Annotated in this window: 44 protein-coding genes and 1 tRNA gene (1 of these 45 running past the window's edge); 16 read left to right on the forward strand and 29 right to left on the reverse strand. The window is 48.9% G+C overall.

What is annotated here, in order from left to right; genetic code table 11:
* Positions 1–184: 184 nt before the first annotated feature.
* Complete coding sequence (gene truA, locus FPE01S_RS19395; RefSeq protein WP_046370771.1) at positions 185–934, reverse strand: tRNA pseudouridine(38-40) synthase TruA; 750 nt, start codon at positions 932–934, stop codon at positions 185–187.
* Positions 935–951: 17 nt separating this feature from the next.
* Positions 952–1,677 carry a hypothetical protein gene (locus tag FPE01S_RS19400; protein WP_157474107.1) on the reverse strand — a complete coding sequence of 242 codons (726 nt, stop codon included), beginning with the start codon at positions 1,675–1,677 and terminating at the stop codon, positions 952–954.
* 113 nt (positions 1,678–1,790) lie between these two features.
* Here FPE01S_RS19400 and FPE01S_RS19405 point away from each other — a divergent pair, with 113 nt between their 5' ends.
* Positions 1,791–4,280: a M1 family metallopeptidase gene (locus FPE01S_RS19405; RefSeq protein WP_046370773.1), complete on the forward strand. Its 2,490-nt coding sequence runs from the start codon at positions 1,791–1,793 to the stop codon at positions 4,278–4,280.
* A gap of 72 nt (positions 4,281–4,352) precedes the next feature.
* Here FPE01S_RS19405 and FPE01S_RS19410 read toward each other — a convergent pair whose 3' ends face one another.
* From FPE01S_RS19410 to gap, 5 genes are all read right to left on the reverse strand, one after another.
* On the reverse strand, positions 4,353–5,132 hold the full coding sequence (locus FPE01S_RS19410; protein WP_046370774.1) for a TPM domain-containing protein: 780 nt from the start codon (positions 5,130–5,132) through the stop codon (positions 4,353–4,355).
* A gap of 18 nt (positions 5,133–5,150) precedes the next feature.
* The gene (locus FPE01S_RS19415; RefSeq protein ID WP_046370775.1) at positions 5,151–5,612 is read right to left on the reverse strand and encodes a TPM domain-containing protein; all 462 of its coding nucleotides are present in this window, start codon (positions 5,610–5,612) and stop codon (positions 5,151–5,153) included.
* A 9-nt stretch (positions 5,613–5,621) separates the two neighbouring features.
* On the reverse strand, positions 5,622–6,212 hold the full coding sequence (locus tag FPE01S_RS19420) for a LemA family protein (RefSeq protein WP_046370776.1): 591 nt from the start codon (positions 6,210–6,212) through the stop codon (positions 5,622–5,624).
* A 119-nt stretch (positions 6,213–6,331) separates the two neighbouring features.
* Entirely contained in the window at positions 6,332–7,528 is a 1,197-nt protein-coding gene (locus FPE01S_RS19425) for a phosphoglycerate kinase (protein ID WP_046370777.1), read from the reverse strand.
* Between the two features lie 23 nt (positions 7,529–7,551).
* The gene (gap, locus tag FPE01S_RS19430; RefSeq protein ID WP_046370778.1) at positions 7,552–8,565 is read right to left on the reverse strand and encodes a type I glyceraldehyde-3-phosphate dehydrogenase; all 1,014 of its coding nucleotides are present in this window, start codon (positions 8,563–8,565) and stop codon (positions 7,552–7,554) included.
* 134 nt (positions 8,566–8,699) lie between these two features.
* On the opposite strand from gap, the gene FPE01S_RS19435 reads away from it, so the two are divergent.
* The 9 genes from FPE01S_RS19435 to FPE01S_RS25735 all read left to right on the forward strand — a co-directional run bounded on the left by FPE01S_RS19435 (position 8,700) and on the right by FPE01S_RS25735 (position 24,817).
* A tRNA-Glu gene (locus tag FPE01S_RS19435) sits at positions 8,700–8,771 on the forward strand.
* 261 nt (positions 8,772–9,032) lie between these two features.
* Complete coding sequence (locus FPE01S_RS19445; protein ID WP_052956041.1) at positions 9,033–11,501, forward strand: mechanosensitive ion channel domain-containing protein; 2,469 nt, start codon at positions 9,033–9,035, stop codon at positions 11,499–11,501.
* A gap of 61 nt (positions 11,502–11,562) precedes the next feature.
* A complete protein-coding gene (locus tag FPE01S_RS19450; RefSeq protein WP_046370780.1) occupies positions 11,563–12,084 on the forward strand; it encodes an RNA polymerase sigma factor in 522 nt (173 codons plus the stop codon).
* A 96-nt stretch (positions 12,085–12,180) separates the two neighbouring features.
* Positions 12,181–13,191 (forward strand): FecR family protein, encoded by a 1,011-nt coding sequence (locus FPE01S_RS19455; RefSeq protein ID WP_046370781.1) that lies wholly within the window; start codon positions 12,181–12,183, stop codon positions 13,189–13,191.
* Positions 13,192–13,391: 200 nt separating this feature from the next.
* Positions 13,392–16,829, forward strand: coding sequence for a SusC/RagA family TonB-linked outer membrane protein (locus FPE01S_RS19460; RefSeq protein WP_217998249.1), 3,438 nt, complete (start codon positions 13,392–13,394; stop codon positions 16,827–16,829).
* An 11-nt stretch (positions 16,830–16,840) separates the two neighbouring features.
* Positions 16,841–18,250, forward strand: a complete 1,410-nt coding sequence (locus FPE01S_RS19465) for a SusD/RagB family nutrient-binding outer membrane lipoprotein (protein WP_046370782.1) — start codon at positions 16,841–16,843, stop codon at positions 18,248–18,250.
* Positions 18,251–18,307: 57 nt separating this feature from the next.
* Positions 18,308–20,713: a serine hydrolase gene (locus tag FPE01S_RS19470; protein ID WP_046370783.1), complete on the forward strand. Its 2,406-nt coding sequence runs from the start codon at positions 18,308–18,310 to the stop codon at positions 20,711–20,713.
* A 2-nt stretch (positions 20,714–20,715) separates the two neighbouring features.
* Positions 20,716–21,897 (forward strand): cystathionine gamma-synthase family protein, encoded by a 1,182-nt coding sequence (locus tag FPE01S_RS19475; protein WP_046370784.1) that lies wholly within the window; start codon positions 20,716–20,718, stop codon positions 21,895–21,897.
* A gap of 10 nt (positions 21,898–21,907) precedes the next feature.
* Positions 21,908–24,817, forward strand: coding sequence for a serine hydrolase (locus FPE01S_RS25735; RefSeq protein WP_083990347.1), 2,910 nt, complete (start codon positions 21,908–21,910; stop codon positions 24,815–24,817).
* Here FPE01S_RS25735 and FPE01S_RS25135 read toward each other — a convergent pair.
* Positions 24,807–26,945: a PAS domain-containing hybrid sensor histidine kinase/response regulator gene (locus FPE01S_RS25135; RefSeq protein ID WP_169749195.1), complete on the reverse strand. Its 2,139-nt coding sequence runs from the start codon at positions 26,943–26,945 to the stop codon at positions 24,807–24,809. The two genes, FPE01S_RS25735 and FPE01S_RS25135, sit on opposite strands and share 11 nt — an antisense overlap.
* A gap of 66 nt (positions 26,946–27,011) precedes the next feature.
* Here FPE01S_RS25135 and FPE01S_RS19495 point away from each other — a divergent pair, with 66 nt between their 5' ends.
* Together FPE01S_RS19495 and FPE01S_RS19500 are read left to right on the forward strand one after the other, a co-directional pair.
* A complete protein-coding gene (locus FPE01S_RS19495) occupies positions 27,012–27,416 on the forward strand; it encodes a hypothetical protein (RefSeq protein WP_046370785.1) in 405 nt (134 codons plus the stop codon).
* Entirely contained in the window at positions 27,413–28,102 is a 690-nt protein-coding gene (locus FPE01S_RS19500) for a LytR/AlgR family response regulator transcription factor (protein ID WP_046370786.1), read from the forward strand. The genes FPE01S_RS19495 and FPE01S_RS19500 overlap by 4 nt, the downstream gene beginning before the upstream one ends.
* Positions 28,103–28,305: 203 nt before the next feature.
* Here FPE01S_RS19500 and metX read toward each other — a convergent pair whose 3' ends face one another.
* Positions 28,306–29,322 (reverse strand): homoserine O-acetyltransferase MetX, encoded by a 1,017-nt coding sequence (gene metX, locus FPE01S_RS19510; protein WP_046370788.1) that lies wholly within the window; start codon positions 29,320–29,322, stop codon positions 28,306–28,308.
* 61 nt (positions 29,323–29,383) lie between these two features.
* On the opposite strand from metX, the gene FPE01S_RS19515 reads away from it, so the two are divergent.
* Together FPE01S_RS19515 and FPE01S_RS19520 are read left to right on the forward strand one after the other, a co-directional pair.
* On the forward strand, positions 29,384–29,806 hold the full coding sequence (locus FPE01S_RS19515; protein WP_046370789.1) for an OsmC family protein: 423 nt from the start codon (positions 29,384–29,386) through the stop codon (positions 29,804–29,806).
* A gap of 5 nt (positions 29,807–29,811) precedes the next feature.
* Positions 29,812–30,987: an O-succinylhomoserine sulfhydrylase gene (locus tag FPE01S_RS19520; RefSeq protein WP_046370790.1), complete on the forward strand. Its 1,176-nt coding sequence runs from the start codon at positions 29,812–29,814 to the stop codon at positions 30,985–30,987.
* Here FPE01S_RS19520 and FPE01S_RS19525 read toward each other — a convergent pair.
* From FPE01S_RS19525 to kduI, 11 genes are all read right to left on the reverse strand, one after another.
* Positions 30,966–32,369 carry an MBL fold metallo-hydrolase gene (locus tag FPE01S_RS19525; RefSeq protein WP_046370791.1) on the reverse strand — a complete coding sequence of 468 codons (1,404 nt, stop codon included), beginning with the start codon at positions 32,367–32,369 and terminating at the stop codon, positions 30,966–30,968. The two genes, FPE01S_RS19520 and FPE01S_RS19525, sit on opposite strands and share 22 nt — an antisense overlap.
* Positions 32,366–32,854: a DUF4442 domain-containing protein gene (locus FPE01S_RS19530; RefSeq protein WP_046370792.1), complete on the reverse strand. Its 489-nt coding sequence runs from the start codon at positions 32,852–32,854 to the stop codon at positions 32,366–32,368. Before FPE01S_RS19530 ends, FPE01S_RS19525 begins: the two co-directional genes overlap by 4 nt.
* Before the next feature lies 1 nt (position 32,855).
* Positions 32,856–34,481: a C1 family peptidase gene (locus FPE01S_RS19535; protein WP_046370793.1), complete on the reverse strand. Its 1,626-nt coding sequence runs from the start codon at positions 34,479–34,481 to the stop codon at positions 32,856–32,858.
* A gap of 290 nt (positions 34,482–34,771) precedes the next feature.
* Positions 34,772–35,344, reverse strand: coding sequence for a hypothetical protein (locus FPE01S_RS19540; RefSeq protein WP_046370794.1), 573 nt, complete (start codon positions 35,342–35,344; stop codon positions 34,772–34,774).
* A 224-nt stretch (positions 35,345–35,568) separates the two neighbouring features.
* The gene (locus FPE01S_RS19545) at positions 35,569–36,162 is read right to left on the reverse strand and encodes a DUF3885 domain-containing protein (RefSeq protein ID WP_046370795.1); all 594 of its coding nucleotides are present in this window, start codon (positions 36,160–36,162) and stop codon (positions 35,569–35,571) included.
* Positions 36,163–36,385: 223 nt separating this feature from the next.
* Positions 36,386–36,949 carry a hypothetical protein gene (locus tag FPE01S_RS19550; RefSeq protein WP_046370796.1) on the reverse strand — a complete coding sequence of 188 codons (564 nt, stop codon included), beginning with the start codon at positions 36,947–36,949 and terminating at the stop codon, positions 36,386–36,388.
* A gap of 488 nt (positions 36,950–37,437) precedes the next feature.
* Positions 37,438–37,761, reverse strand: a complete 324-nt coding sequence (locus FPE01S_RS19560; protein ID WP_046370798.1) for a hypothetical protein — start codon at positions 37,759–37,761, stop codon at positions 37,438–37,440.
* A 321-nt stretch (positions 37,762–38,082) separates the two neighbouring features.
* On the reverse strand, positions 38,083–38,550 hold the full coding sequence (locus tag FPE01S_RS19565) for a hypothetical protein (protein WP_046370799.1): 468 nt from the start codon (positions 38,548–38,550) through the stop codon (positions 38,083–38,085).
* Between the two features lie 15 nt (positions 38,551–38,565).
* Positions 38,566–40,656 carry a CehA/McbA family metallohydrolase domain-containing protein gene (locus tag FPE01S_RS19570; protein ID WP_217998250.1) on the reverse strand — a complete coding sequence of 697 codons (2,091 nt, stop codon included), beginning with the start codon at positions 40,654–40,656 and terminating at the stop codon, positions 38,566–38,568.
* Positions 40,647–41,909 (reverse strand): DUF4861 domain-containing protein, encoded by a 1,263-nt coding sequence (locus tag FPE01S_RS19575; RefSeq protein WP_052956044.1) that lies wholly within the window; start codon positions 41,907–41,909, stop codon positions 40,647–40,649. Before FPE01S_RS19575 ends, FPE01S_RS19570 begins: the two co-directional genes overlap by 10 nt.
* Positions 41,910–41,913: 4 nt before the next feature.
* The gene (gene kduI / locus FPE01S_RS19580) at positions 41,914–42,744 is read right to left on the reverse strand and encodes a 5-dehydro-4-deoxy-D-glucuronate isomerase (RefSeq protein WP_046370800.1); all 831 of its coding nucleotides are present in this window, start codon (positions 42,742–42,744) and stop codon (positions 41,914–41,916) included.
* A 252-nt stretch (positions 42,745–42,996) separates the two neighbouring features.
* Between kduI and FPE01S_RS19585 the strand changes: the two genes are divergently transcribed.
* Positions 42,997–43,419 carry a TIGR03067 domain-containing protein gene (locus FPE01S_RS19585; protein WP_046370801.1) on the forward strand — a complete coding sequence of 141 codons (423 nt, stop codon included), beginning with the start codon at positions 42,997–42,999 and terminating at the stop codon, positions 43,417–43,419.
* 993 nt (positions 43,420–44,412) lie between these two features.
* Here FPE01S_RS19585 and FPE01S_RS25140 read toward each other — a convergent pair.
* From FPE01S_RS25140 to atpG, 7 genes are all read right to left on the reverse strand, one after another.
* Positions 44,413–45,261, reverse strand: coding sequence for a HEAT repeat domain-containing protein (locus FPE01S_RS25140; RefSeq protein ID WP_052956045.1), 849 nt, complete (start codon positions 45,259–45,261; stop codon positions 44,413–44,415).
* A 103-nt stretch (positions 45,262–45,364) separates the two neighbouring features.
* Positions 45,365–45,883, reverse strand: a complete 519-nt coding sequence (locus FPE01S_RS25145; protein WP_052956046.1) for a DUF6584 family protein — start codon at positions 45,881–45,883, stop codon at positions 45,365–45,367.
* A 171-nt stretch (positions 45,884–46,054) separates the two neighbouring features.
* Positions 46,055–46,756 (reverse strand): hypothetical protein, encoded by a 702-nt coding sequence (locus FPE01S_RS19605; protein WP_046370803.1) that lies wholly within the window; start codon positions 46,754–46,756, stop codon positions 46,055–46,057.
* A 147-nt stretch (positions 46,757–46,903) separates the two neighbouring features.
* Positions 46,904–47,569, reverse strand: coding sequence for a hypothetical protein (locus FPE01S_RS19610; RefSeq protein ID WP_157474108.1), 666 nt, complete (start codon positions 47,567–47,569; stop codon positions 46,904–46,906).
* Between the two features lie 260 nt (positions 47,570–47,829).
* Positions 47,830–49,041 (reverse strand): diaminopimelate decarboxylase, encoded by a 1,212-nt coding sequence (gene lysA / locus FPE01S_RS19615; protein WP_046370805.1) that lies wholly within the window; start codon positions 49,039–49,041, stop codon positions 47,830–47,832.
* Positions 49,042–49,071: 30 nt separating this feature from the next.
* On the reverse strand, positions 49,072–49,818 hold the full coding sequence (gene scpB / locus FPE01S_RS19620) for an SMC-Scp complex subunit ScpB (RefSeq protein WP_083990349.1): 747 nt from the start codon (positions 49,816–49,818) through the stop codon (positions 49,072–49,074).
* A gap of 125 nt (positions 49,819–49,943) precedes the next feature.
* On the reverse strand, positions 49,944–50,828 hold the full coding sequence (atpG, locus tag FPE01S_RS19625) for an ATP synthase F1 subunit gamma (RefSeq protein ID WP_046370806.1): 885 nt from the start codon (positions 50,826–50,828) through the stop codon (positions 49,944–49,946).
* A gap of 164 nt (positions 50,829–50,992) precedes the next feature.
* Here atpG and secA point away from each other — a divergent pair, with 164 nt between their 5' ends.
* Positions 50,993–54,322, forward strand: a complete 3,330-nt coding sequence (secA, locus tag FPE01S_RS19630) for a preprotein translocase subunit SecA (protein WP_046370807.1) — start codon at positions 50,993–50,995, stop codon at positions 54,320–54,322.
* A 1,513-nt stretch (positions 54,323–55,835) separates the two neighbouring features.
* Here the strand turns inward: secA and FPE01S_RS19640 are convergent.
* Complete coding sequence (locus FPE01S_RS19640; RefSeq protein WP_046370809.1) at positions 55,836–57,035, reverse strand: DUF5009 domain-containing protein; 1,200 nt, start codon at positions 57,033–57,035, stop codon at positions 55,836–55,838.
* Positions 57,036–57,062: 27 nt separating this feature from the next.
* A protein-coding gene (locus FPE01S_RS19645; protein WP_046370810.1) for an amidohydrolase family protein crosses the window boundary here: on the reverse strand, positions 57,063–57,671 show its end. 690 nt of this gene lie beyond the right edge of the window; 609 of the gene's 1,299 nt are visible here — the last part of the coding sequence; its start codon lies off the right edge, out of view; the stop codon is at positions 57,063–57,065.

The following is a 57,671-nucleotide window of genomic DNA, read 5'->3' on the forward strand; positions in this document are numbered from 1 at the left end:
GGAGGTTCTGATCTCTACTTCCAAAAAAATCTTTTCGAAGATTTCCACATGATTCGAAGAACTGTCCCGCTTTATTTCAGAAGCGGGGCGCAAAGATACACGGGAATCGTCCCGCTCCAAATATATTTTCCTTCTTTCTTCCTACCACCCGATGAAACCCACTGCCAGCACAGCTCACAGCCAATTACATTTTTTCAAAATAACCCTCCGGGTAATGCACCCGCTCCAAAAACAACCCCTCCGCTGGCACCGCAAAATCCGCCAGCGTACAATCCCGCCCCTCAATAATCTCCCTGAACCGCTCCAACGTAATACTCCCACGCCCCACACGCAACATCGTCGCCGTCAATGCACGCACCATACCCCGCAAAAAACGATTCCCCTTTACATGATACAAAAACCCACCATCATACTCCTCCCACTGACTCACCGTCAACCTGCAACGAAACGTCTTCACCTGTGTATTCCGCTTGCTGAAACTGGTAAAATCCTCGTATTCCATCAATATGCCCGCAGCCTCCTGCATCCTTCCCATATCCACACTATAAGGATAAAAGTAAGCCCGCCCCTCCCTGAAAGGATCCTTCTTCCCATAACAATAGTACCGGTACTCCCTGCCAATCGCATCAAACCGGCAATGCGCTTCTGCCGGAACCCGCCGCAAAGACAACACCGCACAATCCCGTGGCAGCAAAGCATTCAGGTTATATACCAGCCGCTCCGGCTGCCCCCCATCAAAATCATAGTGAAAGTAATTCTGCCGCGCATGCACCCCCGCATCCGTCCTGCTTGAACCGGTTAACATCACTTTCTCACGGTTCACCACCTGCAACACCCGCTCCACCTCCGCCTGCACGGTATGCGCATTCTCCTGCCGCTGAAATCCGGCATAAGCAGCACCGAGATAAGCCACTTCAATAAAATAACGATTCATGTTCGCTGTAAATTCAACTACCGCCGTTTCGGCTTTCCCTTTACAGGCGGCTTTAACTTAATAATATTCACTTCCACCGTATCCACCCCTCCCGGCTCTGTCACCGCATAGATCATTTTCCAGCTGCCACCCATATCCGTCTTGAATAACCGCTTTACGGGAGCAACCGCCGGCTTCACCGTAACCTGAACTTTTTCCTGTGGAGCAGTACCTGACGCCTTCCCCTTACCCGGCCCTTTCACCACCGGATCACCGCCACCTTTCTGCCCCGCAGCAACAGCCTTTAACTGCGGCAGATCATACAATATGATACTGTCATTTACCACCTGCGACAACCTCACGGCAAATGCATCTGTCCGTTTATGCAGGTCACTGAGCCGAACTTCTTCGCGTCCCAGCCGCCGCACAGCGACCGACTCATTCTTCCTCCAGTCCAGCAACCGCCAGCCCTCCTGCCCCATATCCCGCAATAACCATCCCGTCTCCTGCAGTGTATCTTCCAGTGTGAAAACAAATGCCGCCTGCGGCTGCCCCTGGAACCCTACAATGATATCCCCCCGCCAGGATGCCAGTGGCGCCAGTATGATATAGCCAGCCGGTGACGATAACACCATGCTGTCTGCATTACGCAAATAAAACGGCCGCGTGGGACTGGATTCTATATAAATAAAACCGCCCTCCTGTGCCGGCAGCTGCCAACAACTGAAGACCATCAGTAACATGCAAATCCAACGGGGTGCCACCTGTCTGTTTTATAGTCACAAATCTAATAAAACCAACGTTTTAGAACCATTCATACTTTTTTATGAACCGGCATTACGGGGATGCCCTACTTTTGAGCGGCTAAATCACCATTATGAAAAAAGGATTGTACGTCTCTCTCCTGGCGTTGGCAGTCTCCGGGGCAGTAATAGCCCAGGACGAACCTGTGAAACCGTCACCGTACCGGGAAACCCCTACTCGCATCAATAATCTTGTCCATACCAGGCTGGATGTATCTTTCGACTATGACAAAGCCTGGCTGAACGGAAAAGCATGGATCACCCTCCAGCCACATTTTTACCCGACCGACTCCCTCACGCTGGATGCAAAAGGCATGGATATCAAATCCGTCGGACTTGTCAACGGTTCAAAAACACAACCGCTCACCTTCAAATATGACGGCAGCTTCCTCCGCATCCAGCTCAACAAGACCTACAACCGCGGAGAGAATTATATCGTATACATTGATTATACAGCCAAACCTAATGAACTAAAAGTAGCCGGCAGCGCCGCGATCACCGACGCAAAAGGCTTGTATTTCATCAATCCGAAAGGAGAAGAAAAAAACAAACCAACACAGATCTGGACGCAGGGTGAAACGGAAGCAACCAGCGTGTGGTGCCCGACGATCGACAAACCGGGACAAAAATGTACTGAAGAAATCAGCATGACGGTTCCTGCCAAATACGTTACCCTCAGTAACGGCAAACTGGTGAACCAGAAAAACAATAGCAACGGCACAAGAACGGATACCTGGAAAATGGAACTCCCCCATTCTCCCTACCTCTTTTTCATGGGCGTTGGCGACTACGCCATCATTAAAGATGCCTATAAAGGGAAAGAAGTCAGCTACTATGTAGAAAAAGAGTATGCACCGGTAGCACGCACTATTTTCGGCAATACTCCCGAAATGATGGCCTTCTACTCACGCATCACCGGTGTAGAATATCCGTGGGTCAAATATGCGCAGATCACCGGACGTGATTATGTTAGTGGCGCTATGGAAAACACCACGGCAACACTGCACCAGGAAAGCGCCCAGCAGGACGCCCGCGAACTGATCGACGAAAACCGCTGGGAAGATGTGATCGCCCACGAACTCTTTCACCACTGGTTCGGCGATTATGTAACTGCTGAAAGCTGGAGCAACCTTACACTGAATGAATCTTTCGCTGATTACAGTGAAACCCTTTGGAATGAGTACAAATACGGTAAAGACGCCGGCGCTGCTGCGAACTACAGCGCGATGAACGGTTACCTGGCCAACCCTGAAAACGCATCCAAAGACCTGGCGCGTTTCCACTATAACGATAAGGAAGACATGTTTGATGCTGTGAGCTATCAGAAAGGTGGCCGCATCCTCAACATGTTGCGCAATTACCTTGGTGACAGCGCCTTCTTCAAAGGCCTGAACAACTATCTTACTACCAATAAATTCAAGGCTGCTGAAGTACATAACCTGCGCCTTGCTTTCGAAGAAGTCAGTGGGCGCGACCTGAACTGGTTCTTCAACCAATGGTACTTTGGTGCCGGGCATCCGAAACTGGATATCGACTACAAATTCGACGACGCTGCTGGTAAAGTTTCCGTGATCATCAACCAGACCCAGGAAAGCTCCCTGTTCCAGTTACCAGTCGCAGTTGATATTTATGAGGATGGAAAGAAAACCAGGCACAACATTACCATCACCGACAAATCCGACACTTTCACCTTTGCTTACAAGAAGCGTCCGGACCTGGTGAATGTTGATGGAGACAAAGTGCTCCTTTGTGAGAAAAAAGACAACAAGACCGCAGAACAATTCGCCTATCAGTATAAGAACGCAGGGAATTATGTAGACCGTCGGGAAGCCATCGAATACAGTGCGGCACACCAGGACGTTGCTGTGGCTCAGACACTGCTGGTATCGGCATTGAAAGACCCTTATTTCGGCCTCCGGATCCTGACCCTCGGCAAACTCGACATGAAGAACAGTGCAATCAAGGCAGCAGCGGAAAAAACTGTTACTGAAATGGCTGCTAAAGACCCTAAAGCCCTTGTGCGCGCCAAGGCCATTGAAGTACTGGCACGGTATGAAAATGCAGCCAACAAAGGCATCTTTGAAAAAGGAGTAAAAGACTCTTCCTATTCTATTGCCGGTGCAAGCCTGGAAGCCCTGGCTGCTGTTGACAATGAAGCTGCCGTTGCTGCAACGAAAGCCATGCTCGGCCAGCCCGCCAAAGGTGGATTACTTGCCGCCATCACCGCTGTTGCGGCCAAAAATGGTATCGAAGAAGCACTGCCCACCATCAGCCAGACCTTTGGCAGCATGGGACTTTCTCAAAGTAAGTTCGAAATGCTTCAGCCACTGTCTATGCTGATCGCCAAAACAAAAAACAGCGAACAGGTGAAAAAAGGTATTGACCTGATCGTTGAATTCCGGGAATCAATCCCGGCTGCATATCGTAACCAGACAGACGCCTATATCAATACGATGGTGCTGCAGGGTATTGAGAATGCCAAGAAAAAAGAAAATACACCGGAAAGCCTGCAACTGGTGGAGTATATAAAATCCAAGAAGGAAGCTGACAAAAAAGCTTTCTGAGAAATAACCCAAAATGAAAAAGGCATCAGTTACCACTGATGCCTTTTTTTATTCGTTGAAGTGTTCTGTATTTTACCATCCGCCTCCTGCACCGCCGCCACCGAAACTGCCACCTCCGAACCCTCCGAATCCACCACCACCACCGCCGCCGCCGCCGCCGCCCCAGCCACCCGGGAATATCACCGGCGGTCCGCCAAAGCCGCGATAACCCCTCCGGCTCATCATACCACCGCCACCTCCGCCACCGCGACGGCTGGCAATAACAATAATGATGACAATGATAAATATCAGCAACCCAAAGGGAATGCCCGAACCGGTTTTCCTGTCACGATAGCCCGCGGGAGCCTTGTACTCACCCGCTGCTGCCTTAATAATGGAAGTAGTAGCCTCATCAAGTGCGCGGTAATAATTGCCGGCCCGCAGGTTCGGCACAAGATCGCTCTCATAGATCTGGCGCAGGGTAATATCCGGAAGTGCCCCCTCCAGCCCGTAGCCGGCTGTGATATAGGCCTTCCGGCTTTCTTCGGAGCCCTGAGGCGGATTGGAAATCAGTATTACCACACCATTATTGAACTCCGAACCGCCTACCCCCCAGGCCCGTCCCAGTTCGGTAGCATAGTCATTGGGCTCAAGGCCATTGAGCGTGGGCACCAGCACAATTACAATCTGGTTGGAAGTGGTATCGTCGTATGCCACCAGCTTCTGTTCCAGTGCTGCTACCTGGTCCGCGGTCAGCATACCAGCCGCATCGTTGACGAGCCGGGGCGGGTTAGGTTTGGGCAAAACCCTTTGCTGACCGGAAACCCCGGCTACAAGCAGGCAACAAAACAGGAAAAGGGAAAGTCGCTTCATATCTTTCGGCTAAAGGCCTTAGTCTCCAAATACAATATCGTCCGGCAATTCATTTTTGTCTGTACCGGGTTTATAAGGGAAATGCTCCGCAAGCACTCCGCCGATGTCATTCACCACATGTACTATTCCTTCGGCATATGCATGCCGGCTGAAATGGGTGATCAGCCTGGTTACTTCGTTCTGCCAAAACTCCGTTCCTGCAATGCGATGAATGCCTTCATCTCCCCATATAGCCACCTGGTGATCCCGGGAAGCCACATAAACCAGTATCCCATTGCGCTCATCCGTATGATCCATCTGCAGGTTCCAGAAAATCTCAGCTGCACGGTCGATAGGATTGACGTATTTGCACCGCCTTTCGATAAAGACCCTTATCTCACCGCTGGTTTTCGTTTCCGCCTCCCGTATTGCAGCAATGATCCGGCTGGTCTCTTCGTGGGAGAAGAAACGGGGTTTGCGACCAAAGGAAAAAAATGACATCTGCTGGATTTAGAATTGCACGTTTGGCGCTTTTTCCGATCCCGGATCTGCAGTGAAGCCATTCTTCACATTGAATCCGAACATGTTGGCGAAAATATTATTCGGAAAGGTCCGGACCGTGCTGTTATAACCCTGAACCGCCGCGTTAAAATCGTTCCTGCTGACCTTGATCCTGTTTTCTGTTCCTTCCAGCTGTGCCTGAAGATCCCGGAAATTCTGGTTGGCTTTCAGGTCAGGATAATTCTCTACCACCGCCAGCAGCCTGCCCAGCGCGCCACTTACTCCCGCCTGCGCCTGCTGGAATTCGGCCAGTTTCTCCGGTGTCAGGTTGCTGGGATCAACCTGTACCGATGTAGCTTTCGCCCTTGCCTCCACCAGCCTGGTAAGTGTTTCCTGCTCGAAGTTGGCAGCGCCCTTTACCGTATTGACCAGGTTAGGGATCAGATCTGCCCGGCGCTGGTAGTCGCTCTGTACGTTATTCCATTTGTTTTTGACATTCTCGTCCAGCTTTACCATGCTGTTGTAACCGGAGCAGGCACAACCGCCAAATAAAAGAATAGCACCCACAATAATGATGAGGAGGAGGTTCTTTGACTTCATCGCTAAAGGTTTAGTTGATATTTAAAATTAAGCTATGTATAGATTACAGTCTTAAAAAATATTGAGACATGAAAAAAGGCCATCCGGTTGGATGGCCTGGTAAAAAAAGTTAAAATAACCTAAGCATTTACAGCTGCGATGCCCGGCAATTCCTTTCCTTCGAAAAACTCAAGCATGGCACCGCCACCGGTAGAAACATAACTCACCTTATCGGTAAAACCGAACTGGTTCACCGCGGCCACAGAATCACCGCCACCTACCAGTGAAAACGCTCCTTCCGCAGTTGCCGCAGCCACAGCTTCCGCAATGGCCTTGGTACCGTGCTGAAACTTGGGCATTTCAAAAACACCCATGGGACCGTTCCAGAGAATAGTTTTGGATCTCCTGATTACATTGGTAAATTCCGTACAGGCATATGACCCAATATCCAGGCCCATCCATCCATCAGGGATGGCGTTGCTGGGCGCAGCTGAGGTTTCGGCTTCTGCACTGAACGCATCGGCGATAACAGAATCCGAAGGCAGGTGAATATTCACCCCTTTTGCTTCTGCCTTTTTCAACAGCTCATTGGCAGTGTCCAGGCGATCTTCCTCGCAAAGCGACTTACCGATCCTGCCGCCCTGAGCCTTCATGAAAGTATAGGCCATGCCACCACCGATAATGATATCAGTAGCCCGCTCAAGTAGATTCTCAATGATGAGAATCTTGTCAGAAACCTTTGCACCGCCGATAATGGCTGTAAAAGGCTTCTGTGCCTGGGTAAGCACCTTTTCTGCGCTGTTCACCTCTCCTTCCATGAGCAGGCCAAACATCCGCTTGTCTTTCGGAAAGAATTGCGCGATTACGGCAGTGGAAGCATGGGCCCGGTGTGCTGTACCGAATGCGTCGTTGACGTAAACATCTCCCAGCTGGGCGAGCTTTTTAGCAAAAGCCGCATCACCTTTTTCCTCTTCCTTGTAAAAACGGAGATTCTCCAGTAACAGGACCTCACCAGGACGCATCATGTTTGCCGTCATGGCAGCTTTTTCGCCAATGCAGTCATCAGCGAAAAGGACCGTAGTTCCCGGCAACAGTTTACCGAGGTGCGGAACCAGGTGACGAAGTGAATATTTATCGGTCGGACCGTCCTTGGGTCGCCCCAGGTGGCTCATCAGGATAACTTTTCCGCCGTCTTTCAGGATTTTTTCGATCGTCGGCAGGGCAGCCCGGATCCGGGTATCATCCGTGATCTCGAATTTGTCATTGAGCGGCACGTTGAAATCAACCCGTACCAGCGCTTTTTCACCGGCGAAGGAATGTTGGGAAAATGTACTCATCGTCAGGTTTGGTTCGGTTTCAGTTATTTGGAAATAAGACCCGCAAAGTATTTCACGGTGCGAACAAGCTGGCTTACATAGCTCATCTCGTTATCGTACCAACTAACGGTTTTCACCAGCTGCTGGTCACCTACGGTGATTACCTTGGTTTGAGTCGCATCAAATAATGAGCCGTAATGCATGCCGATCACGTCGCTGCTCACGATTTCATCTTCTGTATAGCCATAGCTCTCATTGCTGGCGGCTTTCATAGTAGCATTCACCTCTTCGAGGGTAGTCTTTTTCTTCAGCACAACGGTCAGTTCGGTCAGGGAGCCCGTGATCACCGGGATCCTTTGCGCACCGCCGTCGAGTTTGCCTTTCAGGCTTGGCAGAACCAGGCCGATCGCCTTCGCAGCACCGGTGCTGTTCGGAACAATGTTCGCGGCAGCAGCCCTTGCACGGCGCAGATCACCTTTGGCGTGGGGAGCGTCCAGGGTATTCTGGTCGTTGGTATAGGCGTGCACAGTGGTCATGCTACCCATTACGATACCAAATGTGTCTTCCAGGGCCTTGGCCATCGGAGCCAGGCAGTTGGTGGTACAGGAAGCACAGGAAATGATCTCCTCGGAACCATCCAGGATATCGTGGTTCACGTTAAACACCACGGTTTTCAGTTCACCGGTAGCAGGCGCGGAAATAACCACGCGTTTAGCACCGGCTTTCAGGTGCGCAGCAGCCTTGTCTTTGTCCGTAAAGAAACCGGTGCTTTCGATCACCACGTCAACATTATGGGTGCCCCAGGGAATCTGGGTTGGATCCTTCTGTGCGTAGATCTTAACCGCGTCACCGTTTACCACGATGGAATCTTCCGTTGCAGTTACTTCAGCGTCAAAACGGCCTTGTGCGCTGTCATATTTTAAGAGATGGGCAAGCACTTTGGGTGAGGTCAGATCGTTGATAGCCACTACATCAATTCCTTGCATATTGTATATCTGGCGGTAAACCAGCCTTCCGATTCTGCCGAAACCATTGATAGCAACCTTTACAGTGCTCATAAAGTCAATTTTGAATTAGTGAAAAAATAAATGGACCGCTAAGGTAATATTTACACGAAGCGAATAAAAATTTTACAAAATAATTTTTGGCAGCAATTGTAGCATCCCTATCTTTGCACTCCCAAAAGGGAAATGCCGCGTTGGTCAATCGGTTAAGACGCATCCCTTTCACGGATGAATGACGGGTTCGATTCCCGTACGCGGTACAGATAAATAACAAAAAACAATTCAGGCTGTTCAATCATGGACAGCCTTTTTTGTTGCCAACCAGTTCCCGAGCCCCCCTACTACTGCAGGTAACCTTTACGGTTACAATTTACCCTCAGCATTATGCCCCGCTGACCGGCAGTCCCGCGCCTGAATCAGCTGCTCCGTTTTACCGTTAAATTCCTTTCTTCTTTGTTCCCGGAGCCACTTGCGCAAAAGGTCTAGCCCAAATTATTATAATTTTAATCAGCCTGTTTCGATTGAAATATCGACTAGAAAATAATACCCATCGCCGGCACCTGCTCCTTAAATTCATACTGCCTGCAATCTTCAACCTGTTCATTCAGGCAACTGCTTTTTCTCAGGAGGATACCGCCGGGCACAAGGCTGTTTACGACTCGGTTGCCGCCAACTATAACCAGGCCGCCAGCAAACTATTTTACTCCATAAGCCAATCCGGGGCAATTGAAGAGAAAAAAAACATTGCAGAATACAACGAAGACACCTTATCGACACGGCAGGACGAAATAATCGAAGAAATTAAAAGGTTGACGCTCGAAGCCAAAAGCTACCTGGAAAAAGGACTCGATACTACCGGCTTAAGTGTCGAACTGAAGAAAATTGAGCACTGGTATGAAATCACCAGTGACGGCGTTTTTGTAAAAACCGGTAGCGTTCAGACAAACCGGAACCTTCAAACCTCCTATGAGATCCTCAGAGAACTGCTGACAAGAACTTTGGCGCGAAAATCCTATGTAGACGATTACTACAGGAAACTGGTCAGCCTCAGAAATACAATTGACTCTCTTTATACGAAAAAAGTCCTGTACACCCTGTCGACCGATTCCGCAGTCTTAATGCGATATGTCAACAAGCTTACCGTTGTGTCACGGGAAATCAAACCGATTGACAGCTCATTCAAACTCGCACTGACCAACATTTCAGACCTGCAGACCACGGTAAACAAGTTCGTGAATACGCTGAATGCCAGCCTTGAAAAAATCGAAACCTTTCAGGAGGAGCTGTCAGGCAACAGGTTCAGGCGGGAAGTAAATAACCTGGGAGGTGCGATAAGACACGTCAGGCCATTTAATGAGATTATTGAAATGTCCCTGATTAAGGGCGGACTCGCTTTAACCTTTTATGTCAGAAATGAAATCAGCCTGATTTCGCTTTTGTTGTTGCTGGTGGTCCTGGCAGCCCTTTTCCTGAGTAGCCTGAAACGAAGGTTCGAATCGAGGGCACCGGAAAATCAAAACCTACAAAGCCATCCGGTTTTGAGATACCCGGTTTTGTCAGCAATTGTCATAATACTGAATCTTTTCCAGTTTATCTTCCCCGATCCGCCGTTCATTTTTATTGCCCTGTTATGGACCATATCAGCACTGGCGCTAACCATCTTGTTCAGAAAATTTATAACCGGGTACTGGATGAGGGCATGGCTGGTGATGTTCGCTCTTTTCCTGCTTGGCAACACGGTCAACCTGCTACTCCCTGCTTCCCGGCCGGAAAGATGGATAATATTGACCCTGTCCATCGCTGGTATACTGGCAGGCCTGACCCTGGTGCTGATGGGACGCCGGCACCAGTTAAAAGAAAAGCTGGTGATCGGCTTTATCGCTTTCGTCGTCATCCTTCAGGCCGTATCCGTCTTTGCGAACATCTATGGTCGCTACAATTTATCCAAAACCTGTATGGTAAGCGGCTTTCTGAATGTGGTGCTGGCAATATTATTTTTCTGGACAATCCGACTGTTGAATGAAAGCATCCTGCTGGCCAGGGAAGTTTACAACATTTCCGGTACAAAAGTTTTCAATATCAATTTCGACAGCGACGATAGCAAAGCACCTTCGATATTCTACGTTTTTCTCATCATCGGCTGGTTTGTATTGTTCGCCAGAAACTTTTACGCATTCAGGCTGATTGCAGACCCAATCAAGAATTTCATATCCCAGAAAAGAACCATCGGAGATTTCTCCATTACCATAGGAAGTGTATTGCAGTTTTTCCTGATTTTATATTTGTCGGGAATGATTTCAAAAATCATTTCGTTCTTTGCCTCCCATAACAATGACACTGTCCTGCAAAAAGCGGGAATCGGCAGCTGGCTGCTGCTCATCCGGATTTCTATCATCACCATTGGGCTGTTGCTCGCATTCGCCGTACTGGGTGTTCCGATGGACAGGCTGACCATAATCTTAAGTGCGCTCGGTGTTGGTATCGGTTTTGGTCTGCAATCCCTCGTGAATAACCTGGTGAGTGGTCTTATTATCTCATTTGAAAAACCCGTAAATGTCGGCGACGTAGTTGAAATAGGCGGACAGTCCGGAACAGTTAAGTCAATTGGTTTCCGCAGCAGTGTAATTGCCACCGGGCTCGGGTCAGATGTGATCATCCCAAATGGTAACGTATTGAATAATAACCTGGTGAACTGGACGCGCGACAACAGTTCAAAAAGTATCGACATTATCGTCAGTGTGGCACACGGCACTGACCTGCAGAAAGTCATTCAGGTATTAAAACAGTTGCCCGGGCAGGATGACCGTGTGCTGAAATTCCCCAGACCTGTGGTACTCATTAAAGACTATAAAGAAAACACTATTGATCTGCAGCTCCAGTTCTGGGCAAAAAATATCCGCGAATGGGCCGCCGTTAAAAGCGATATCATACTGGCGATGGATAGTGCTTTCCAGGCTATCCATTTTCGTCCCGGCAATCATGAAATATAACATTATTATTTTTTCGTTACATTGGGAGACCAAATCAAATTGCTTAGTACAAGGGAAAGAAATGGCAGGTAACGGCTCCTCCGGCAGTAAAACTCAGGTATTCGAACAGTTGTATGGCTGTTATGAATACCCGCTGTATCAACTGGCGTACAAGGTCACCAGGTCTGACGCACTGGCGCGGGATATTCTCCAGGAAGTTTTCCTTCGCTTCTGGGAACATATGGACCAGGTCGGCGAACTGGATGATCCGGGAGCCTACCTCTACCGCTCCACACAAAACAAACTGATCGATTTTTTGAGAAAAGCTGCTGCAGACGAAAAAATGCGCAATCAATTGTGGAAACAGGTTTCTGCGGTATCCCTGCAACCGCAGGACCATCTCGAGGCGAAAGAAAGCCTGGAAGCCATCCACGCTGCCATCAGCCAGCTCCCGCCCCAACGGCAGAAGGTCTTCCGTTTAAGTCGCGAAGAAGGCCTGAACTACCAGGAAATAGCCACTGAAATGGCTATCTCCCGCCACACCGTCAAAAATCAACTCTCGTCAGCGCTGCTTCACATCCGGCGTTTTCTCACCGGAAAATAAATTTTAAGAACGAATAGGACTATCTCCCGGCTGCTTCGTCTTTATCTGAGGGACATCATGTCCGAACGATCGCTTTGCTCATCATTAACCAGTTCAATGGAAGAAAGGATTCAATACCTTTTCCTCAGGTACCTCCAGCAAACCTGCACCAGGGAAGAATTTGAGGAACTTTTCCGGCTTCTTGACACCAAAGATGCCGATGCTGCTGTCAATGCCGTACTGCAGCGCGCGTTTACGGATATCCAGTCAAAATCCCCCTCCGGAACTACCGTCAACGCAGAGGGTAAACTGATACTGAATGATCTCTTTCCGTTCCCAAAAGAACCATCCGCAGTCAGGCGTCGCCTACCCGGGATGGTGGCAATCGTTTCTGTCCTGCTGATCTTGACCACCGGCTGGTGGTGGTTTCACCCGCAGTCGACGACAAAGCCGGAACAACAACTGTCAGAACGTTCTGTGGTACGCAACACATCCATCCGGTCCACGGCAAGGTCCGAATACAAATACCTGCTGCTGCCGGACAGCACACAGGTCTGGCTGAATGCCGCCAGCACCCTGGAATATCCGCAATCTTTCAATGGCGACAGACGCGAAGTGCTCCTGAATGGTGAAGCCTACTTTGATGTGAAACATGCCGACAGCATCCCGTTTGTCATCTATTCTGGAAGGGTAAGCACCACGGTACTCGGTACTGCCTTCAATATCAAAGCATATCCAGGCATGCGGAAGGTTACTGTATCCGTCAGGCGGGGAAAAGTAAAAGTGCAGTATGATGGCCAGCCGGTGGCCCTCCTGACCAAAGGACAACAGGTAAGTATTGATAACATCAGCCACGCTGCCGTAGAGAAGAACCTGAAAGAAGAAACCGCAGCTGCCTGGCATGAGGGTAACCTGATATATGATGACTATACCGTCGAGGACATGATCGCAGACCTTCAGCGTGTGTACGACGTAACGATCCTGGTGGAATCTCCGGCAGTACAGAAAATGAGGGTTTCTACTTCCTTTAAGCGGGAAATGGGCATCGATAAGGCATTGGAAATTATCTGCCGGCTGACGGATTGCACCCTGTCCACTTCCGGCGGAACATACATACTCCGGCAATAAACATCACCATAAAAAGCGAATCAAAACTTATGTCACCACCCCTTTAAATAAAAATAGACCGAACCAGTTGCGACCTGGCCCGGCCTGTGTTGTAGTAAATCTGATTAAGAAATTCTAAACTGACCAAAGCTATGAATTTGTATCAAAAGATACACGGCCGTTTATTGCCCTGTATCGATGCTAGTTTGAAACTGTTACTTATGAGAATGATGATCCTGGCAGGTTTTCTTTGTATCAGCGGCATCCTGTTGGCGGGCACGTCCTCCGGGCAGGATCTGAGCAGGATCAAAGTCAATCTCGATCTCAAAAATGTTTCCCTCCGCACAGCACTGAAAAAAATAGAAAATGCAACCAGGCTTTCATTTTCCTATAAAACCAGTGATGTAGCGGCATTCACCAGTGTGTCCGCCCCCGGGGAAGAGACAAGTGTCGACAAGCTGCTGACACTACTGCTGGAAAACACCGGGCTGCAATACGAACTCGTTAACACCAACATCATCATTAAAAAGGCCAGGCCGGCCGAATCAACAGCTTCTCCCTCCTCGCTTTCCGGCGATTTTGAGGGCGGTATCAAAGGTCGTGTGACCAATGCTGCCGGCGAACCGCTGGCCAACGCTTCAATTATCCTGCTGGGTACCTCATACGGTACTGCTGCCGACGCCCAGGGCAATTTTGAATTAAAGGGGGTTAAGGCAGGCAAATACAGGGTGCAGATCTCTGCGATCGGCTTCGGAACCGAGATCCGCAATGTTACCATCACTGACAATGAAACAGCGTCGCTCTCCCTCCAGCTTTTTGATGACAAAACCAATATGGCTGAGGTAACGGTAACAGCCCTAGGTATCCAGCGCGAAAAACGGTCCCTCGGCTACTCCGCGCAGGAGGTAAAAGGCGATCTTCTCGCAGCCAGCCACCAGCCCAATGTGGTCAACGCATTGCAGGGGCAGGCAGCCGGGCTCCAGATCAACTCAGGCGGTGGCGCACCGGGTCAGGGTGCCAAAATTATCCTCAGGGGACTCAACTCCTTTGACCCTGCCCGCGACTTTCAGCCATTGTTTATTATTGATGGTGTTCCCATCGACAACTCCACAGATGTGGGAGACGGCAGTGAACTCAAGGCCATGGGTAACCGCGCTTCAGATATCAATCCTGATGATATTGAAACGATCAATATCCTGAAAGGAGGTGCGGCAACTGCGCTCTATGGCCTTCGCGCGTCAACGGGCGCCATCATCATTACCACTAAATCCGGAAAATCAGGAAAACTGCGCGGCAGCTTCACCAGTACCGGCAGCGTTGACAAGATCAACAAATATCCCAGCACACAGAAAACCTATACCCAGGGCTGGTTCAATGAATACGATTCCACCAGTTTCTGGCCCGCTTACGGGTCAACAGTGGCAGCGGCAAAAGCCATTGATCCGAATCACCCGGATGAACTGTTCAACAACTATGAACATGGCTATGAAACAGGCTATTCACTCCGAAACAGCCTCAATATTTCCGGTGGTACTGAAAAGACAATATTCAATGCCTCGATCTCCCAGTTCAACCAGAAAGGCATAATGCCCTTTACAGACTACAAAAACTACTCAATTAAAGTGGGTGGGGAATTCCGGCTCTCCAACAAAGTCAAATTCGGCACTTCCCTTAACTATATCAAATCGGGAGGCCGGCGCGGTGACTCCGACCGCTACAACGAAAACCTGACCTATTACGCGCCGCGCTATGACGTATGGGACTATCAGAAACCCGATGGCACGCAGAAAACGATCGTTGGTTCAGACAATTCAAACCCCATCTACCTGCTCTGGGCCAAAGATTACCAGGACAATGTGGATCGCCTGATCTCAAATTCCTATATCACCTATTCACCGGCAAAATGGCTTGATATCAATTACCGCTTTGGCCTGGATTTCTATAATGACAGCCGTCGTCAGACAACTCCCGGGCCGCTGGGCGTTCCGGATGAAATCTATCCGGCAGACGACCTCTACTACGGTAGCGTGATGGAATACAATGCCAAGAACACGGTATTGAATTCCACCTTGATGCTGAACTTCAAAAACGAGATCGGATCACATATAAAATCCTCTTTGAAGATCGGCCATGATGTGTACTCCACTAACCGCGATGCCGTTTACGTGGAAGGCGACACACTCGAAGTGCCCACCTATTATAACCTGAACAATGCGAAAAGGGTAATCGGCTACAACAAAACCAAAGAATACCGGATCGTGGGTCTTTTCGCTGACTGGACACTCGGTTATGACAACTTCCTCTTCCTGACGCTGACCGGCCGGAACGACTGGACCTCCACGCTGTCGAAAGACAATCGCTCTTTCTTTTATCCTTCCGCCAGCCTGAGCTGGGTATTCTCCGAAAACTTTTCACTTCCCGACTGGTGGACCTACGCGAAAGCCCGTGTCTCTGTTGCCAAAGTGGGTAAAGATGCGCCGCCCTATGCTACTGTCACCGGCTATGTACCGCTCGAAACGCCACTATCCAATGGCACCAAACGTTTCGAACTCTTTGACCAGTCCGGTGACGCCAATCTGCGGCCGGAATTCACCACCTCCTATGAAGGCGGCTTTGAACTCCGTTTCCTGCGCAGCCGCCTCGGCCTGGATTTCACCTACTACAACAATACCAGTAAGGACCTGATCGTGCCGGTCAAGGTTCCGGTAACCAGCGGCTTTGACCAGATCTACCTGAATTCCGGAAGCATCCGTAACCAGGGTGTTGAGATCAGTTTGTCTGGAACACCGGTTCAAACAAAGGATTTCAGCTGGGATGTAAGAGTGAATTATACCTCCAACAACAACAAAGTCCTTTCCATTTATCCCGGGTTGACGGAAATACCCCTGTACAGTCAGTTCGGTTACCTGAGTTCGACAGTTACCCAGAAATTCATTCCCGGTTATCCTGCCGGCGCGTTGTTCGGCAGAACCTACCAGCGCTATTTCGGATCGGATAAGGAAGATGAAGCCAACCTCGATGCAGGCCGCCCATTGCTGATCGGAGAAAATGGATTTCCGGTACTCAACCCGGCATCCAAACAACAGTACATTGCGAATTCACAACCCAAATGGATCGGTAGCCTGAGCAGTACGCTTCGTTACAAACAGTTCAACCTGTATTTCCTGTTTGATACACAGCAAGGCGTTTACCGCTATAACCAGCTGGCTAATTTCATGGGCTCGTTTGCCCTCCAGACAGGCTCCCTGAACCGCAATGACATGGTTGTATTCGACGGCTATAAGGCGGACGGCACCAAAAACACAAAAGAAGTCTGGCTGGGCCAGGGTGTCGGACCGGATGGAGAAAATTACGGCAATGGTTATTACCGGAACTACTATCGCGGCGCATCTGAAACTTTTATCGAAAACGCTTCCTGGTTCCGCCTCAGAACACTGAGTGTCGGATATACTGTTCCCGGCGACCTGGTTCGGAAATCACATTTTCTCACCGGGGCAGGCATAACGGTTTCAGCCAACAACCTCTGGCTGCACACCAAATACACCGGCTTTGATCCCGAATCCAGTTCCACCAGTGCCAATAATATGGCAGACGGATTTTCAGGATTCACTTATCCGGCAACCAGAAGCTTTATCCTGTCACTCAACTTTAACTTCTAAATCCGGAAAAAATGAAAAAGTCAATCATACACGGGGTCATAATACTGGCAATGACCACTTTTGCCGGATGTGATAAATACCTCGACAAACTGGATAACCCCAACCTGGTCACAGATCCACCGATCAACGGCCAACTGGCAACCGTTACTTATGAAACGGGCATGAACTGTTACCGGATGGGAGATGTAACCTCCTATTTCACACAATACCTGGCATCCAACCAACAGGCGAGCGATGCAGACATTTATAATGAAGTAGACTATTCTACAACCTGGAGTAATTTTTACGCAGCCATGATGAACATTCGCCAGATGATTGATAAGGCAGATGCGACCAGTGCGTTCCAGCACCGGGGTGTAGGCAAGATACTCATGGCTTACAACCTGAACATGCTGGTCACCACTTTTGGCGATGTTCCCTACAGCGAAGCCATGCAGGGACAGCAACTCCTTGTTCCCAAATTTGACAGCCAGACAGATTTGCTGCAAACCAGCTTACTATTACTGGAAGAGGGTATAGCCGACCTTCAACTCACCGGCGCTTCGGTGGAGTTGGGAACGTCCAATGATGTGATACATGGAGGCAATGCTGAAGCCTGGATCAAAACGGCCTATGCACTGAAGGCACGTTTCCTCAATCAGTTGTCCAAAACCAGCGCCTATGATCCGGCACAGATTCTGTCCACTCTTGAAAATGCCTATACCAGCAATGGTGACGATGCAGCGTTGATTGCCTTTGACGGCCGCAGCCCATGGAATCAGGCAGCTTATGACAATACGCAATTGCTCCTTGACGGATGGCTGAGTTCCCAGTTCGTAGACGCGCTGAACGGCACAACATTCGGCATCGAAGATCCACGTTTGCCGAAAATCGCTACACTCACCCAATTCGGCGATTACCGCGGTACTCCCAACGGAGCTGGTCGGATCGGTACGGGTACCGACGACGAAGAATCTTACCTGTCACTTGATGGCTATTATTCCAAAGGCGGCGCCCCGATCCTTCTCGTGACTTATGCTGAAATGAAATTCATCGAAGCAGAAGCTGCGTTCCACAACAACGACAAGGCGACTGCCTATGCTGCATACCTGGCAGGCATCAATGCACACATGAGCAAACTGGGCGTCAGTGATGCTGACCGCAATGCCTATGTAAACAACCCTGCAGTATCGGTTGGCGAAGATGACCTGACGCTGGACCTGATCTTTAAGGAAAAATATGTTGCCATGTTCCTGAATCCCGAATCCTGGGTAGATATGCGCAGGCATGATTACCAGTACAAGGACTTCGATCTGCCTGAACATGCAGCCATGAACACGTTCATTCGCAGGGTGGCTTATCCCACCATTGAAATCAGCAGAAACGGGGCCAATGTTCCTACCATTACCGGACTGGATGAAAAACTGGTCTGGGATGAATAACCCCAAAAAAAAGAGGGCCCTGAAAAGGGCCTTCTTTTTACCCTTAAACTTGTTTTGATGAAGCGACTTTTTCTATTGTTAATATCCCTCTGTTCCCTGCAGCTTTACGCCCGGGCGCAAGACCGCGACCTGCCGCCGCAGCTGGACCAGTACATATCCCAGGTGCTGAAAACTTTTGAAGTACCCGGCATGAGTATTGGCATCGTAAAGAATGGCAGGGTACTGCTGGCAAAAGGGTACGGCGTTAAGACGATGGGCAGCAATGACCCGGTTTCACCACGTACCCTTTTTTGCATTGCCTCCAATACCAAAGCATTTACTGCTACAGCCCTGGCCATACTGGCAGAAGAAGGTAAACTGCGCTGGGAGGATCCCGTGATCGATCACCTTCCCTGGTTCAGGATGTCGGACCCTGCATTAACCGCACAACTCACCGTCAGGGACTTGCTGGTGCACCATAGCGGGATTCCCGCCTATGGCGGTGATGTACTGATCTTTCCACCCTCTTCCTATTCCCGCAGGGCAATCGTGGAAAAGGTCAAAATGCTCCCGGTTAAATATCCGTTCCGTACAATATATGCCTATGATAACATTCTTTACCTGGCAGCAGGCGAACTCATCAGTACAGTATCCGGCATGCCCTGGGAAGATTTTATCAGGGTCCGCATCCTCGAAAAAGCCGGTATGAACAACACCGTTTCCAAATTTTCCCTGATCAGCAGGCAACCGGATGTATCCGGCGCCCACACACGTATTCATGGAGTCGTCACGCCCATCAATACTGTTTTCGACCAGGCGGTGGGCGATGCCGGCAACCCGGCCGGGGGTATCGCTTCCAGCGCACAGGATATGTGTCAGTGGCTTATTACCCAACTGGACTCCGGCAGAACACCATCCAGGGAAAGAATACTTAGTCCCGATGCAACTGCCGAATTATGGAAAATGGTCAGACCAATGCCCATTACCCGCCAACCTGTAGCATTAAAGGCTGCACAACAGGATTTTTATGGCTATTGTCTCGGGTTTCGCACCTACAACTACGGCGCCCACCGCATCATCGGCCACGGTGGAAAACTCGACGGGTTTGTTTCCCAGATCGCCATGGTTCCAGCCGAAGGACTCGGAATCGTGGTCTTAACCAACCAGGAATCAACAGGCGCTTATTGGTCAGTGATCTATCACCTGCTCGACTACTTCCTGAAAAATCCGAAACACGACTGGATCAATGGTTATAAAACACAGCAGGACAGCAGCCTGGCAAGGATCAAAAGAAGAACTACCTCACCCACTCCTTCAGCAGGGCAGAACCCCTCTCCTGCCTCCGATAAGATTTACGGCACATACACAGATCCATTGTACGGATCACTGACCATATCACAAACGCCCGGTGGCGCGGCGCTGCAGTTTGACGAAACACCGGTATTATCAGCCAGGCTTTCCTATTACAATTCCAACAGTTACCTGGCTACATTTACCAACCCATCCCTGAAAGCCGATTGCTTTGTCAACTTCTCGTTGCATCCGGACGGTTCCGTTTCCCAACTGACATTGCAGCTCTACGATCCGGATACCGACCTGAATTTTGACAACCTTGTATTCAAACCTGTAACAAAAATGCCATCCCTCACCGATACGGCCGGTATGCGCAAATCCATCAATGCCGTGCTCGCCACGCACCCGGAAGCGACCTATGGTATTGCGTTCAAAGACATAGGCAGCGGACAAACCTTCTATCACAATGAAAAGAGCAGTTTCCACGCCGCCAGCACCATGAAGACGCCCGTGCTGATCGAAACCTACAGGCAGGCTAAAGCCGGTAAATTCTCCCTCACGGATTCCATACTGGTCAAAAATACTTTCGCCAGCATCGTTGACGGCAGCCCATACTCCCTGGACGCTTCAGACGACAGTGAGTTTGAACTCTACCAGGCGATCGGAAAGCGGTTGCCCATCAACGATATCCTGTACCGGATGATCACCCGCAGCAGCAATCTCGCCACGAACATGATGATCGAACTTGTCGGTGCAGAAAATGTGATGGCAACCATGCGCAGCATCGGTGCCAATGACATCCGGGTATTGCGTGGCGTGGAAGATGACAAGGCTTTCGAAAAGGGACTTAACAATACCACCACAGCTTACGACCTGATGCTCATTATGGAACATATTGCGCGTGGCACAGCCATCGACCGGCAGGCTTCACAGGCCATGATCAGCATCCTGACTGACCAGTATTTCCGTGACATCATCCCGGCCAGGTTGCCGAAAGAAGTTAAAGTTGCCAGCAAAACAGGCTCTATCAATGGTATCTGCCACGACTCGGGCATCGTCTTTCTGCCGGATGGCCGTCGATATGTATTGATCCTGCTTTCCAAAGGGATCGCTGATCTCAATACGGCGAAGAGCGTGCTAGCGCAGGTTTCAGAAATTATCTACAAACATTATAATCCCTCACAACAATAACGATGAATCTTTCAGCATTGCAACCAGGCACCCAGGCAATCTGGGCAGGCGAATCTGACCAACACCCCAACGGTGCCGTTACCACGCCAATCGTCAACAGCGTCGCTTACGCCTACAATGATCTCGACCACTGGCATGATGTTGCCTTAGGCCGCAAGGATGGCTTCATTTACAGCCGCAATACCAATCCTACCGTTGCCGCACTCGAAGAAAAGATCCGCGTAATGGAAGGCGCTGCAGCCGCAACTTCATTTGCCACAGGCATGGGAGCGATCAGTAACACATTGTTCGCGTTAACGGGGCCCGGAAAAAAGATCGTATCGATAAAAGACACTTATGGCGGTACAAGCCGCCTCTTCCTGGACTTCCTTCCTGCATGGCAGGTTGCCGTTACCTTGTGCGACACCGAAGATCATGATGCCATAGAAGCTGCCATTTCCAAAGGCTGTGACCTTGTTTACCTCGAAACGCCCACCAATCCGACACTAAAGATCCTCGACCTGAAAAGACTTTCAGCCACTGCGCATCGCGTCGGAGCGATCGTGGTGGTAGACAACACCTTCGCTACCCCGATCAATCAGCTCCCGCTTACCTGTGGTGCAGACCTCGTACTGCACAGCGCCACCAAATTCCTGTGCGGCCATTCAGACGCCATGGGTGGACTGCTGTGCGGTAATGCAGAACTGGTGAATAAAGTTTTCCGTTTTCGTGAGATCAACGGTGCAAGCCTGCAGGCCGACCCCGCCTACCTGATCGCCAGGGGTATGAAGACCCTGGAGCTGCGGATTGAAAGACAGAACGCTTCAGCCATGAAGATTGCCTCCTTCCTTCAGCAGCATCCAAAAGTAAAATCGGTCTTCTATCCGGGCCTGCCCGGTCACAAGGGCCACGATATTGCCCGCAGCCAGATGAAAGGATTTGGCGGCATCCTCAGCTTTGCCCTGGATGGCGATTATGACTTCGTCAAAAAATTCCTGCCCTCTCTCCAACTGGTCCACCTTGCAGCCAGCCTGGGTTCTGTCAGTACCCTCGCTGGTCCGCCCCGCACCACCAGCCATGTGGAATTGACAGAAGAACAACGTAGATTGTTGGGGATACCCGAGAGCCTGATCCGGTATTCCGTCGGAATTGAAAATGTGGATGACCTGCTGGAAGATCTTTCCGGGGCATTATCCAGGCTGTAAACTGACACCCATGCTTCTGATTAAACGCACCATACTGTCCGCACTCTGCCTGTACGCCCCCGGCGCATTTGCGCAGACATCCATCAACACCCTGTCGCCGCTGGAAAACGCGATACAACATGAGCGCAAAAACTTCTTCTTTGTTGACGCCAAAGATTACGCTGTAAAAGATCCGAAACTGCCGATCGGGATTTTCGACTCCGGCACAGGCGGACTGGCTACCCTGAACGCACTCCTCACTGCCGATCAATACAACAACAGCACCGGTATGCCCGGAAGTGACGGCGTGCCGGATTTCAGTAAAGAAGAATTCATTTTTCTTGCCGACCAGGCGAACATGCCATATGGTAACTATTCCAGCGAAAAAAAATCGGATCTCCTGGTTGAACACGTACTGAAAGACGTTCAGTTCCTCCTGTCCGACAAATATTATGCTGATGCCGCGCAACACCAGTTCAACAAAGACAAGCGTCATATAAAGACTGTTGTGGTGGCCTGCAATACGGCAACTGCCTATGGCATTGACTATATCCGTTCCTTTCTCGATCGGTCTGGTATCAGGCTGAAAGTAATCGGCGTGATAGACGCCGGTGCCAAAGGGGTGCTGGATAGCATCCGGAAGGATGAAGCCGCTTCAGTAGCCGTTTTTGCAACAGTGGGTACGGTCGCTTCCGGCGGATACGAAAAAGCGATCCTCGCCATGAAGGAAAAGACAAACCATACCGGTCAGCTCATCGTATTCAACCAGGGCGGATACGGACTTGCTGAAGCGGTGGATGAAGAGCCGGATTTCGTCAACAGGAAAGCCGTTCAGCCAGCTGCTAATTATCGGGGCCCGTCACTTGAAAACGCAACCTATCGCATCGACAAAACACTGCTGGATATCTACAATTTCAATTTCGACCGCAACAAAATGTTGTGCGACAGCAGGAATACTGACGACTGCCAGGTATTGCAACTGAATGCTACCGAGAATTATGTGCGTTATCACCTGGTCTCTCTCCTGGAAAAAATGCGCAAGAGTGCCGGGGCGCCACCCTTAAAGGCAATTATCCTGGGTTGCACGCATTACCCCTATCTCGTCAATGAGATTCAACAAACGCTCAAAGACCTTTACAACTATCAGAAAAACGGCCAGTATATTTACCGTCCCCTGATGGCTGCAGACATCCGCCTCGTCGATCCTTCCGTGAATGTTGCCCGTGAATTGTATGGCTACCTGGCATCTGAAAAACTGATGAACCCATCCGGGAATCCGCTGCAATCAAGATTCTTTATCACGGTTCCAAATACCGACAACAAGGCGGTGATCACCGACAGCCTGGGTAGATTCACCTATGCCTACAAATACGGTCGCAGCGCCGGAAATGTGCAGGAATATGTGAAAGTGGTTCCTTTCTCGCGAAGCAATATCCCCGCAGAAACCTTTCAGCGATTTGCCTCGATGATCCCGGCAGCGAACCAGCTGATCAATTATGACCTGCAACGCAAAACGATTGATACGGCAATCCGCATCGCAGACAGTATGTACCGCGCCTTCGCACAAAGGGAGCATGCTCCTTCAGTTGTTTTTGGCATTGTAAAAGACGGCAGGCTGATCCACTTTGGCGGAGAAGGATTCAGCAACCTGGAAACACGTAGAAAAGCCGACTCGTCTGTTGCTTACCACATCGCCTCCATGAGCAAAAGCTTTATCAGTGTTGCCATATTGCAATTAAGGGATGAAGGCAAACTGCAACTGGATGATCCGGTGAGTCGCTACATTCCTGAAATAAAAGGCCAGCAGTTCAGCAAGGATGCCCCTGAATTAACCATCCGGCACCTGTTGACCCATGCTGCAGGATTCCCGGAAGACAATCCCTGGGGAGACCGCCAGCTGGGCATAACAGACAGCGCCATGCTGGCCATGTTCGCGCGGGGTATCTCCTTTTCTACTGCAGCAGGAACGCAGTATGAATACAGCAATATGGGATTTGCCATGCTCGGGTATATCGTAAGCCGCGTTTCAGGCAAGACCTATGAGGCCTACACACAGGAAAAGATCTTCAGACCGCTCGGCATGAACCATACATATTGGGAATACGATGATGTGCCTGCAGACCGCCTCGCCATCGGCTATCGCACGGTGAAAGACAAATGGGTAAAACAACCCATGCTGCACAGCGGTGCATACGGTGCCATGGGCGGACTCATTACTACGCTCGACGATTTTGTAAAATACCTGAACTTTCAGCTGGCAGCATGGCCGGCAAGGGATGATGCCGATTTCGGACCACTCAAAAGAAGTTCCCTTCGTGAAATGCAGCATGCCGCCAATATCAACACCCTGAATGCTTCCGCCGTGGCAGACGGAAGGTCATGCCCTGTAGTTTCCGCCTATGCCTATGGGCTGCGCTGGAGCAAAGACTGCAAAGGCAGGATCATGATCGGCCACAGTGGCGGCCTCCCCGGGTTCGGATCGAATTGGGTCATCCTGCCGGATTATGGCCTGGGACTGATCTGTTTCAGCAATCATACCTATGCCTCAGCCAGCGCGATCAACCAGCAGGTAGCCGACAAACTCCTCACCATTACAGGTTGGAAACCCCGTGCAATTCCGGCTTCTGCCATATTGCAGCAGCGGCGGCAGGAATTGATCTCCCTGCTGCCCGCCTGGGATACAACGGGAAAAGCATCAGCCTTTGCGGAAAATTTCTTCCTGGATTATTTTGTAAGTGAGTTGAAAAGCGAAACAGCTGATCTGTTTGCAAAAGCAGGCAGGATCATCCGTTATGGTGAAATGGAACCAGAGAATAACCTGCGGGGTAAATTTCTGATCATTGGTGAAAAGGCGACGCTGGAAGTTTATTTCACCCTCACACCGGAACAGCCGGCAAAGATCCAGGAATATCACCTCCGGGAAGTGCCCGTCAGGCGCTAGCCCGACGGCTTATGGAAACATACTGTATGATCTTCTGGCGAAGGTCATCCGGCCGGAAAGGCTTTGGAATAAAATCATTGAATCCTTTGTCGATCAGGTCAGCCTGCATATGGTCATATACTGCGGCAGTAAAGGCGATGATCGGGATATCAGATCCGCGTTTGCGGATCTGGGCCACTACACCGGCACCGTCCAGTTCAGGCATTTCAAGGTCTACCAGAAGGAGGTCAAATCGCTGGCTGCTATAATGTTGAATAGCTTCCAGTCCATTGACTGCTTCTGTAATATCGGCGTTCCATTTGCTCAGGAACCGCTTCACGATCATCATGTTCACCGGGTTGTCTTCCGCCACGAGAATCCTGATGCCGGAAAGATCTTCGAATTTTTCCGCAGGGGCCTCAATATAACTGTAACGGGTAGCCTCAATGGACAAAGTGAGTGTAAAGAAAAAAGTTGATCCCTGTCCGGGTGCACTTTCCACTTTCAGTTCTCCTCCCATCTTCTGCACGATATACTGGCTGATCGCCAATCCCAGGCCACTTCCGCCATACTTGCGCGTGGTCTCTGCATCTGTCTGATAAAACTTGTCGAATATGCGATGCTGCTTCTCCGGAGCAATACCGATACCCGAGTCCTTCACCGAAAACCGCAGGGTGATATTCGTGCTGCGTTTCATCAAAGCTTTCACTTCCACGAGGATCAGGCCTTCTGAAGTAAACTTGATGGCGTTAGACAACAAATTGTTCATCACCTGGTGCAACCGCATTTCATCCCCCATCACAATCAGTCCCTTCACCGCATCGAAATTGGTTTGCAGGGAAAGCTTTTTAGTATTGATAGGACTCTTGAACAGCCCGGTCACTTTATGCAACAGGTCGGAAAGGTTAAATGGAGCATTGTTCAGTTCCATTTTATCTGCTTCCAGCTTGCTGTAATCCAGGATATCATTCACCAGCTCCAGCATGTGTTCTGAGCTGTGTTTGAGCACATCGAGCATCTGGTTCTGACTGTCGAGATGTTGTTCCTGGTGCAGGATATTGGTGCTGCCGATGATGGCATTCAGCGGTGTGCGCAACTCATGACTCATATTGCTCAGGAAGCGGGATTTCACCTTCGCTGCGCGTTCTGCGCGCTCTTTCGCTTTCAGTGTTTCCACTTCTGCGATACGCACTTCGGTGATGTCAAGGATACTGATCTTGGCATAACGCTGCCGCTGGTGTTCAAATACCACAAAATTCGCATAGGCATAGATGGGTGCTCCCTCAGATGTACTGAACTCCATATTCCCGAACCAGGGTGAATGGGTCTTGTAGGATTCCGGGCTGAAAGCACTCAGCCTCGTGGCTGCTTCTTCTCCCAACAATGATTCGATCCTGCTCTGCAGCACGGTTTCCTTCCTGGGAAACCGGAAAAGTTCCAGTGCACGACTGTTGCAGTTAGCAACCATCAGGGATTCAAGGTCGATGATGAAAATGGCGTCAAGTGAAGTATTGAATATGGTGTCCCCCAGGGTTTTTTCACCCATAAGGTCAAGTTCTTTTTTATTGAGGGTCTTGAGGATAGAATAGGCAACGAGCCCGGTAATACACAGCGAGATGGCAAGGTTGATCCGGAAATTATAGATATAATGGATCTCGCCCTGGAAGGAATTGGTGGTAGAATAAGGTGCAATGATAAAGGTGACCCCGAAACAGATCAGCGTGGCGATCTCCGAAATAATCAGGTTTTTGGTGATTTTCGTGTCGATCAGGAAGATCATGGCAAAGATCACCGGGAAGAAATACATATATACCCCTGAGCGCAGCCCGACAAAGTAGCTGACCATCATGACACCGGCGTTGAAACTTATGATAACCAGCCATTTAGCGATTACCTCCCGGTTATACAGGCGTAGAAAATGGGCAGTCAGCAATGCAAAACAAGCCATCAGGCAGGCAAAGGCAGCACCATATTCCTTCATGACCGTGCAAAGGATCATATTTAGACCTGCCACCAGGATCCCTATTTCCGTGAGGGATTTCAGGGGGGAATGCGGGGCGTTTACCTGTTTCAGGTAGTAGTCCTCGGCCAGCTTTTCCCAATATCCGGCGATGATGGATAATATGTTGGTCCCTTTTTTCGTTTTCATTACAGGCGCTGCCGTTTGCATAGCGGCAATGACTAAACGAATCCAGGAAAACAAAAATTGTATCCTATGCAAGCCACTTCTACCAGGGCATTTCAGCTCAATACGGCATTCGATGTGAGCTTTCTTATGGAGATGCACGACAGTGACCTGTCGGCGATTTCTGCCATTTTGGTTACCTCCTCGCAACAGATCGCGGAAGAGCTGGATCGCTATATGATCCTGGCCCAGAAAGGCGACTGCAGTGAACTGAAACGCCGGGTGCACCTGGTGAAACCGTTGTGGGGATATTGCGGGTTACCGCAGATGCAGATGAAATATCAGCTGCTGGAACACTTTCTGGAAGAAAATCCGCCCCTGGAAAAAATGCTCTACCGCCTTCAGCAGGAACACGACCAGATCCAGGAAGGCATCAACCTGATCAACCAGGAAGCACTTCGCATCCATGAATACTTAAAACAACCTGCGTCATGAAAACGACTGCTGTAATTGTAGAAGACCTCGCCGTAGCTGCAGAAGTATTGCAGAAGTACTGCGTTAAAAGCGGCCGGGTTACGGTACTCAATACTTTTTCTAGCATTGAAGAAGCACTGCCTTTCTTATGCGACCAGGTGGTCAACCTGATCTTTCTCGACGTGGAAATGCCCGGCGGCAACGGGTTTGAGTTGCTGGACAAACTTCCCTATTCCCCGGAAGTGATCCTCACTACCTCCAAAACAGAATACGCCTACAACGCATTTGAATATAATGTGACAGATTTCCTCAAGAAGCCTTTTACCTATCAGCGTTTTCTTGACGCCCTGGGAAAACTGCGGGAGGTAAGCGAGAAAAAGGAAGAGACAGAAGACCTGTCCCACATCTATATTAAAAGTGATGGTAAGCTGATCCGCCTGGAAAATGACGACATCCTGTATATCGAAAGCATGGGCGACTATGTAAAATTCATCACCAACGAGAAGAAGATCATTACGCACAATACCATCAAGAACCTTACGACCAAGATCAATCCTTCTATATTCTGCAAAGTGCATCGTTCCTATATCATCAACATGAATAAGATCTCTGATGTGCGGGAAAACATGTTGTACATCAAGGGAACTATGATTCCCATCAGCAAAGCCAACCGCACTATGGTGATGAGCCGGTTAAAAATCATCTGATATTCACGCATATACAAAAAGAAGCGGGGACCAAATCTGGTCCCCGCTTCTTTTTGCCCATTCAACGGCATTTTCCGGCAGTCTGGCTAATAGAATCGTTTCCGGGGGATACTTTTTAGAATTTAGCCTCAGGTTGCTTTTCTCGTCAATGCCTGTTGAGATGCCGGAATTTCTGGAACCGGTGCCAATCTCAACAGGTTTTTTTATTTCCCCAGCCAATCACGCAGTGCAGCACTGACTTTTTCCGCTTCCACGAGGAAGCCATCATGCCCGTACGGAGAATCTATTTCAACATATCGGGCCTGGGGAAGGCTTTGTGCCAGTTTGCGCTGTTCTTCCGGCGGACATAATAAATCACTGGTAATGCCCATCACCAGCGCAGGCTGGGCCATCCCGTTGAGTACATGAACAGCATCCATGTTTCTGCCTCTGCCAATATGGTGACTGTCCATGCTCTTGGTAAGGATCCAGTAAGCCTGTGCATTAAACCTGCTGACCAGCTTTTCCCCCTGGTACCGGATATACGAAGCCGCTTTGAATCCGTCGACCTTCTCCGGATCAGGATCCTGCTGTTGCTGCACCATGAGCGAATAGTTGCGGTAGGTCAGCATGCCGATGGCCCGCGCAGCTTTTAGTCCCCGGCTGCCTGCAGCTGGATCCGGTTCCTGCCAGCTGGCATCTGCTTCGATGGCCAGTCTTTGCGACTCATGGATGGCAATTCCCCAGGCACTCTCCGTGGCAGAAGTTGCGATCAGGAAAATTCTTTTGATGACGGAGGGTTCCAGCAGCGCCCATTCCAGTACCTGGTACCCACCCATACTGCCGCCCATACAAAGGGCAATGCTTTGTATCCCCAACTCCTCCCGCAACAGGCGGTGCGCATTCACCTGGTCACGGATGGTGATGATCGGAAAACCGGCATAATAAGGAGAACCGGTTTCGGGATTGATGCTCAGCGGTCCGCTGCTGCCGTAGCAGGAACCCAGTATGTTGGCACAAACGATAAAATACCTTTCAGGATCAATGGCCCCCTGCTCCCCGACCACACCAGGCCACCAGGCCACCGCATCAGCATTGGCGGTCAAAGCATGACATACCCAAACAACATTGTCACCCTGGTTGTTAAGCTTTCCATAGGTGTGATAGGATATTTCCAGTTCAGGCAACACCCTACCATTTTCGAGAGAAAAGGGCGTTTTCGATACAAAACGATGCAGCATGACTGCAAAATAAACGCTCCCACCGTTACCTTTGTACGGAATTTTTTAAAACAGGCCAGATATGGTTAAGATTGATATTGTTCGCCAGGAAGGCGATTATGGATTTGCCGCTACCGATGCAAACGGTCATTCTGTAACGATGGACACCAGTCCGGAGACCGGTGGAAGCAATTACGGCATCCGTCCCATGCAAATGTTGCTGATGGGCCTGGGTGGCTGTTCCGGTATTGATGTGGTGAGCATCCTCAAAAAACAACGCCAGGAGATTAAGGCCTTTTCCATGCATATCGAGGGAGAAAGAGAAACCGGCAAAGAGCCTACGCTCTGGAAATCAGCCAAAATCGTATTCAATTTTGAAGGAGATATCGACCAGGATAAAGCCGAAAGAGCGGCACAGCTCTCGATGGAGAAATATTGCTCTGTGGCAGAGACACTGCGCAAAAGCGGTACCGATATCAGCTGGGAAGTGATCGTGAAAAAATAATCAGCATGCATCCTATTACACGGGCGATCCGCGCCCAGGTTGACCGCACCAACGAAATGGAGCACTCTCAGCCTATGTTCCTCACCAGTAGTTTTTGTTTCGACAACGCTGAAGAAATGAGGGCAGCTTTCGCTGACGAGACCGATGACAATATATACAGCCGTTTCAGTAATCCCAACGTACAGGAGTTCGTTGACCGCATGTGCGCGCTGGAGGGTACAGAAGCCGGTTTCGCTACCGCATCCGGCATGAGTGCCATCTTCGCCACGTTTATGGCTTTCCTGAAACAGGGAGATCACCTGCTCAGCTGCCGCAGTATTTTCGGCAGCACGCATACGGTGATCACCAAATACCTCAGCCGCTACGGCATCAGCCATAGTTATGTGGATGCCGGTGATATCGCCTCCTGGGAAGCACAGATCACCCCACAAACCAGGATGATCTACCTCGAAACGCCTACCAACCCGGCGCTGGAAATCATTGACCTGGCGGCAATCCGCGCGTTGTGCGACAAGCACAACCTTTTGCTGAACGTCGATAATTGTTTCGCTACCCCGATCGGGCAACGACCAATTGAGTACGGAGCCGACCTGATCGTTCATTCCGCCACCAAATGGCTCGATGGCCAGGGCCGTGTGCTGGGTGGTGTGGTATTGGGTAAGAAGGAACTGATCAAAGAGATCTACCTGTTCTGTCGCAGTACAGGGCCATCGCTTTCTCCTTTCAACGCCTGGGTATTAAGCAGAAGCCTTGAAACACTGGAAGTGCGCATGGAGCGCCATGCTGCCAATGCTCTGCATATCGCCAAAGCACTGGAAGGCCATCCTGCGCTGGAACAGCTGCGTTATCCTTCCCTGCCGTCTCACCCGCAACATGCCATCGCCATGAAGCAAATGAAAAACGGCGGAGGTATTGTATGCTTTGAATTAAAAGGCGGTATCGCAGCCGGCAGAAAATTCCTCGATGCACTCGAAATCCTGAGCCTTACCGCCAACCTGGGGGATACCCGCAGCATTGCGTCTCACCCGGCAAGCACCACGCATGCCAAGCTTACCGATGCAGAACGCGCGGCCGTGGGCATCGGGCCGGGACTGATCCGCATATCCGTGGGACTGGAACATCCTGATGACATACTGGCCGATATCCGCCAGGCGTTGGATCAGGCGAGCCCCACTTCGTAGTGGCGTTCAGGAATATCCACGTCAAGGAATCCTTTCTGGATAAGCCTTTGCTTGAATTGCTGCTGCACATCATATTCGCCGTGCACCAGGAATAATTTCTTGACGGCGCGGGGGTCCTGGCTCGCAAGAAACTGGCAGAGATCTTCATAATCCCCGTGCGCACTCATGCTCCGGAGCGAACCGATCTCGGCATGTACTTCGTGCTCGATGCCAAATATTGACACTTCCTTTTTACCGGCAACCAGCCTGCCGCCCAGTGAATTTGGTTCACAATAGCCCACCATGAGAATGGCGTTGCGGCTGTTCTCGATATTGTTGGAGATATGATGTTTCACACGGCCCGCTTCCGCCATGCCGCTGGCGGAGATGATCACACAGGGTTCATTGCGGAAGTTCAGCAACTTGGATTCTTCTACCGACCGGATATACCGCAACCCGGCAAATTTGAACGGATCATCATCACTTTGCAATACCTTCTGGATGGTCTTGTTGAAATAAGCCGGATAACGTTTGACGAGTTCTGTCGCCCGGATACTGAGCGGACTGTCCAGGAAATAATCCAGTGGTGGCAATCGCCGTTCCAGTTCGAGCTGGTTCAGGGAGTAAAGAATTTCCTGGGTACGGCCAACACTGAAGGCGGGAATGATCAGTTTACCCCGTTTTTGCAGGCAGGTCTTTTCAATCCATCCCAGCAACTGGTCGGGCGTTGTGGTCTGAAGATCATGCAGGCTGTTGCCATAAGTGGATTCGATCAGGATATAGTCTGCCTGGGGGAACACATCAGGCGAGCGGAGGATCACATCGCGGTAACGTCCCACGTCACCACTGAAGGTGACCTGTTCTGTTTTGCCGTTTTCGGTGATCCGCAAATGCACGGCAGCACTGCCGATGATATGACCGGCATCGGTGAAGAGTACCTCTACACCCTCGTCGATTTTAAACCAGTTGTTGTATTCCACTTCCTGGAAGAGACCAAACGACGCTTTAGCATCATCAAGTGTATACAGGGGCTTTATATAGGGCTGCCCCGAAGCCGCTCGTTTCTTGTTTACATACTTCACATCGTCTTCCTGGATCTCGGCAGAATCCTCCAGTAAGATCGTGGCAAGCTCCCTGGTTGCCGGCGTACAGAAGATCGGACCATTGAATCCGTCTTTCACCAGCTTGGGGATCAGTCCGCAATGGTCGATATGGGCATGCGATAAAACAAGGTAATTCACTTCTGACGGCTCGAAACCCCAAATACGGTTGAGTGCATCTGTTTCCCGCCCCATCCCCTGGAACATTCCAGAGTCCAGCAGGATTTTCTTGCCATTCTTAAGGGTCAGCAGGTGTTTGGAGCCGGTAACGGTACGGGCGGCGCCATGGAAAGCAATTTTCATGATGATCGTTTTTTAAATGACCAGGTGATATGAAAGGTGGCAACTGGTTTACCGGCCAAATCCGTTCCGGTTGCTTCAACGGTGATCGTTTGTGCTTCGCCGGTAGCCACTGCCAAATCTACCACTTTAGCAATCTCCCCGCCCGCCCTGCAGGTGAATTTTGTGCGGCCGGTTGCCTTGCTGTGAAATACGGCATCAATTCCCGTTACCAGCATGGATATAGCAGGCTGCCGTTTGTAGGTGCTGGCAAAGGCCAGTACACCGGAACTCATTTCGGCTGCCATCGCCAGGCAGGCAAAATAGGTGGACCGGAAGGGATTGGTGGTAAACCATTTGTAAGGAACAGAAACTGTACAGGCATGTTCGTCCACTGCTTCCACCCGTACCCCCGAAAAATACGCGGCAGGTAGCTTGGACAACAGGAACATCCGGAATTTCAGCGGATGGGTTGCCAGTTGAAAAAATTGTTGCTGATGGCTTGTCATGTTACCTGTTTTTTGTGATCTCCACTACACAAGCCATAATCTGGTCCGGATCTGAATTTCCGGAAAACTGCATCGTTCCGCGTGCGGTAGTGCTGTACCCCGCCGATTTCAACAGCTTGCTGCCCAGTGCATTGTTTACCCGCGTGGAATAATCGGTTCCCGGGTTTTTGCTGATGGCAGTGTTTATGGCATACCAGTCCAGCGGCTGCTTGCTGAGCACCACAGTGATCATGTCACGGGTGCCGATGCTGTCCGGTGTCATGCTCTTGTCTTTCGGAAAAAGCCGGTAACCGGTAATGCCGCAGAAAGGTGAATATTTCGTTTTGCTCTGGTCGTCTTTGTTCGGATAGGGAAACAGCGTATAGCTGGTACCGTCAGTTTCCTTTCCGAAAACGTATACATAACATTCGCTGCTGTTTTTCACTTCCATTTTAAACAGGCTTCCGGCACGCAGGGAGGAGGTTGTCACAAACTGGTTGCCGGTTCCCTGTTTCAGGGTGATATATCCTTTCGGTTCCACTTTTTTTCCGGTGTTCACCACTTCCATCAGGCCAATCTCGCCAGTAAGCGGCGTATTCGCCATAACACCCATCTGGTGCATCGGTTCCACGCCGTATGCTTCCCTCACATAGTAGTTGAAATCTCCGTACCGCACCCACGCAAACCCGTTTACCCCCCACTCCTTTCCCCAGCTGTTCATGATCAGGAAGGAGCCGCCATATTTCCGGTCATCATACCCTACCACGCACATCGCATGTCCGCCGAAACCCATCATGCTGCGATCACTTTCGGAAGGGATCCACACATCTTTTCCCATCATGTCTTTCATAAAGCTTTGTCCCACCATCATGCCGATCACTACCGGTGCACCCTGCGCAAGATTCTCCTTGATGGCGCGCAGATCAATGGCATCCGTACAGTCGCCCTGCGACAACCGGTTGAAACCGCGCATCCGGAACTGTCCCGCCTCCCTTACCTGTTCCTGCGACGGCGTTCGGGAACAATCCTGGTCGGTATACGGAAACTGCTCGTACGGAACCGCACCCTGTTTGGTCATGAACTCCATGGCGCGTACAATATAGGAACCCTGGCAACCGTCAAGGCCGATCTGGTTGTACAGGAATGCAGGGCTAAATCTTACACTGTTGGGATCCTGGCCACTCTTGCTGGCTTCCAGTATCGTGCGGGCACCATAGGCACTGCTCCAGGCAACGCAGGAACCCTGCGCACCCTGGTCGCCCACTGCGGGTGCAAAACGCTGCAGGTTGGCAGCTTCCGGTAAAGGATTTTTGGAATTGTCTTCAGCGAGTGGTTCATAGATCGCGGCCCGTTCGAACTGGCGCGGGTCCAGGAATCCCCCGGTGGCCAGCTGGGCCAGGTTGCCGACACTACCCATATTGCAACCACCGCGGCCCATCACAAAATAGAGCAGACCCCCAATCACGAGAATAACCAGAAGACCTTTACCACGAAAGAGGGATAATAATAGCGGTAGCAAACCGATTAGTCCGCCACCACCACCCGGGAAACCACCCCCGCCGCCACGGCCGGGAAATCCACCTCCTCCACCACTATTGTCGTTGTACTGTTCGGGATCCTGGGGATCATCGGTCATCCGTATAGGCATAACAAGAGCATTTAGGGATACTCAAGTTATGACATATAACACAATTTATTAATGACGATTAAATTCGGGTGAGAGATTTCCATCAGTCCACTTGGCCGTAGCTTTTTTATCCGGACGGGTCATATAACCAATCGAAATTAAATGCTGATAAGTGATGTTCGCCCGCCCGATTCATGTACTTGTTTCAATAAGAATTGAGTTGAAAGTCGTTTGACGAGTTTGAACTGAAGATTGGATTCTGCAAATAGCTTATGTGACAATGCTACGCCCAACTTGCATAAAACCAAAAGTTAGCTGCTGGCTTTCTTCATTGTACCATCATCATTGATAAACCGGAATTCATGGTCTTGATTGATTACTTGGCCCCCAGCTTGCAGGAAACTTCCAAACAATCCACGCCAGTCTTCAACACCATTTACTCTATCCGTGTCCCACCGGATTAAGCCATACAAGTTGTTGCCTTCGGTCTTTTCCAAAACAACACCAAATTCATTTTGTAGTGAAACTTTAGTTCCAACTAAAAAGTCTTGATTTCTTTTCCACTTGTCAGTGATGCGAAAGATGTTGTCGCCTATCTTTTTGCCGTTTTGTCCAGCGAATGTGTCCCACTCTTTTGTTGGCATAAACCATTTCCAAATTGCAGTAAAGTCTGCAACATTGTCGCCTTTTATTTCATAAAGCTCCTCTATAAAATCGCTCCTGAATTTTTCAAGTTCATTACTTTGCTTGTCTTTAGCAATGTCGTTTAGAAGTTTTTCCACCTCATTTAAATTATCAAATAGTTCAAACAATTCCCACTTTTTCCAATAGTCAACTTTGGATAGATTACGAGAATTATGCTTTTTGAAAAGTCGTTTGAACATAAGGGTTGTTTGAAGCTCGCAGCTAACGGCCAGTGCTTTATGTAAGTTGAGAATTAGTATTCCGCCTTCCTATAACCGCTGCTGAATGAAAATATAAAGTTCAATTTTAGAACTGAAGTCCAAAGTTACTTGCTCTGCCCGAACCACAGCCTTGACCTGCAATTAGCTGATATTACAACGTCTTGCCCAACTTGCATAAGACCCCATGTTGGCAGTATTTGTTTTCACATTCCATCTTCACGTTTTGACAACCATCCTCTATACTTGTTCCTATAATCTTCTTTTGTCAAAATGTCTTTAAGTACAAAGTCAACGCCACCGTCATACGGCGCAACAATTACGTTTTTGTCAAACGAAATGAAAAATGCTCTTGTATTGTCATTTGCGATTTCTCTTAAAAGCTTGTCGTGATATTTTGGCTTCCAAATTGTTTTTGCAAAAGCTGGTTTGTAAATGTCTGGCTCATCATATTGTTCAGAGTAATTTCTATTCAATTGAATATTATCAAGCTTTACAAAAGAAAAAGGTTTGAATATTTCTTCTTCGTCAGTAATGTGTATTTGTCTGTTTTCGCCCCAATTATATTCTCCTGCTACAATGAAAATTTGTGTGTCAGGTCCAAACAAGTCTGTAAATATTTCGTTTTGTCTTGAGAGAAGAATTTGCCATTCGTTTTCATCTTCTGGATAACGCTTTGAATCGGGCAAACTATGAATTCTAAACCACCTGTCAGAATAGTCGTGTTTAAACTGATACGAAATAGGAACTGTGTCTGGGTAATGTAAAGTCCATAGTTTTTGAAAATTTTCTTTAGTCATCGGGTCGTTTTACATTTACAGCCACCGGACAGGGCTTTATGCAGGTTGGGAATTTGAGTTCCGTCCGCACACAACCACTGTTGACTGAAAAACGAATGTTGAAATTAAGAACTAAAGTTCAATATTGTTTGTCCAGCCTGAACCAAAGCCTGGATTTGCAATGGCTGATGTTGCAATGTCGAGCCAACTTGCATAAAACCCAATATTGGCGGCTGGGCTCCTATCAACGAAATTTTATTCCTTCCTTTTCAAGTTTGTCTGCTCCTGGTAAAACCCCAAAACCTCCAATTTGTCTTATTGCAAGTTTGTTGTGTATTTGGTATTTCAGTTTCCGTGAAGTTGCCTGAATTTCTGTCCAGTCCCACGAGCTAACACTGCCATTGAATTTATTAATTCCTTCGTTTTTTAAAGCTCCGGCTTCGTTGAAATGTCCAATATGTGATTGATTGAGTTCGTTGTTTTTTAGACCGCCGAAATACAATTGAATAAGTCCCCATCCGTCTGTCGAGTAGCGAAAGGTATGTCCCTTACATCGCTTCGGGTCAAGGTCAATTTTTCTAAATATTGGTTGTCCTTTATGACGAGGTGTCCACAGTTGAAATGTTACAGCAAACTTGTCACCATTGAAAAGGTCAAACTTTGAGGAAATATCATCGACACTTTTATAATTACAAATCTCTTGTCCATAAGGTGAACCTAAGTCATAAACTCGCAAGTCAGTTTCACTGAATATATATTCAAGAATTTGAAGTTTATCTGCCTTGTCTGCGAAAAAGTCGTAAGTCATATTTTAGAAGCAAAATGTCTGTTTAGCCTTGCCACCAATGAACAGGGTTTAAGCAGTATGGGTATTTGAAACCCTACTGCCTCACACTGGATTCAAAAGCAAAATAGTTATTTTATTGGCCTGCACATATTGCTTGAAACCCATATTAGCAGCGGTCACAAAAATGTCGATTCAAGTCAATCGGGGGTAATAAGGCTAACTCTATCTCCTTCCTTGAAGCTCTTGTCGAAAAACCGTTCCATATCGAATGGTCGAAAACAAAAAATGTCTGGTCGTGATTCACCATTTTCATTGTGCAAAGGTTGAATATCGGTGTAATTATAAACCCGCAAGTCTCTGAGCACCGAACCCTCGGAAACTGTAAAATCATTTTCCAATCCTAAATGCTTGGCGAATAGTACCAAACCACGATTATGATGAATAATCACTTTTATAATCTCAAACTCTCGAACCATAACAGGAGTGCACCTGTTGCTGTTAGTAAATCCTCATTGTCTTCTAAGTACTAACGTGTCGTTAGTACTTTCGTGATGACATGTATAAATATTTGTCTGATAACCAGGCTTGCTAAGTTCCACTGATACCTCATTATCTCTGGCACTTTTAGTAGAAAACTTTAAATCAAAATGCCCGTCAATGGAGGACTTAGTTTCTGCAAATTCAAGTTCTCTTCCGTTCAAATCTTTAATTGTTCTCACCAATACTTCTTTCACTGGCAAACCAGTTTTTTCATCGATGACAACTCCTGATACATGTGTATCAAAAGTGCAGCTGGTTAAAAACAATACTATGCAAACAAAAGAAATTTTCATAATCACTGCTAACGTACGTGTTTATGTAATATAAGCAAATAGACGCAGTTGCATGTTGATAACCAGTTGGTGGCCAATGAAAAAAGTTGCGCAACGTGTATTGCATGATTGCGTCAATGCGCAATCGATTTACACTCGCAACAACTAGATACAAGCGGCACTGGAATTTAGGCAATGCTTCGCCCCATTACTAACGCATCCGGGTATAATAATAGAAATTTTCCGTCGTGCCTGCAACAGGATTTATATGGATTTTTCCGGTTGCGCAATGTTTTACAATAAACACTATGGAATGCTACTACCCAACCTGTTTTCGGGAGGTCAGGCACTGGCTATTTCAAATGATGTCAATATTTTCTTGATGATGTCATTCCAGCCGTTCTTCCATAAACCTGTCTCGGTCTCAGTAGATACAAACCATAATCTATCCCCTTTCCTTTTATAAATCGACATACAAGTCAGGTTATGGTCTGAAGCAGTGTAAGAAATATACCAGGACCTGATCCCTTTTTCCACACCATGTAATATCCGAGGTTTCCATTCAGCCGGAAGATGTTCTATTTGCAAAATAAGATCTTCCATATGCTGGTCAGGAAAAGTAAGGCCCTCACGAACCGAGATAAAAATCCCCCCTTTGAACTTATCCGATGTAATACTGAGAACTCCCGCTTCATCTGTCTCAATTTTCCAGCCTTCCGGATATTGGATGGAATAGTTTGCCTCTTTGTTTTCGTATGTAGACAACGTAACAGGCGCTTTTTGGCCAAAGATGCTGTTCCAAATTCCCATAATAATTATTAGTAGTTACTCCAGCCAGACCGTCTGCGTGAAAGCACCATTCGCCGCGGCATCCCACACTTCCAGGCGCACCCACTTACGACCGCGGAGGTCCAGCGTCTGCCGGAAGGTCTGCTCACCAAAAGCGGTGCTGCTGGTCAGATCAACGCGGTGACGGTACGTGTTCTTACCATCACCCGAAACGATCTCCGCAAAATTTAACGGGAAGGTCCAGCTGACGCGGAACTCGATTTTTGCTGCAGCAGGATTTTCGATCGCCCCTGAACTGCCGCTGCCACGGCCGTTTACGGTGAAGGAAGGAATAAGCACTTCGCCCGTGGTGGTAAAGAACCTGCCCGATGTCATCGCGTCGACCACCGGCTGCCAGCCTTCGTCGAAAGCAGGCAGCTTCTCCAGCTGCAGGTAGTTCACATTGAGATGAGCATACATTTCATTCTCCGGCTCGATGGTGAACAGGTCCGCTTCACCAATCACTTTTTTCTTGTCTCCCCAATTGTTCATATCATCCATCAGGTCCAGCACGCGGCCGTTGCCCAGTTTGGCATGCGACAGGTCAGCCGGCATCGCTTTCCAGGCTGCGCCAAGAAAACGGTCCGATTTGAAAAAAGCCTCGTTCCTGTACTTGTCGGGATAACCGGTGGATCCCTTGGTGCGCGCATGCGCCGTCCAGGCCAGCCCGCCCTCCTTTTCCAGCAGTGTCAGCATCTCTGCCGGATTCCCGATATGGTACACTTTGCCGTAAACGGGATGGACGGATTCCATCAGGCTGTCTTTTTTCCGCGACATGATCCAGTAGACCGGTTTGGGAAAAATCTGAAGCCAGTGGCCGCCATAGAATTCGTTGGGCTCTTCTCCCGGCATCAGTAAAAATTCCTTATCGGAATACTTCCGGCACATGTCGAACAGGTATTTCAGCTCAAGTAACCGCAGTTCGTCCGGACCCTGCGGATGCGCTGTATAGTGGAATTCGGCCAGGTGTACCATGTCCACGCCGGTCGACTTGAATACTTTTACAAAATTGGGGGTATCGGGCATCGGCTTGTTGGCCATCATCACGTTCACTACAAACTCGTTGTGAAAGTGGCTAGACATCGTTTTGTATCCCAGTAACGCCACATAGGAATCGTTGTGGGTGAATTTTTTCACGTCGGCCAGCACAGCAGGCGCACCTGCTGCGGAAAGCTGGCAGAAAAAGTTCAGGCGCTGCGCCGTATGCGGCGGCGCGTTGAACCAGGGCACAAAACGTTTGTCGCCATACAGGTCCTGCCGAATGCCGATCCCGTATCCGTCAAATGCATTTTTGTAACCCGAACCATACCAGGTGAATTTTAAATTGAAGGCCTCATCCAGCGGGTAGAAATATTGGTGGGGTGCGGGAAATACCGCGATGCTTCCACCCTTGCTGTTGCCAATGATCGTGCGGTATTTTACTGCCTGGTGCTTAGCGCTGTCACCGGGCTGCACGGCAACCGTCTGCAACTGGTCGTACACATCGGCATAGGAAACCGTTTCCCAGTTGCGCTGTTTGCTGACCAACCCGGCATCGTAGAGGATAGCGGTGGAATCAGCGGCGGTGCTCACCACCGCGGCGATGTTCAACAGGGCACTTCCATTGTACAACGTGATCTCCATGGCCCCGGTGAAACCAGGTGCCGTGGCTTCGCCGATCCGGATAACGGTACGCGACCCGTAACTGCTGACAGCAGCGCTGGATTTTTTCAGGTCCACTTTGTGCGACCGGTATGGCTTCAGCGGTACCTTGTCAAAGAAAATATTCCAGCCATTTTGCGATACCAGGTCGCGCTTGCCCACGGTGAGCCAGAAGGCGGGATCAGCTTCCGCGGCAATCACCTGCAAAGCAGTCCCCTTCAATAACCCGATGCTCTTGACCAGCGGCGCATCCTGGTCCAGGTTGATCACCAGCTGCCCGTATACTGCCTTTTCCACCGGCCATTTAACGGACAGGGTATTGTCTTTTCCCACGGTGAGTTTCACCCCGCTTTTCTTATTGAAAGCTGTAGTATTGACGGGTAGCTGCGCGCTACAGCAAAATACAGTCAGTAGCAGGACAATCAAAGCACTTATTCTCATTTCCATGTCAGGATTAAGGGTTTGGAAAAATTTTCTGCTTCGCGTGAAAGGTAACGGGCAAAGCCTTCGCGCGTAGCGAACAAGGCATCCGATTTTTCCCAGCCCACGCAAAACCGGTAAATAGCCGGACGGTTGTCAGAAATCTTCTGACCGATGATATAGCTGTCGTAGATCTTCTGCACATAGGTCATTTTGCCTTTCACGATTTCTTTCGGCAGGGAGTCGACAGCTGTAAAGGTTGCTGCGGGAACAAGGATGGCCATGCCGAGGTTGTCGTGGTTTTCCGACTGGCGGCCATAACTGTAAAAAGCAGCGGTACTGTCCTGTATGAACTGTGCCGGGACATTTTCGTAAAAATTCGCCACCCCGGTTTGCAGGGCAACCCCCTCCGGCAGGCCCGCGGTCGATACGATGGATTGATAAAAATATTGACCGCCCCAGGTACTGATCTGCTCGGTGATGGTAACCGGCTTTTCCTTGATCGTAAACTGGTAAACGATCCTGAAAACAGCACGCAACGGCCCATCTGCCAGTTTCTCGTAGGTTTCGGACAACACTTTTTCGCCACCCAGCCTGATCGCCGAATCGATTCCATTCACCGTGAAGGCCAGGGACCCTGCCCCCAGCGAATTGCCGGCATGCAGAATGTCCATCCCCCAGGGAGCGAGTTGATGGTAACTGGCATTCAGGTTGGCACCAACGGTGTCCATCACAAGTGCGGGCGCTGTTTTACCGAAAATATCCTTGCCATTCCTGGTATCGAAATACAAACGGAAAGCTACCTTATCGTTTTCCCAGGCCGGCCCTTCCGTGAGGTACAGCGGCAGGGGTTGCCGGCCAAAATCCGTAGGCGGGTTGTGCAGCGGCATGGTTTCTTTTGGAAGATCGGGACCGAAAGCAGTATCGCCGGTCTTTTTTCTCAGGCGGACATGCGCCCGGGAAGCAGCCGTGTCTGTATTCTGGTTACTGGTGGAAAAGCGTACTGCCTGGTTGGGCTGGAAAGAATACAAAAAACAGGCTTCATCCCATTGGCCGTCTTGGTCGAGGTCGTCCAGTTGCGTCACAACAGGCTGGCTGTTTTCGTCCACCACCGAAAAGTTTTTGCCAACAGTTCCGTTTTTTGAAAGCGCTGTCCTTGACAGCACAACCAGTTCGTCCGGGCGCGCATAGGCGGAGGGGTTAGTCACCGTAAAGCGGGCCACCCTGTTGCTGCAGCCGGTAAGGGCAAGTGCAGCGCATACAACCATCAATGGTTTCATACGATTAAAGCAATTCGTTTAGGCTGACCGCGTCCATATCGGTATAGGTGTAGTTTTCTCCGGCCATTCCCCAGATAAAACCGTAGCTGGAAGTACCGCACCCGCTGTGGATGGACCAGGGCGGCGAAATAATGGCTTCGTGGTTGTTCACGACAATATGCCGTGTTTGCTGCGGTTCGCCCATCAGGTGGAACACCCGCTGGCTGTCGGGGATATCGAAATAAAAATAGGCTTCCATCCTGCGGGTATGGGTATGCGCCGGCATGGTATTCCACACGCTCCCTTTTTCCAGGATGGTGAGGCCCATGACCAGTTGTGCACTCTGTATGCCTTCGGCATGGATGTATTTGTAGATGGTCCGTTGATTGGCTGTTTCCTGCGAACCCATAGAACTTCGAGCGGCTTCTTCTTTTTTCAGTAAGGTGGTGGGATAGGCCTGGTGGGCCGAGGCGGAGAGCAAATAAAAGCAGGCCGGCTGCTGTGGATCGGTGCTGGCGAAACTTACTGATTGCACACCCTTACCGATATAGAGGCAGTCGAGCTTGTTCAGCACATAGGTTTGTCCGTCAGCCACTACCTGTCCCCTGCCGCCCACGTTGATGACCCCTAACTCGCGGCGCTCCAGGAAATAGCTGGCGCGCAGTTCCGGCTCGTTGGGCAGCGTTATGGGTTGAGTACCCGGTTTTGTGCCGCCCACAATCACGCGGTCGTAGTGCGAATATACGAGGGCGATAGCATTATCACGCATCAGGTCCTGCACCAGGAAATTAGTACGCAGGGCCTGTGTATTCATAGTGCTGACCTCAGCAGGACTGTTTTGAAATCGTATTTCCATGTTTACAATGTTACTGAAACGGTTTCAAACACCCTGAGGGACAGCCACGAGATCAACATGCATAATGTATCATTATGTGTCCAAATTGATACACGATTAACTTAGGTGTACTACAGTGGCAAACTACAGGTTGTCAGAAGTTGCATTCACATACATTTTCTGGTGTTCTTATAACCTTGCCATTACAATTTTAATAGGTATACTGCAATGTGTAACCTTTCATCCAGTTAGGCGTCTTAGAAATAAAACGTTATGAAGATTTACCTCATCATATTGGTACTCGTTTGCGCTTTGTCATGTAGTGACGCCGGGAATACGGCAACATCTACGGACAAGGAAAACATGCAAGGAGCCTGGTTGGGGCTAACAGAAAGCCTGAACGGCGTCAAAAAAGATGTATCATTCCTGTATGTCTTCAAAGGTGATACACTTACTTTCACAGACGAGACCGGGAAGGAGATGAAGTATTCCTTCAAGTTGGACACCATCGCCAACCCGAGGTTGCTTATTGTTCGGTCAGAGGACACGCTTACCAATCCCACGCCTGTGAGTATTGGATATGAGCTGAACGGCGATTCACTGAAGATAGTAGTCGCACCACGTGGTTTGCATCCAACAGAAATATCAGATAAAAACGATCAGGAATTGATTTCTTGCAAGCGAAAGGGTTCATGAAAAGCTCAACCAAATTGCTTGTGAAAAGGAGATAACTATGCATCTCTCAAATTACTAAACCGGTTTTGCGTCATTGAGCATAGCATACAACGTAAGGGCTTTGCGAAGTACGAGCATTGGATTCCTGTCGTTCGATTGGCCGTAACTTTTTATTTAGGTCGGTCAAAGTACAAAAGTTGAGTAGAATTACAAATGCCTTTAAGGTGATATTCTGTCGCCCGTATTTTGTAAAACACTTGTTGCCTGCAGTTTTTCGTCAGTCTGCCATATCACAATAGAAAGCATGTGAACTATCACTAGAGATAATTAAAATTCGGTCGAGATTTGGTATTTTCGAATCGTCTCGAAATACTATAACCTTCTGTCCCAAATTTTGAGGTGTCCACCAATTCGGTCTAGGCGTATATGTCGGCAAATACGATAATGTGTCTTGGAAAGAATGTTCAGAAATCTTAAAGGCTATTATCGAATTGATCCTATTTATTTCTGGTGGACAAGTTTTAAATTCAAGCCAAATGCAACAATCAAGTCGGGGAACTATTTGATCGGTGAAATTAATTATTTTGGTACAGGAGTCTTTTGGGATGCCAAACAAGGCAGAATATGCTTGAGTCCCTGATCGATGTTTTACAATACTGATGTTTTCAGACAATATTTCTTTGAACTTATTAGCGGGTGTTCCGATAAGATTAATGGCCAGCCAGAAGAAGCAGAAAATTGTTAATAAAAGAAAACCAATTGAATACATAAAGCGATTAAGACTTTTAAATCTAATGCCTGTCACAACCAGAAAGACAAAAGTCGAAAAGCATATAAGTCCAATTATTATGGGAGGAGCAGGATGTGTCATAAAATTGCAGGCAACGAGGCGGACCTTGGTGAAGAAGTGGTGTCATTGTTTTGTCGCTTCACCTATGCTCCGCTGTTGATTAATGTTTATAGCTACAAAATAGTGCTAAACCCGCTATTTTGCCAAAGTCATGTTGCCTGAAGTTAATCCTCAGTCCGATGCTCCTCAATTACTTGTTTAATAACTGGGTCTGATGAATACAGAAGCAAAACGCTTAGGCCATCCTTCCCTTTAATCTTCATGATACTCTCTGCACTGTAATCTCTTACATCCGGATCTGGATGGCTTAGTAATTCAACGAGCAGACTCTCAGTGTTATTATGTCTAAAGTAGCCAAGCGTAGAAGCTAATACTCTATTTACATAGTGGTTATACTTATCAAGTAAAAACATTAGTTCAGAGGGGTCGTCTCTTCTTTTCTTTGTTTGTATTTTGTATAGGAGGTTTTCAACTTCTTCGTCATTTTGGCTAAGTCTTATCTTGTTCAACAAGGTTTGATAGTCTTCGGTTCCCGTTTTAGGATTAAGCCGCTCCCGAATTTTATTTGCCTTTATAGAACTTCTAATACAATAGTCGCAACCACACGGCCTGCTTCCTTTTGAATCCGGTTTGTAACGCCAACCGATCGTTTGGGGTAGCCTCCTGACTTTTTCAATTTCGTCAGGCTCTATTTTGCGGTCAATGATCAACTCATAACCCAAGGGATCATCCAGGTTCATTATCTCTTTGATGGCCTGTCCAAGTGAAATATGTTTGTGCTCCTCATTGTACTTGCCTGCAAATACCATTTGGGAAGAGTCAATTTTAAAGTACACGCCAACAAACGTCTTGACGCCTCCTCTTTTAAGCTCTCTCAGCCATTGATGAGTGACATAAAAATTTGGAAGTACAGGCATGCAGAATATTCCACTTCTAAACTTCCCAACCTTGATGCCTCCGTTCTGTATCTTTTGAGCATCTCGCTCGTCAGCTAAATGTACTAAAGTCGGCATGATGATAACATAATTGCAGGCAACGATAAAGTGTTAGCGAAGGCGGGCGTGAATAATTTAATGCTATATCGCGTGTCACGAGCCCGCTTTTGCAAACATAATGTTAGCGGCTGTATTTTCGCTTTCTTCCTTTTATATGACTGTCAAGAGAATATAAAAATCTTGGCATTTTCTCTTCTTTTTTCCTTACTGCTTCCAATAGCGTCGCTAACTTTTCAAGTTGAAACTCTTCTAGCAGGTTTAATCTGAAAAACTGTCTATTTAAGAGCTTTCTCAAAATTAATGTAGGATCATTACCCAATGAATTCGTAAAAGATTTTACGGCAACAAGCTCACTTTCGCTTTGAGTTAAATTTAAGTACCAAAGTTTTCCAGCTTTTACCAGGTCATTGTTTTTGAAATAAAGGTTTGCTAATTGACAATTTAAATCCTTGTCCAAAGGATTACAACGTATGGCTCCCTCAAGACGAGAAATTGCTTTGAGTAAGTCTCTTTGTTCCAAATCTTTTTCAATTCGCTTACCTAGCATCTTCCTTTTGTAATCGATATATGTTCCAGTGTCTCTAGTTGCTTTAGTGGTGATAAAAAGGGATTGTATCCTATTAAGAATGTTTTTAAACACGAACTCTCTGTTTATATAGCTGCTAACGGTTTACGTATTGGCGGCGGTAGGGCATTTGAAAAACGTCAGCCCAACATTTGCACAAATGCTCAATAGAAATACAAATGTTGAGTTTACAACCGTCAACCCCACTATTGCCAATGCGATGTTAGCGGTTCGGCTTTGGATGCGTCAAGTCTGTTCATAGATATATTGCGTAGTTGATATTTTTTCTGCTAGTTCACTGTCTTTGTCAGCAAAATGAAAAAATCCTGTTTCTAAATGTTTTGAATTGTCTTTAATCCATTTTATCAGTTTTTCAACTGAAGAATTGTCTATTTCCCTAAATTCAGATCTCTTACCGGTCAAATCATTGTAATAGTTATATACTAAATCAACATAATTTGAAAAACTATTGTCTTCTATGCTTATCGTCCAACGGTTGAGCAACTGTTCCATTTCACCCGTTAACTTGTATATTTCAGTAAAAGCTTCTTTGTCAAAATATGGCTTATTTCTCGTTGTATCAGTCCACCAAGCCCATAGAAAATTAGTAACGGCTATTTTTTCTGTGTCACACCACTCTTGCCATTTGCCATATTCAAGTTTACCAAGCACAACAAAAGTGTCGACAATAAAATCAGTCGTGGCTAAAAGCTCAATTATTCTTGGCAAATAGTGTTTGAAGTCATCTGTGTCGCCCCAAGTCGTCATTGCTTTAAAAGCATACCTTGACAGGTCGCCTTCATTTAAGTCCTTTAATTGTTTAGAGTGAATTTTCTCTTTGTCAGCGTCAGAAACACAACAAGCACAACCTTCCATTGTCGACTTAAAAGGGTAAATCGAAAATGTTTCGTAAAGGTTTTTAATTGCTATTTCTAATTCTTTTGTCATTGTGTGATGTCGTCTGTAAGCTGACCGCTAACGGTCAAAGCATTTGCGAAGGCATGGCATTAGAACTACTTTATCCTCACTTACGCATTGATGTAGAATTTTGTTCTATCGTTGAAAGGCAGCAATTCAGCCATGTTTTTGCAAATGCTATGTTAGGCGTTCGCTTTTCTTTTTGTTAGCCAAAATAAACGCAAACGAGAAGTAAATGACAGTTGCTGAGACAATACGGGGCGTTGAACTTTCTTGATAGGAAACAGACCAACTTGAAGGTAAATAATCCCTATAAAAGCTGGTGATCCAAATGTATACTCGCTCATAAAACACAAACCAATTGACACAAGTGACTACAATCAAAGTAATGGCAACTTTCATTCTGAGTCGCTTGAACAGGAAAATCAAAGGAACAATGCCTGTCAAAAAAATGGCGGCAAAGAAATGACTACCATTATCTGTTAATGATAAGCCATTTTGCGCTGACTCTGCATAATTTTTATAGTAGCAAACAGTGGTAATAATGGCTACAGACAGTGCGAAAATAAGTACTAAAAGATTTGCCACATTCAGATATTCGTTTCTCAAAGTCTTGAAACGATTAAAAAATAATGTTGTAACCAGGAACATAATTGTCGATATGCCATATCCGATAAGTAAAAAACTCAAATAGTCCAATATCGTGTACATAGGGAGTTTTAAAGTGACGCCTAACGTATGTGTTTGTGTAATATAGGCAAATAGGCGCACTTGCGGTTTTTTGATAAATGGCTGATGACCAATTAAAAATGTTGCGCAATATGTATTGCGTAGTTGCGTCAATGCGCTGTCGATTGATACTCGCAGTAGCTTCTAACGCATTCAGGTATAAAATAGAAATTTTCAGTCTTGCTTGCAAACGGACTAATACGAATTTTTCAGGGTGGGCTAGTCTTTACAAAAAATTATGGAATATTATTGCCAACCCTTTAGGGTTCTTAAGCAATCAAAATCACGAAAGCCGGGGGTCACCCGTTTTCGCAGATCAACCACGCCATTTTCAGATTCAGGTAACTACAGCGGAAAATCCCGCAGCGCCGCCCCTACAGCACTTCAATCTGGTTACGCAGCAAATCTTCAAACCCGTCGCGTTTGCGGATCAGGTGCGCTTTACCATCGAGTACCATGATCTCAGCAGGTTTCAGCCGGCTGTTGAAATTGGAGGACATTTCGAAGCCGTAGGCGCCGGCATTGTAAAATACCAGCAGGTCACCCTCCCGCACTTCATTCAGCGTACGGTCCCAGGCGAAGGTATCCGTCTCGCAGATATTGCCCACCACGGTATAGATCCGCTCGCTGCCGTATGGATTAGAGATATTCCGGATGCGATGGTAAGCCTCGTAGAACATGGGACGGATCAGGTGATTGAACCCGCTGTTCACGCCCACGAATACGGTGGCTGTAGTCTGCTTGATCACATTCGCCTTCACGATGAAATAGCCGCTTTCGCTCACCAGGAACTTGCCCGGCTCAAACCATACCTGGATCTTTTTGCCGGTCTCCTTCTCGTAAGCTTTGAAGGCCTCGGTCACTTTTTTGCCGAGCAACTCGATATCGGTCTGCACATCACCATCCTGGTAAGGCACTTTAAAGCCGCTGCCGAGGTCGATGAATTCCAGTTTGGGGAAATGCGTGGCCAGCTCAAACATCACTTCCAGCCCCTGCAGGAACACGTTCACATCCTTGATATCGCTGCCGGTATGCATGTGGATGCCGGCTACATGCAGGCCCGTAGATTTCACCACGCGCTCAATATGCCGCATCTGGTGAATGGAGATCCCGAATTTGCTGTCGATATGACCGGTGGAGATCTTGTAATTCCCACCGCCCATGATATGGGGATTGAAACGGATGCAAATCGGGTAAGAGCCGCCGTATTTGGTACCGAACTGTTCGAGGATGCTGATGTTGTCGATGTTGAGGTTCACACCAAGCTGCTTGCCTTCATCGATCTCTGCGAAGTCGACACAGTTGGGCGTAAACAGGATCCTGTCGGGGGTAAAACCAGCTTTCAGTCCCAGCTTCACTTCATTGATGCTCACACAGTCGAGGGATGCGCCGATCGATTCAACATATTTCAGGATGTTGATATTGCTCAGTGCCTTACAGGCATAGAAGAAACGGGCATTGCATTCACTGAAGGCTGCTTCCAGCTTGGCGTATTGATCGCTGATCTGGTTAGCATTGTATACATAAAGCGGAGAGCCGAATTCCCTGGCGAGTTCAACCAGGTACTCATTGGTTAGTTGCGACATAGAATTTTCAACAAATGGCAGCGAATATAATCATTCTTCCGCAGCCTTGTCGCCTTCTTCCGCAGTATCCGGATCGATATCACTATCGGATTCCAGCAATTCACCAGTTTCGTTTACGTGCAACTGTGAATTCGGAGCGTCCATCACCAGGATGTCAGTAACCGTCTCATCATCTCCGTTCTCCACATGCTTCTGCTGCGGATGGATAAGGGTGGGTTCGATCACCTGATCCGCCAGCACCTCCCTGATTCGTGGCAGGTCTTCCGGACCGTTCAGTCCGAAATAATCCATGAAAGACCGGGAAGTCACATACACCAGGGGTTTGCCCGGGAGATCTTCATTCCGGCCGCTGATCACGATCAGTTCCTTCTCCAGCAGTTTCTGGATGCTGTAGTCGGCACTTACACCACGGATGGCTTCTATTTCAGATTTGGTGATGGGCTGCTTGTAGGCAATGATGGCAAGGGTTTCCATCGCTGCACTGCTGAGGCGTTTCAGGAACTTATCGCCATTCAGCTGGGCCACTGTTTTATGGAAGTCTTTCTTGGTCAGGAATTGCCAGCCACCACCACTGAAGCGCAGTTCAAAAGGATAAAACTCCGACTGGTACTTTTCCACGATCCCTTCCAGGGCCGCTTCCACCTGTTCGAGTGTAATCTTGTCTTCCATGAATCCGAATGCCTGGTTGATCAGTTCCGTCAATTCCAGGCCACCCAGTGGCTTTTCACTGGCAAAAATCAGGGATTCGATATGAAGAATGAGGTGTCCGATTTCCATAGACTTAATTTACGGGTTAGTAACAGGTTAACTGCTACAATCAACATGCCGCAAGCTTCTATAAAATCGGAAGAAAGGGAAATGGAGTTGTCCACAATGGGGATAACCGCCTTAAAACAGCAATCTTAACTACCCTGTAACGCTGCGGCACCACTAACGATCTCCGTGAGCTCGGTAGTAATGGCTGCCTGACGGGCCCTGTTGTAGCTGATCTTGAGGCTACGCAGCAGCTCGTTGGCGTTCTCGGAGGCTTTGTCCATCGCTGTCATCCTTGCACCATGCTCAGAAGCATTGGCATCCAACACTGCCTTATACAGTTGCGTATTGAGGATCTTGGGCATCAGCTCAGCGATCAGCTCTTCCTTGTTGGGTTCGAAGATGAAATCGCTCTTTTTGGCGTTCGGGCCAGCTTCAACTTTCGGAATTGGCAGGAAACGCTCCACCGTAAATACCTGCGTAGCGGCATTCTTGAATTCGCTGTAAACGATCTCCACCACGTCAAATTCACCGGCTTCAAAAGCTTTTACAGCAGCCTGGGCGCAAGCCTGTACTGATTCAAAGTGCAGGTTAAGGAAAATGTCCTTAAAGCGGGCATCGGTCTTGTAATTCGCCTTCTGGAGTGCCTCCCAGGCTTTCTTACCGATATTCCAGATCGTCACCTTACCGGCAGCATGCTGGCTGGGGTAACGCTCCCGGATTGCCGCTTTGGCAGTTTTGATGATATTGGCGTTATAGGCGCCTGCCAGTCCGCGGTCACTTGAAATCACGATAAACAACACATTTTCAACGTGTCTTTCCTGTGCCAGTTCCCCGCCCAGTTCGCCTTCGGCATTGCTCACGATATTGCTCAGCATTTCCTGGAGCTTATTCGCATAAGGCCGCATCTGCAGGATGGCATCCTGCGCCCGGCGCAGCTTCGCAGCGCTTACCATTTTCATGGCCTTCGTAATTTGTTGCGTGCTTTGTACGGATTTGATCCGGTTACGAACCTCTTTTAATGCTCCTGACATATGCTGAACTGGAAATTTGCCGCAAAGGTAATTGCATTTGGGGGAATTCCCAAGCCTGGCTTTTCCTTAACTTTGCCGTCCTGCCAATTTGACCAGAAAGCTTAATTAGCATTGAAATTGACGGGATTACAGTTTTAGACACATCAATTTGACAATACCAGCCTATGTTAGGTTTTATCCAGCAACTATTCGGAGGCAGCAAATCCGAAAAAGATATTAAGCAAATACAGCCGATTGTAGCCAAGGTTAATGAATATTTCGTTGCTTATCAATCACTTTCCAACGATGCCCTCCGGGCCAAATCTGCCGAATTCCGTACCCGGATCAACGATAGCCTCCAGGAAGTGGACGCCGAGATCACCCGCCTGACCCAGGAAGCAGAAGCGCTTCCTTTCAGCGATTTCACCGGGAAAGAGGCGATCTACGTGGAAGTGGACAAGCTCCGCAAGAAGCGCAACGAAGAGATTGAAGCGGCCCTGAAACTGATTGCGCCCGAAGCTTTCGCGGTGATCAAGGAAACCAGCCGCCGGTTTAAGGAAAATGCGACTATTACAGCTGCTGCGACGGAACTCGACCGCCAACTCGCTGTAAAAAAGGACTATATCAAAATTGAAGGAGACCAGGCCGTTTTCAGCAATACCTGGACGGCCGCGGGGGGTACCATCACCTGGAACATGGTGCATTATGACGTGCAGCTGATCGGTGGTTACGTACTTCATTCCGGCAAGATCGCCGAAATGGCCACCGGTGAAGGTAAAACCCTGGTGTCGACCCTCCCCGCCTACCTGAATGCACTCGCCGGACAAGGCGTGCACATCGTTACGGTGAACGACTACCTCGCCCGCCGTGACTCTGAATGGAACGGCCCCATCTTCGAATGGCTCGGCCTCACGGTGGATTGTATCGACAAACACCAGCCGAACAGTGAAGAACGCCGCCGCGCCTATCATGCCGATATTACCTACGGCACCAACAATGAATTCGGTTTCGACTACCTCCGCGACAACATGGTACATAGTCCGGATGAAATGGTACAACGCCGCCACCACTTCGCGATGGTGGATGAGGTCGACTCCGTACTCATCGACGATGCCCGTACGCCCCTCATCATTTCCGGTCCCGTGCCCCGCGGCGACGAACAGCAGTACCACCTGTTGAAACCCCGTGTACTCCAGCTTTTTGATGCCCAGAAGCAGGTTACCAACCGCTTCCTCAATGAGGCCCGCAAAAAGATCGCTGAAGGCAATGATGACCCCAAAGACGGCGGCCTCGCCCTGATGCGCGCCTACCGCGGTCTTCCGAAAAGCAGCGCCCTGATCAAGTTCCTCAGCGAACCTGGCGTTAAGGTAAAACTCCAGAAATCCGAGAACTACTACCTGGCCGACCAGCAAAGGGAAATGCCTAAAGTAGACACCGAGCTGTTTTTTTATATCGACGAGAAAAACAACTCCGTTGACCTTACCGACAAGGGTATCCAGATGATCACCCGGTCAGGAGAAGATCCTGAATTCTTCGTACTGCCCGATATCGCCCTCAAACTTGGCGAGATCGAACAGAGCACTGCCTCGGCAGAAGAAAAACTCCAGCAGAAAGAACAACTGCTGAGCGAATATACCCTCAAGGCCGACCGCATTCACACGATTCAGCAATTACTGAAAGCCTATACCCTGTTCGACAAAGACGTTGAATACGTGGTGATGGACGGACAGGTAAAAATCGTGGATGAGCAGACGGGCCGGATCCTGGATGGCCGCCGTTATTCTGACGGCCTGCACCAGGCGATCGAAGCGAAAGAGAATGTGAAGATCGAAGCCGCCACCCAGACCTATGCCACCGTTACGCTCCAGAACTATTTCCGGATGTACCACAAACTCTGTGGTATGACCGGTACAGCCGAAACCGAAGCAGCTGAATTGTGGGATATCTACAAACTCGACGTGGTAACGATCCCGACCAATCTGAACATTATCCGGAAAGACCACCAGGATCTCGTTTACAAGACCAAACGCGAAAAATACTCCGCCGTAATCGAGGAGATCGAGAACCTCAGCAAAGCCGGCCGTCCCGTGCTGGTGGGTACCACCTCCGTTGAGGTGAGCGAATTGCTCAGCCGGATGCTGCAGGTGAAAAAGATCCCCCACAACGTACTGAACGCCAAACAGCACGCCCGCGAAGCGCAGGTGGTTGCTGAAGCCGGTCTCCCCGGTGCCGTGACCATCGCCACCAACATGGCAGGCCGCGGTACGGATATCAAACTCGGACCCGGCGTAAAAGAAGCTGGAGGTCTCGCCATCATTGGTACGGAACGCCACGAAAGCCGCCGTGTTGACCGCCAGCTGCGTGGTCGTGCCGGCCGCCAGGGTGACCCGGGTACGTCCCAGTTCTATGTATCCATGGAAGATGACCTGATGCGCATGTTCGGCAGCGACCGCATCGCCTCCCTGATGGACCGTATGGGCTACAAGGAAGGTGAAGTGATCCAGCACAGCATGATCACCAAGAGCATTGAAAGGGCGCAGAAGAAAGTGGAAGAAAACAACTTCGGCATCCGTAAGCGCCTGCTGGAATACGATGACGTCATGAACAAGCAGCGGAACGTGGTATACAAGAAAAGGCAGCACGCCCTCTTCGGAGAAAGGCTTGCACTCGATCTTGACAACGCCTTCTACACTGTTGCCGAGGGTCTCATCAGCTCTTTCAAAGAGCAGGAGGACTACGACGGTTTCAAACTGGCTACCATCGTGAACTTTGGCATTGATACAGCCATCACGCCTGCCGAATTCAAATCAACGAATGCCCAGACTCTCGCTGATAAACTATACAACGAGGCCACTGAAAATTACCAGCGCAAGATGAACGCACTGAAAGACCAGGCAACACCGGTCTTCCAGAATATCCGCGCCACCCAGGGCCAGCACATCGAAAACGTGGTGGTACCGTTTACGGATGGCCGTAAGGGTGTCAGCGTGCTGAGCAATATGCAGAAGACGCTTGATACCAATGGCCGCGAACTGGTGAATGCTGTTGAACGCACCATCACGCTCGCCATGATCGATGACGCCTGGAAAGAGCACCTGCGCTCTATGGACGACCTGAAACAAAGTGTTCAGACTGCCTATCTCGAGCAGAAGGATCCGCTGGTGATCTACAAGGTGGAGGCTTTTGATCTTTTCCGCAAGATGGACAGCGAAGTGAACATGAGCATCGTGTCTTTCCTTTGCCATTGCGGCATCCCGATGGAACAGCAACAGCCCGCAGAAGTGATCCGTGAGGGCCGTGAGGAAAAGACCGACATGAGTAAATTGTCGGCCAACAAGGAAGAAGTAGATGCCCGCGGTGATGATTATGCTGCAAATCAGAACGACTATTATGATCCTACCGGAGGCCCTGTAGTGCAGGAACCGGTACGGGTGGGTCCGAAGGTTGGCCGTAATGATCCATGTCCATGCGGAAGCGGCAAAAAATACAAGAACTGTCACGGCGCCAACGCTTAAGCGCAGCCGACTTTATACTATTTTGCCTCGGGTTTCACCCGGGGCTTTTTTTTCCTGCCTACGCTAAAGCTTTGGCAGGCGATGCACACCAAGCACGCAAAGGAGCAATGGCGCAAAGAAGAAAATCCATTTAGGTATCAGGTTTGTTTTCGTTCGGCTGATATATTGATTTTCGGGTACCCGATAAGTTTGCCAGCCTGCGGCTGGAAGCACGCAATAGCTAGCCGATCAGGGGGTACCCCAAATAATGTGTCAAGCCAGATCAGGATTTACGCTCTAACCTGTATAGCTATTCAGGGCAGGCATAAGGCAGCTTCAAATAAGTCTAAAAATAGTCTTATCCTAGTGTCATTCCCGTGTAAACGGGTGGCTTTACCCGGGGAGGAGGCTGGGTTGACACTAGGATAAGACCATTTTTAAGCTTTTTTCAGGCCAGAAATAATTTGGAGCCGACCGGAGATCCGACCCCAGTTCGGAGCTATTCCCCGACCTCTTTGCTACCTCTGTTCAACCTCTGTTGGACCTCGAAAGCTATACGCCGGGTACTCGGGTTTACCTCGAAAACAGAGGCAAACACCTCGGATTCCGAGGTCAACGCGTGGTTCTACATAGGGAACAAAGGCCTGGAACAGAGGCGGAATCAAGGGTTTTGTGATCTCATCCCAGAAAAAGTGCAACCTCGTCCCGCCAAAAGTGCAACCTCGTCCCTGGAAAAGTGCAACCTCGTCCCAATTCAGACGAAAAATTGAAGCCTGGTATTAATTTTGGTTTCCAGTTCAGGTGGCGTTTATGCCCTGCCGTTACCGGGGTTTATCAGCTGAACTTAGTTCTTTTTGGTTTTGTGTTGGAGACGTCCCGGACCCCGGGTGTAGTAAGGTTTAGAAAAGGGTTTCGTTCGGGTTTCGTTCGGGTTTCGTTCGTTAAATTAACGAAGCACTCCTCTGAAACCCCGGACCAGAGCCGAAGGCAACCCGAAGAAAGCTGCTGTAAACGGCATAAAGGGGGGTGTAAATGGCTTAACAGTACTATTCGCTTCCATTTTCAGAAAGACCCCTGGTTCTGGAAACCCTGGTTCTGGTGCCTTGCCAAGGAAAACCGGTTAAATTGGAATAACGGCTCCGAACAGGCGAAATTCAAGGAAAATACAGCGACCGGGCTTACTACCAGCGCTGGGCATCCAAAAGGCCGTGGTTCGTCTAAAAACAACCAAAGAATTCATTCCGGATGCCAGGTTGCACTCAAAGGAACACGAACCTGCCTGGCACCGCGGCCTAAAAATTTTCTTCTTGCGAACTTTCAGCCGCAGGCTGACTATCTCCCAGTTACACGAATAACTGCCTGTCAAACTCAACCGGAATGCTGCATTAAAAACCACTCTGCGCCTTTGCTCCTCCGCGTGCATCGCCTGCCGAAGCTTCAGCGTAGGCAGGAAAAAACTAAGCGGGAAAACTGCCCGCAAAAACACGACCCGTATGAAAATCTTCTCAAAAAAAACTGCATGAAATAATGCGCTCTACAACCTAAGCTTCAGAAACCGCCGCGTGAGCAGGCCGGCCAGCACAATCACCAGCACAGAAAACAGAAGCGATTTGATCAGCCCAACGCCGCCCGTCAACAGAAACGCAGGCAACGACCAGCCTGTAAAAAGCACAACGGCGTAAGCATAGTAAGGAATCAGGTAACACAGCAACGTTTCCGTACCGGCGGGACGAATCACCGAAAACCAGTTGCCTTTTTTCCGGAGATCCACCAGCCAGTACACCACCAGGAAAACCAGCAGCGTGATGCCACTGCAAATCAACACCCATGAAGGGGTAGCGCGGATCTTGGAAATGCCACCAACCGGGCGCATCAGAAAACCGGCGATAATCAACACAACGCCTGCTGCGAGAAAGATGCCGAGCAGGCGTTTCCATTGAAAAGGTTGCTTGTTCACTTCTTTCCAGAATACTTCGGAAGCAATGGCGCCACCAATCGTGAAGGCTGTCATTGATCCTTCTCCAATGGGTGAAATCAACGTTCGCAGCAAACCGCCGGATGGTAGCAGGTGAAGATGGTTTAAAGTACAAAGGGCCATGCTGATCAGCCATCCTGCCCAAAGCGCGATCCGGTTGCCGCTGCTCCAGGCATACAGCAATGCACCAACCAGGTATGCCCAGCCGATCAGCCCCAGGATGCCCCACCACCAGGTGGTAAAACCGGATAGATTGTCTCCTTCCCCACCCTTGTAACGGAAGGCAAGCATCAACAGCGTGATGATGCCGATGGCTTTCAGCGCATAGGTCAGGGTTGCGTTCCAGGTGCGTGGGTATTGGTTCCAGATCAGGATGAAGCCGGTGCAGGCAAGCACATTCCAGAGGCCGCGGGAAATTCCTGAAGCGGCTTCATTAATGTATTCACCGTTTACAAGAAACAGCCCCATCACCAGCAGCGCCAATCCGCGAAGGGTGATATGGCCGGTGATCGCAGCCATAGATTCTCCTTTCTGCATCCGGTTGCGGATGGCAAAGGGGGTAGACATGCCCACGATAAACAGGAAAGCGGGAAAAACAGTATCTGCCAGGCCCATCCCATCCGCATCGGCGGACACATGTTCAAGCCAGTCGGGGATGCCTTTCAGTGACCAGAGGTCGTTGACGAAGATCATCAGCAACATGGTCAGCGCACGCAATACATCGATGGCGCCGATACGGATGGTGGGGTTCTGATTCATGGCAGCGGGGTTAAAATAGGGTTCGCGTTATTTAAGACTGTACTTGTGTTTATAGCGCTCATTCAGTTGTTTATGTTTGTCGGTCAGGTCGATCAATCGCCCCTGGATAAAAGCCTGGGTGATCACACTGCTGCGCATATCTAGAATATCACCTTCGCTAACAACGAAATTAGCGTCTTTGCCAGGCTCGAGGGAACCTGTACGATCGGCAATACCGAGGATGCGTGCTGCATTCAGGGTGATGGCTTGCAATGCCTGTTCTTTCGTCAGTCCATACGCCGCAGCAGTGCCGGCATTGAAGGCAAGGTTACGTCCGCGGGTCTGTCCGTCTTCATCATTGATGGCGAACAACACGCCTGCCTGCTGCAGCATGGCGGGGGTTTTGTAAGGCTGATCCACATCGTCATCAGTAGCCGTGGGAAGACTGTGCATCTGGCTCAGGATGACAGCAATATTATTGGCTTTAAGCAGCGGTGCGATCTGAAAGCTTTCGCTTCCACCCACAATCACCACATCCATGCCGAATTCCTTAGAAAAGTCAACGGCCACCAGCATTTCCCGGACGGCATCGGCGTGCACAAACAATTTCTGCGACTTGTTGAACAAGCCTTTTACTGCTTCATACTTGAGGTTCGT

Origin of the sequence: Flavihumibacter petaseus NBRC 106054 (genome assembly GCF_000974785.1) — a bacterium.
In the GTDB taxonomy this organism is placed as follows: Bacteria; Bacteroidota; Bacteroidia; order Chitinophagales; family Chitinophagaceae; genus Flavihumibacter; species Flavihumibacter petaseus.

Bases quoted from the DNA above. Each gene is read 5' to 3' on its own strand.
- FPE01S_RS25735 (WP_083990347.1), top strand. From the start codon at position 21,908: ATGCTTCTGATTAAACGCACCATACTGTCCGCACTCTGCCTGTACGCC.
- FPE01S_RS19570 (WP_217998250.1), bottom strand. From the start codon at position 40,656: ATGGAAATGAGAATAAGTGCTTTGATTGTCCTGCTACTGACTGTATTT.
- FPE01S_RS25135 (WP_169749195.1), bottom strand. From the start codon at position 26,945: ATGAAAACGAAAAAAGGGACCAACATATTATCCATCATCGCCGGATAT.
- metX (WP_046370788.1), bottom strand. From the start codon at position 29,322: ATGCTGCATCGTTTTGTATCGAAAACGCCCTTTTCTCTCGAAAATGGT.
- FPE01S_RS19470 (WP_046370783.1), top strand. From the start codon at position 18,308: ATGAAGCGACTTTTTCTATTGTTAATATCCCTCTGTTCCCTGCAGCTT.
- FPE01S_RS19560 (WP_046370798.1), bottom strand. From the start codon at position 37,761: ATGAAAATTTCTTTTGTTTGCATAGTATTGTTTTTAACCAGCTGCACT.
- FPE01S_RS19520 (WP_046370790.1), top strand. From the start codon at position 29,812: ATGCATCCTATTACACGGGCGATCCGCGCCCAGGTTGACCGCACCAAC.
- secA (WP_046370807.1), top strand. From the start codon at position 50,993: ATGTTAGGTTTTATCCAGCAACTATTCGGAGGCAGCAAATCCGAAAAA.
- FPE01S_RS19450 (WP_046370780.1), top strand. From the start codon at position 11,563: ATGGCAGGTAACGGCTCCTCCGGCAGTAAAACTCAGGTATTCGAACAG.
- FPE01S_RS19475 (WP_046370784.1), top strand. From the start codon at position 20,716: ATGAATCTTTCAGCATTGCAACCAGGCACCCAGGCAATCTGGGCAGGC.
- kduI (WP_046370800.1), bottom strand. From the start codon at position 42,744: ATGGAAATACGATTTCAAAACAGTCCTGCTGAGGTCAGCACTATGAAT.
- FPE01S_RS19500 (WP_046370786.1), top strand. From the start codon at position 27,413: ATGAAAACGACTGCTGTAATTGTAGAAGACCTCGCCGTAGCTGCAGAA.
- FPE01S_RS19550 (WP_046370796.1), bottom strand. From the start codon at position 36,949: ATGACTTACGACTTTTTCGCAGACAAGGCAGATAAACTTCAAATTCTT.
- FPE01S_RS19415 (WP_046370775.1), bottom strand. From the start codon at position 5,612: ATGTCATTTTTTTCCTTTGGTCGCAAACCCCGTTTCTTCTCCCACGAA.
- FPE01S_RS19540 (WP_046370794.1), bottom strand. From the start codon at position 35,344: ATGTTCAAACGACTTTTCAAAAAGCATAATTCTCGTAATCTATCCAAA.
- FPE01S_RS19565 (WP_046370799.1), bottom strand. From the start codon at position 38,550: ATGGGAATTTGGAACAGCATCTTTGGCCAAAAAGCGCCTGTTACGTTG.
- FPE01S_RS19515 (WP_046370789.1), top strand. From the start codon at position 29,384: ATGGTTAAGATTGATATTGTTCGCCAGGAAGGCGATTATGGATTTGCC.
- FPE01S_RS19545 (WP_046370795.1), bottom strand. From the start codon at position 36,162: ATGACTAAAGAAAATTTTCAAAAACTATGGACTTTACATTACCCAGAC.
- truA (WP_046370771.1), bottom strand. From the start codon at position 934: ATGAATCGTTATTTTATTGAAGTGGCTTATCTCGGTGCTGCTTATGCC.
- FPE01S_RS19525 (WP_046370791.1), bottom strand. From the start codon at position 32,369: ATGAAAATTGCTTTCCATGGCGCCGCCCGTACCGTTACCGGCTCCAAA.
- FPE01S_RS19640 (WP_046370809.1), bottom strand. From the start codon at position 57,035: ATGAATCAGAACCCCACCATCCGTATCGGCGCCATCGATGTATTGCGT.
- FPE01S_RS19455 (WP_046370781.1), top strand. From the start codon at position 12,181: ATGGAAGAAAGGATTCAATACCTTTTCCTCAGGTACCTCCAGCAAACC.
- lysA (WP_046370805.1), bottom strand. From the start codon at position 49,041: ATGTCGCAACTAACCAATGAGTACCTGGTTGAACTCGCCAGGGAATTC.
- atpG (WP_046370806.1), bottom strand. From the start codon at position 50,828: ATGTCAGGAGCATTAAAAGAGGTTCGTAACCGGATCAAATCCGTACAA.
- gap (WP_046370778.1), bottom strand. From the start codon at position 8,565: ATGAGCACTGTAAAGGTTGCTATCAATGGTTTCGGCAGAATCGGAAGG.
- FPE01S_RS19495 (WP_046370785.1), top strand. From the start codon at position 27,012: ATGCAAGCCACTTCTACCAGGGCATTTCAGCTCAATACGGCATTCGAT.
- FPE01S_RS19575 (WP_052956044.1), bottom strand. From the start codon at position 41,909: ATGAAACCATTGATGGTTGTATGCGCTGCACTTGCCCTTACCGGCTGC.
- FPE01S_RS19605 (WP_046370803.1), bottom strand. From the start codon at position 46,756: ATGACAAAAGAATTAGAAATAGCAATTAAAAACCTTTACGAAACATTT.
- FPE01S_RS19530 (WP_046370792.1), bottom strand. From the start codon at position 32,854: ATGACAAGCCATCAGCAACAATTTTTTCAACTGGCAACCCATCCGCTG.
- FPE01S_RS19410 (WP_046370774.1), bottom strand. From the start codon at position 5,132: ATGAAGCGACTTTCCCTTTTCCTGTTTTGTTGCCTGCTTGTAGCCGGG.
- FPE01S_RS19465 (WP_046370782.1), top strand. From the start codon at position 16,841: ATGAAAAAGTCAATCATACACGGGGTCATAATACTGGCAATGACCACT.
- FPE01S_RS19585 (WP_046370801.1), top strand. From the start codon at position 42,997: ATGAAGATTTACCTCATCATATTGGTACTCGTTTGCGCTTTGTCATGT.
- scpB (WP_083990349.1), bottom strand. From the start codon at position 49,818: ATGGAAATCGGACACCTCATTCTTCATATCGAATCCCTGATTTTTGCC.
- FPE01S_RS19535 (WP_046370793.1), bottom strand. From the start codon at position 34,481: ATGCCTATACGGATGACCGATGATCCCCAGGATCCCGAACAGTACAAC.
- FPE01S_RS19460 (WP_217998249.1), top strand. From the start codon at position 13,392: ATGAGAATGATGATCCTGGCAGGTTTTCTTTGTATCAGCGGCATCCTG.
- FPE01S_RS25140 (WP_052956045.1), bottom strand. From the start codon at position 45,261: ATGCCGACTTTAGTACATTTAGCTGACGAGCGAGATGCTCAAAAGATA.
- FPE01S_RS19425 (WP_046370777.1), bottom strand. From the start codon at position 7,528: ATGAGTACATTTTCCCAACATTCCTTCGCCGGTGAAAAAGCGCTGGTA.
- FPE01S_RS19405 (WP_046370773.1), top strand. From the start codon at position 1,791: ATGAAAAAAGGATTGTACGTCTCTCTCCTGGCGTTGGCAGTCTCCGGG.
- FPE01S_RS19420 (WP_046370776.1), bottom strand. From the start codon at position 6,212: ATGAAGTCAAAGAACCTCCTCCTCATCATTATTGTGGGTGCTATTCTT.